The 54619-nt window shown below is 69.0% G+C and carries 65 protein-coding genes; 36 read left to right on the top strand and 29 right to left on the bottom strand.

From position 1 onward, the window contains the following. Positions 1-643 (top strand): PASTA domain-containing protein (locus Vau01_RS23505; protein ID WP_203996368.1); only part of this gene is annotated, 643 nt, incomplete at its 5' end. Between the two features lie 90 nt (positions 644-733). Here Vau01_RS23505 and Vau01_RS23510 read toward each other — a convergent pair. After that, positions 734-886, bottom strand: a complete 153-nt coding sequence (locus tag Vau01_RS23510) for a hypothetical protein (RefSeq protein ID WP_203996370.1) — start codon at positions 884-886, stop codon at positions 734-736. A 240-nt stretch (positions 887-1126) separates the two neighbouring features. On the opposite strand from Vau01_RS23510, the gene Vau01_RS23515 reads away from it, so the two are divergent. Next, positions 1127-2056, top strand: coding sequence for a hypothetical protein (locus Vau01_RS23515; protein ID WP_203996372.1), 930 nt, complete (start codon positions 1127-1129; stop codon positions 2054-2056). 94 nt (positions 2057-2150) lie between these two features. Here the strand turns inward: Vau01_RS23515 and Vau01_RS23520 are convergent, their stop codons facing one another. After that, positions 2151-3026: a helix-turn-helix domain-containing protein gene (locus Vau01_RS23520; protein ID WP_203996577.1), complete on the bottom strand. Its 876-nt coding sequence runs from the start codon at positions 3024-3026 to the stop codon at positions 2151-2153. A gap of 102 nt (positions 3027-3128) precedes the next feature. Here Vau01_RS23520 and Vau01_RS23525 point away from each other — a divergent pair, with 102 nt between their 5' ends. After that, positions 3129-3827 (top strand): SDR family NAD(P)-dependent oxidoreductase, encoded by a 699-nt coding sequence (locus tag Vau01_RS23525; RefSeq protein ID WP_203996375.1) that lies wholly within the window; start codon positions 3129-3131, stop codon positions 3825-3827. Positions 3828-3906: 79 nt separating this feature from the next. On the opposite strand, the gene Vau01_RS23530 is transcribed toward Vau01_RS23525, so the two are convergent. The 3 genes from Vau01_RS23530 to Vau01_RS23540 are packed head-to-tail and all read right to left on the bottom strand — an operon-like array spanning position 3907 to position 6172. Next, the gene (locus Vau01_RS23530) at positions 3907-4884 is read right to left on the bottom strand and encodes an ABC-2 membrane transporter-related protein (RefSeq protein ID WP_203996379.1); all 978 of its coding nucleotides are present in this window, start codon (positions 4882-4884) and stop codon (positions 3907-3909) included. After that, a complete protein-coding gene (locus Vau01_RS23535; protein WP_203996384.1) occupies positions 4881-5780 on the bottom strand; it encodes an ABC transporter ATP-binding protein in 900 nt (299 codons plus the stop codon). Before Vau01_RS23535 ends, Vau01_RS23530 begins: the two co-directional genes overlap by 4 nt. Continuing rightward, entirely contained in the window at positions 5777-6172 is a 396-nt protein-coding gene (locus Vau01_RS23540; protein WP_203996385.1) for a GntR family transcriptional regulator, read from the bottom strand. Before Vau01_RS23540 ends, Vau01_RS23535 begins: the two co-directional genes overlap by 4 nt. Before the next feature lie 157 nt (positions 6173-6329). Between Vau01_RS23540 and Vau01_RS23545 the strand changes: the two genes are divergently transcribed. The 4 genes from Vau01_RS23545 (at position 6330) to Vau01_RS23560 (ending at position 9011) form a co-directional block, all read left to right on the top strand. Further along, positions 6330-7004 carry an LLM class flavin-dependent oxidoreductase gene (locus Vau01_RS23545; RefSeq protein WP_203996387.1) on the top strand — a complete coding sequence of 225 codons (675 nt, stop codon included), beginning with the start codon at positions 6330-6332 and terminating at the stop codon, positions 7002-7004. Positions 7005-7141: 137 nt separating this feature from the next. Then, positions 7142-7480, top strand: coding sequence for a hypothetical protein (locus Vau01_RS23550; protein WP_203996389.1), 339 nt, complete (start codon positions 7142-7144; stop codon positions 7478-7480). Between the two features lie 215 nt (positions 7481-7695). Next, positions 7696-8514, top strand: coding sequence for an aminoglycoside phosphotransferase family protein (locus tag Vau01_RS23555; protein ID WP_203996390.1), 819 nt, complete (start codon positions 7696-7698; stop codon positions 8512-8514). A gap of 101 nt (positions 8515-8615) precedes the next feature. Then, positions 8616-9011 (top strand): RidA family protein, encoded by a 396-nt coding sequence (locus tag Vau01_RS23560; protein WP_203996391.1) that lies wholly within the window; start codon positions 8616-8618, stop codon positions 9009-9011. Positions 9012-9042: 31 nt separating this feature from the next. Here the strand turns inward: Vau01_RS23560 and Vau01_RS23565 are convergent, their stop codons facing one another. Next, positions 9043-9651 carry a S41 family peptidase gene (locus tag Vau01_RS23565; RefSeq protein ID WP_203996392.1) on the bottom strand — a complete coding sequence of 203 codons (609 nt, stop codon included), beginning with the start codon at positions 9649-9651 and terminating at the stop codon, positions 9043-9045. A gap of 121 nt (positions 9652-9772) precedes the next feature. Here Vau01_RS23565 and Vau01_RS23570 point away from each other — a divergent pair, with 121 nt between their 5' ends. Next, positions 9773-10771 (top strand): aldo/keto reductase, encoded by a 999-nt coding sequence (locus tag Vau01_RS23570; protein ID WP_203996397.1) that lies wholly within the window; start codon positions 9773-9775, stop codon positions 10769-10771. A 151-nt stretch (positions 10772-10922) separates the two neighbouring features. After that, the gene (locus tag Vau01_RS23575) at positions 10923-12062 is read left to right on the top strand and encodes a Kelch repeat-containing protein (RefSeq protein WP_203996398.1); all 1140 of its coding nucleotides are present in this window, start codon (positions 10923-10925) and stop codon (positions 12060-12062) included. On the opposite strand, the gene Vau01_RS23580 is transcribed toward Vau01_RS23575, so the two are convergent. The 5 genes from Vau01_RS23580 to Vau01_RS23600 all read right to left on the bottom strand — a co-directional run bounded on the left by Vau01_RS23580 (position 12001) and on the right by Vau01_RS23600 (position 14789). Continuing rightward, entirely contained in the window at positions 12001-12312 is a 312-nt protein-coding gene (locus Vau01_RS23580; RefSeq protein WP_203996399.1) for a hypothetical protein, read from the bottom strand. The genes Vau01_RS23575 and Vau01_RS23580 overlap by 62 nt on opposite strands. Positions 12313-12675: 363 nt before the next feature. Beyond that, positions 12676-13362, bottom strand: a complete 687-nt coding sequence (locus Vau01_RS23585) for a DUF4304 domain-containing protein (protein ID WP_203996400.1) — start codon at positions 13360-13362, stop codon at positions 12676-12678. A gap of 157 nt (positions 13363-13519) precedes the next feature. Beyond that, positions 13520-13837 carry a hypothetical protein gene (locus tag Vau01_RS23590; protein ID WP_203996401.1) on the bottom strand — a complete coding sequence of 106 codons (318 nt, stop codon included), beginning with the start codon at positions 13835-13837 and terminating at the stop codon, positions 13520-13522. Then, entirely contained in the window at positions 13834-14145 is a 312-nt protein-coding gene (locus Vau01_RS23595) for a hypothetical protein (protein WP_203996402.1), read from the bottom strand. Before Vau01_RS23595 ends, Vau01_RS23590 begins: the two co-directional genes overlap by 4 nt. A gap of 116 nt (positions 14146-14261) precedes the next feature. Then, a complete protein-coding gene (locus Vau01_RS23600) occupies positions 14262-14789 on the bottom strand; it encodes an RICIN domain-containing protein (RefSeq protein ID WP_203996404.1) in 528 nt (175 codons plus the stop codon). A gap of 188 nt (positions 14790-14977) precedes the next feature. Here Vau01_RS23600 and Vau01_RS23605 point away from each other — a divergent pair, with 188 nt between their 5' ends. From Vau01_RS23605 to Vau01_RS23620, 4 genes are all read left to right on the top strand, one after another. Further along, positions 14978-15733 carry a formylglycine-generating enzyme family protein gene (locus Vau01_RS23605; protein WP_203996578.1) on the top strand — a complete coding sequence of 252 codons (756 nt, stop codon included), beginning with the start codon at positions 14978-14980 and terminating at the stop codon, positions 15731-15733. A gap of 125 nt (positions 15734-15858) precedes the next feature. Next, entirely contained in the window at positions 15859-16632 is a 774-nt protein-coding gene (locus tag Vau01_RS23610) for an SIMPL domain-containing protein (protein WP_203996411.1), read from the top strand. A gap of 75 nt (positions 16633-16707) precedes the next feature. Beyond that, positions 16708-17208 carry a hypothetical protein gene (locus Vau01_RS23615; RefSeq protein WP_203996413.1) on the top strand — a complete coding sequence of 167 codons (501 nt, stop codon included), beginning with the start codon at positions 16708-16710 and terminating at the stop codon, positions 17206-17208. A gap of 64 nt (positions 17209-17272) precedes the next feature. Beyond that, entirely contained in the window at positions 17273-17695 is a 423-nt protein-coding gene (locus Vau01_RS23620) for a hypothetical protein (RefSeq protein WP_203996414.1), read from the top strand. A gap of 16 nt (positions 17696-17711) precedes the next feature. Here the strand turns inward: Vau01_RS23620 and Vau01_RS23625 are convergent, their stop codons facing one another. The 3 genes from Vau01_RS23625 to Vau01_RS23635 all read right to left on the bottom strand — a co-directional run bounded on the left by Vau01_RS23625 (position 17712) and on the right by Vau01_RS23635 (position 20081). Further along, positions 17712-18170 (bottom strand): nuclear transport factor 2 family protein, encoded by a 459-nt coding sequence (locus tag Vau01_RS23625; RefSeq protein ID WP_203996416.1) that lies wholly within the window; start codon positions 18168-18170, stop codon positions 17712-17714. A gap of 55 nt (positions 18171-18225) precedes the next feature. Next, on the bottom strand, positions 18226-18510 hold the full coding sequence (locus tag Vau01_RS23630) for a DUF4190 domain-containing protein (protein WP_203996418.1): 285 nt from the start codon (positions 18508-18510) through the stop codon (positions 18226-18228). Between the two features lie 581 nt (positions 18511-19091). Next, positions 19092-20081, bottom strand: coding sequence for a LysR family transcriptional regulator (locus tag Vau01_RS23635; RefSeq protein ID WP_203996420.1), 990 nt, complete (start codon positions 20079-20081; stop codon positions 19092-19094). A gap of 71 nt (positions 20082-20152) precedes the next feature. Here Vau01_RS23635 and Vau01_RS23640 point away from each other — a divergent pair, with 71 nt between their 5' ends. The 3 genes from Vau01_RS23640 to Vau01_RS23650 are packed head-to-tail and all read left to right on the top strand — an operon-like array spanning position 20153 to position 23501. After that, complete coding sequence (locus tag Vau01_RS23640; protein WP_203996422.1) at positions 20153-20836, top strand: succinate dehydrogenase cytochrome b subunit; 684 nt, start codon at positions 20153-20155, stop codon at positions 20834-20836. Further along, the gene (locus Vau01_RS23645) at positions 20833-22761 is read left to right on the top strand and encodes a fumarate reductase/succinate dehydrogenase flavoprotein subunit (protein ID WP_203996424.1); all 1929 of its coding nucleotides are present in this window, start codon (positions 20833-20835) and stop codon (positions 22759-22761) included. The genes Vau01_RS23640 and Vau01_RS23645 overlap by 4 nt, the downstream gene beginning before the upstream one ends. Continuing rightward, the gene (locus tag Vau01_RS23650) at positions 22758-23501 is read left to right on the top strand and encodes a succinate dehydrogenase/fumarate reductase iron-sulfur subunit (protein WP_203996426.1); all 744 of its coding nucleotides are present in this window, start codon (positions 22758-22760) and stop codon (positions 23499-23501) included. The genes Vau01_RS23645 and Vau01_RS23650 overlap by 4 nt, the downstream gene beginning before the upstream one ends. On the opposite strand, the gene Vau01_RS23655 is transcribed toward Vau01_RS23650, so the two are convergent. Continuing rightward, positions 23445-24908, bottom strand: coding sequence for an MFS transporter (locus Vau01_RS23655; protein ID WP_203996427.1), 1464 nt, complete (start codon positions 24906-24908; stop codon positions 23445-23447). The genes Vau01_RS23650 and Vau01_RS23655 overlap by 57 nt on opposite strands. Before the next feature lie 104 nt (positions 24909-25012). After that, positions 25013-26245 (bottom strand): M20 metallopeptidase family protein, encoded by a 1233-nt coding sequence (locus Vau01_RS23660; protein WP_203996428.1) that lies wholly within the window; start codon positions 26243-26245, stop codon positions 25013-25015. A 178-nt stretch (positions 26246-26423) separates the two neighbouring features. Between Vau01_RS23660 and Vau01_RS23665 the strand changes: the two genes are divergently transcribed. From Vau01_RS23665 to Vau01_RS23675, 3 genes are all read left to right on the top strand, one after another. Beyond that, on the top strand, positions 26424-27317 hold the full coding sequence (locus Vau01_RS23665) for an alpha/beta fold hydrolase (protein WP_203996429.1): 894 nt from the start codon (positions 26424-26426) through the stop codon (positions 27315-27317). Positions 27318-27407: 90 nt separating this feature from the next. Continuing rightward, complete coding sequence (locus Vau01_RS23670) at positions 27408-28373, top strand: endo alpha-1,4 polygalactosaminidase (protein ID WP_203996430.1); 966 nt, start codon at positions 27408-27410, stop codon at positions 28371-28373. 65 nt (positions 28374-28438) lie between these two features. Continuing rightward, on the top strand, positions 28439-28939 hold the full coding sequence (locus Vau01_RS23675) for a DUF1877 family protein (RefSeq protein WP_203996431.1): 501 nt from the start codon (positions 28439-28441) through the stop codon (positions 28937-28939). Positions 28940-28987: 48 nt separating this feature from the next. Here Vau01_RS23675 and Vau01_RS23680 read toward each other — a convergent pair whose 3' ends face one another. After that, positions 28988-29836: an NAD(P)H-binding protein gene (locus tag Vau01_RS23680; RefSeq protein ID WP_203996432.1), complete on the bottom strand. Its 849-nt coding sequence runs from the start codon at positions 29834-29836 to the stop codon at positions 28988-28990. A gap of 82 nt (positions 29837-29918) precedes the next feature. Between Vau01_RS23680 and Vau01_RS23685 the strand changes: the two genes are divergently transcribed. Genes Vau01_RS23685 through Vau01_RS23700 form a run of 4 tightly spaced genes read left to right on the top strand, consistent with a single transcriptional unit; the run spans position 29919 to position 32959 of the window. Beyond that, entirely contained in the window at positions 29919-30650 is a 732-nt protein-coding gene (locus tag Vau01_RS23685; RefSeq protein WP_203996433.1) for a TetR/AcrR family transcriptional regulator, read from the top strand. A gap of 10 nt (positions 30651-30660) precedes the next feature. After that, positions 30661-31617: an ADP-ribosylglycohydrolase family protein gene (locus Vau01_RS23690; protein ID WP_203996434.1), complete on the top strand. Its 957-nt coding sequence runs from the start codon at positions 30661-30663 to the stop codon at positions 31615-31617. Next, the gene (locus tag Vau01_RS23695) at positions 31614-32069 is read left to right on the top strand and encodes a hypothetical protein (protein ID WP_203996436.1); all 456 of its coding nucleotides are present in this window, start codon (positions 31614-31616) and stop codon (positions 32067-32069) included. The genes Vau01_RS23690 and Vau01_RS23695 overlap by 4 nt, the downstream gene beginning before the upstream one ends. A gap of 26 nt (positions 32070-32095) precedes the next feature. Continuing rightward, the gene (locus tag Vau01_RS23700) at positions 32096-32959 is read left to right on the top strand and encodes a GNAT family N-acetyltransferase (RefSeq protein ID WP_203996438.1); all 864 of its coding nucleotides are present in this window, start codon (positions 32096-32098) and stop codon (positions 32957-32959) included. Here the strand turns inward: Vau01_RS23700 and Vau01_RS23705 are convergent. From Vau01_RS23705 to Vau01_RS23730, 6 genes are all read right to left on the bottom strand, one after another. Continuing rightward, positions 32921-34513 carry a glycoside hydrolase family 13 protein gene (locus tag Vau01_RS23705; RefSeq protein ID WP_203996439.1) on the bottom strand — a complete coding sequence of 531 codons (1593 nt, stop codon included), beginning with the start codon at positions 34511-34513 and terminating at the stop codon, positions 32921-32923. The genes Vau01_RS23700 and Vau01_RS23705 overlap by 39 nt on opposite strands. Before the next feature lie 56 nt (positions 34514-34569). Continuing rightward, positions 34570-35388, bottom strand: coding sequence for a carbohydrate ABC transporter permease (locus Vau01_RS23710; RefSeq protein ID WP_203996441.1), 819 nt, complete (start codon positions 35386-35388; stop codon positions 34570-34572). Between the two features lie 239 nt (positions 35389-35627). Beyond that, the gene (locus tag Vau01_RS23715; protein WP_203996443.1) at positions 35628-36563 is read right to left on the bottom strand and encodes a carbohydrate ABC transporter permease; all 936 of its coding nucleotides are present in this window, start codon (positions 36561-36563) and stop codon (positions 35628-35630) included. Between the two features lie 86 nt (positions 36564-36649). Further along, entirely contained in the window at positions 36650-38041 is a 1392-nt protein-coding gene (locus tag Vau01_RS23720) for an ABC transporter substrate-binding protein (protein ID WP_203996445.1), read from the bottom strand. A 344-nt stretch (positions 38042-38385) separates the two neighbouring features. After that, on the bottom strand, positions 38386-39399 hold the full coding sequence (locus Vau01_RS23725) for a LacI family DNA-binding transcriptional regulator (protein ID WP_203996447.1): 1014 nt from the start codon (positions 39397-39399) through the stop codon (positions 38386-38388). A gap of 83 nt (positions 39400-39482) precedes the next feature. Continuing rightward, positions 39483-40100 carry a TetR/AcrR family transcriptional regulator gene (locus Vau01_RS23730; protein WP_203996449.1) on the bottom strand — a complete coding sequence of 206 codons (618 nt, stop codon included), beginning with the start codon at positions 40098-40100 and terminating at the stop codon, positions 39483-39485. 60 nt (positions 40101-40160) lie between these two features. Between Vau01_RS23730 and Vau01_RS23735 the strand changes: the two genes are divergently transcribed. Beyond that, positions 40161-40727 (top strand): hypothetical protein, encoded by a 567-nt coding sequence (locus Vau01_RS23735; protein ID WP_203996451.1) that lies wholly within the window; start codon positions 40161-40163, stop codon positions 40725-40727. Here the strand turns inward: Vau01_RS23735 and Vau01_RS23740 are convergent. Both Vau01_RS23740 and Vau01_RS23745 read right to left on the bottom strand, forming a co-directional pair. Then, complete coding sequence (locus Vau01_RS23740; RefSeq protein ID WP_239151802.1) at positions 40688-41224, bottom strand: GrpB family protein; 537 nt, start codon at positions 41222-41224, stop codon at positions 40688-40690. The two genes, Vau01_RS23735 and Vau01_RS23740, sit on opposite strands and share 40 nt — an antisense overlap. 73 nt (positions 41225-41297) lie before the next feature. Continuing rightward, positions 41298-42224, bottom strand: coding sequence for a quinone oxidoreductase family protein (locus tag Vau01_RS23745; protein WP_203996453.1), 927 nt, complete (start codon positions 42222-42224; stop codon positions 41298-41300). An 82-nt stretch (positions 42225-42306) separates the two neighbouring features. Between Vau01_RS23745 and Vau01_RS23750 the strand changes: the two genes are divergently transcribed. The 5 genes from Vau01_RS23750 (at position 42307) to Vau01_RS23770 (ending at position 46038) form a co-directional block, all read left to right on the top strand. Next, on the top strand, positions 42307-42762 hold the full coding sequence (locus Vau01_RS23750) for a MarR family winged helix-turn-helix transcriptional regulator (RefSeq protein ID WP_203996454.1): 456 nt from the start codon (positions 42307-42309) through the stop codon (positions 42760-42762). Positions 42763-42987: 225 nt separating this feature from the next. Continuing rightward, positions 42988-43674 carry a Type 1 glutamine amidotransferase-like domain-containing protein gene (locus Vau01_RS23755; protein ID WP_203996584.1) on the top strand — a complete coding sequence of 229 codons (687 nt, stop codon included), beginning with the start codon at positions 42988-42990 and terminating at the stop codon, positions 43672-43674. Positions 43675-43845: 171 nt separating this feature from the next. Beyond that, positions 43846-44391 carry a hypothetical protein gene (locus Vau01_RS23760; RefSeq protein WP_203996456.1) on the top strand — a complete coding sequence of 182 codons (546 nt, stop codon included), beginning with the start codon at positions 43846-43848 and terminating at the stop codon, positions 44389-44391. 94 nt (positions 44392-44485) lie between these two features. After that, positions 44486-45085, top strand: coding sequence for a hypothetical protein (locus tag Vau01_RS23765; RefSeq protein ID WP_203996457.1), 600 nt, complete (start codon positions 44486-44488; stop codon positions 45083-45085). Between the two features lie 332 nt (positions 45086-45417). Next, positions 45418-46038 carry a hypothetical protein gene (locus Vau01_RS23770; protein WP_203996458.1) on the top strand — a complete coding sequence of 207 codons (621 nt, stop codon included), beginning with the start codon at positions 45418-45420 and terminating at the stop codon, positions 46036-46038. Between the two features lie 36 nt (positions 46039-46074). Here Vau01_RS23770 and Vau01_RS23775 read toward each other — a convergent pair whose 3' ends face one another. Next, positions 46075-46305: a DUF6289 family protein gene (locus Vau01_RS23775; RefSeq protein ID WP_203996459.1), complete on the bottom strand. Its 231-nt coding sequence runs from the start codon at positions 46303-46305 to the stop codon at positions 46075-46077. 155 nt (positions 46306-46460) lie between these two features. On the opposite strand from Vau01_RS23775, the gene Vau01_RS23780 reads away from it, so the two are divergent. Continuing rightward, on the top strand, positions 46461-46676 hold the full coding sequence (locus tag Vau01_RS23780; RefSeq protein ID WP_203996460.1) for a hypothetical protein: 216 nt from the start codon (positions 46461-46463) through the stop codon (positions 46674-46676). A 17-nt stretch (positions 46677-46693) separates the two neighbouring features. On the opposite strand, the gene Vau01_RS23785 is transcribed toward Vau01_RS23780, so the two are convergent. Continuing rightward, positions 46694-47272, bottom strand: coding sequence for a hypothetical protein (locus Vau01_RS23785; RefSeq protein ID WP_203996461.1), 579 nt, complete (start codon positions 47270-47272; stop codon positions 46694-46696). A gap of 131 nt (positions 47273-47403) precedes the next feature. Here Vau01_RS23785 and Vau01_RS23790 point away from each other — a divergent pair, with 131 nt between their 5' ends. Continuing rightward, positions 47404-48189 (top strand): hypothetical protein, encoded by a 786-nt coding sequence (locus tag Vau01_RS23790; protein ID WP_203996462.1) that lies wholly within the window; start codon positions 47404-47406, stop codon positions 48187-48189. Positions 48190-48213: 24 nt separating this feature from the next. On the opposite strand, the gene Vau01_RS23795 is transcribed toward Vau01_RS23790, so the two are convergent. After that, positions 48214-49167: a hypothetical protein gene (locus tag Vau01_RS23795; RefSeq protein ID WP_203996464.1), complete on the bottom strand. Its 954-nt coding sequence runs from the start codon at positions 49165-49167 to the stop codon at positions 48214-48216. 59 nt (positions 49168-49226) lie between these two features. Here Vau01_RS23795 and Vau01_RS23800 point away from each other — a divergent pair, with 59 nt between their 5' ends. The 5 genes from Vau01_RS23800 to Vau01_RS23820 all read left to right on the top strand — a co-directional run bounded on the left by Vau01_RS23800 (position 49227) and on the right by Vau01_RS23820 (position 52607). Next, positions 49227-50000, top strand: coding sequence for an endonuclease/exonuclease/phosphatase family protein (locus Vau01_RS23800; RefSeq protein ID WP_203996471.1), 774 nt, complete (start codon positions 49227-49229; stop codon positions 49998-50000). Then, the gene (locus Vau01_RS23805; protein ID WP_203996473.1) at positions 49997-50863 is read left to right on the top strand and encodes a metallophosphoesterase family protein; all 867 of its coding nucleotides are present in this window, start codon (positions 49997-49999) and stop codon (positions 50861-50863) included. Before Vau01_RS23800 ends, Vau01_RS23805 begins: the two co-directional genes overlap by 4 nt. A 25-nt stretch (positions 50864-50888) precedes the next feature. Then, entirely contained in the window at positions 50889-51437 is a 549-nt protein-coding gene (locus Vau01_RS23810; protein ID WP_239151803.1) for an RNA polymerase sigma factor, read from the top strand. Further along, positions 51437-52174 carry a PX domain-containing protein gene (locus tag Vau01_RS23815; RefSeq protein WP_239151804.1) on the top strand — a complete coding sequence of 246 codons (738 nt, stop codon included), beginning with the start codon at positions 51437-51439 and terminating at the stop codon, positions 52172-52174. Before Vau01_RS23810 ends, Vau01_RS23815 begins: the two co-directional genes overlap by 1 nt. A gap of 91 nt (positions 52175-52265) precedes the next feature. Beyond that, entirely contained in the window at positions 52266-52607 is a 342-nt protein-coding gene (locus Vau01_RS23820; protein ID WP_203996474.1) for a hypothetical protein, read from the top strand. A 39-nt stretch (positions 52608-52646) separates the two neighbouring features. Here Vau01_RS23820 and Vau01_RS23825 read toward each other — a convergent pair whose 3' ends face one another. Beyond that, positions 52647-54575: an alpha-amylase family glycosyl hydrolase gene (locus Vau01_RS23825; RefSeq protein WP_203996475.1), complete on the bottom strand. Its 1929-nt coding sequence runs from the start codon at positions 54573-54575 to the stop codon at positions 52647-52649. Positions 54576-54619: the final 44 nt, after the last annotated feature.

Below are 54619 nucleotides of genomic sequence, written 5' to 3' on the forward strand. Positions count from 1 at the left end.
CCTCGCCGGCAAGACACCGGCCGACGCGACGCAGGCGCTGAGCGCGGAGGGTCTCACCGGGACGCAGGAGTCCGCCGGCGGGTGCCCACAGGCGAACCTGAACAAGATCATCAGTCAGGACCCGGCGGCGAACGCCAAGGTCGCCGAGGGCTCGATGGTCACGTTCCGGGTGTGTTCGGCTCCCGACAAGGTCCCGGTGCCCGATCTCCTCGGCAAGTCCAGGGCCGACGCCGAGAAGCTGGTGACCGGAGCGGGCCTGAAGCCAAGCTTCAACCCCGTCGATAGTGCGGAGGCGAAAGATACGGTCGTCGGTACCTCGCCCGGTGCCGGGGCGGCGGTCGCCCCCAATTCAACGGTCACCGTCAACATCTCGAAGAACAACCAGCACACGGTGCCCGATCTCAGCGGCAAGACCGAGAGTGAGGCGAAGGACGCGCTCAAGAGCGACGGGTTCGATCCGGCCAAGTTGCGGATCGTCCCGCAGGCCGCCGACGACGATGACATCGGCAGGGTCATCAGCCAGAATCCGAGACCCGACTCCGTCGCCTTCAAGAACGCGACGATCACGATCGTCATCGGCCAGAAGAAGCCGAACAGTCCGACGAACCCGCAGCCGAGCATCCCGTCCCCATCGGGTAGCTGAAGCTCAGTGGGATGACGACCCTGGCGACGGCGGCAACCAGACCATGGGATTGGCGGTACTCAACAACGCCACCCGAGATGTGGTCTTTGGTCAGTCGGCCTCGAACCCGACCGACCCCTGGTCGGACGGGACGATGTTCAGCCGGTCGCAGCGCAGTTCGTAGGATTGCCGGAACTGTTCGGCGAACGCCGCCTGGATGCCGTCACGGGTGACCACGATCGAGCCGGTGTGCGCCTCGTACAAGCGGTCCCGGAACAGCGTTCGCCGGTCGTCGTCGGAACCGCGTTGACCCTGTTGCGAGCCGGGATCTGATGGCTGCCAAGCACGCGAATCGGGCTGACCGTTCATTGCTCCCCGCCGCAGTCGCCATCGATGACGCCCGACAGAGTCGCACGGTGGCATTCCGATTTCAACGCTGATGGGGGCGGTCGCGCGGGTGGCGCCCGCATCGGCGTGGCTCGCGATGCCAGGATGATGCTTGCGATGAAGATGGATGATTATGTGGAGCGTGATCGGGCCAACCTCCTGCGGCGATTGGAGGTTCTGAAGCTGCCGGTCGCGCCGCTGCAACGCCACGGTTTTGTGAGCTCGGCGAGTCCAGGGAAGACGATGCCGGGGCCTGAAGCGGTTGGCGTAGGTCCGGAGGGCACCGCCGTGGCCGTGTGGCTGCTCCGTGATGGCGTCAATCGCAAACAGGTGACCTGGCACGTTCCGGGCAGGCGCCGTGTCGTCGGTGCCGTCGATGTCGAAACCGACCTGCGGGTGACCTTCGTGCAGCCGCTGCCGGAGGGGCGCGTGCTCCTGGCAGGTGCCCGGGCCCGGCCTGGGGAAGCCAACGGCGAGGTGTGGACGGGCGGTGGCGATCTACAGCACCGGGGCCACCTCGGTGACGCCATCGAGGATCTGTTGACCACCCCGTCCGGCAAGGTGTGGGCCAGTTACTTCGACGAGGCGATGGGCGGAAGCGGCCCGGAAGGCCACGGCCTCGCCCGCTTCAACAGCGACCTGACCGTCGATTGGCTCTACCCGTGGAACGCCGGGCTGCCCTACATCTCGGACTGCTACGCGCTCAACGTCGCCGGAGAAACCGCATACTTCTGTCCCTACACCGATTTTCATATCCTCTCCGCTACCCGTAGCCAGGTGACCGACTGGGGGCCGTCCCCATACAGGTCCGCCCACCATCTTCTGCGACGCGGCCCGGATCTCGCCCTGATGGGGCGCTCGGGCGCGGAGTACGACGTGGCGACCATGCTGCGGATCAGCCGAGACGACCAACCTCAGCTGAGTGCGCAATGCCGAGTTGTGCTTCCCGACGGCATGGAGACCCGCGGACTGCGGTACACCGCCCGAGGCGAGGGCTGCACGCCTTCATCCGATCCACCTGGTACCGGATCGATCTCACGGATCTGAGCACCGCCGCGGTCGGCGTCCGTATGTAACAGCGAAGCCCGCCCGATCCAACGCCCGCCACGCCGCCAGTCGTGCGCGGTCGGCGGTACGACCGTCACACTCCGTGCGACCCACCCGAGGGGGCGGGGACACCGGACAGGAAGGCCAGCCGCAGTTTGGTCTCGTCTTCGGTATCGGGGGCCGCGGTGAGGATCACGATCTTGAGTTCGGCGTCGCCGTCGGTCAAGACGTCACAGTCCACCTCGATCGGCCCGACCGTCGGGTGCTCGACGATCTTGTGGTCTTCGCGGTGTGTGCCGACCGCACCGCCGGCCCACAACTCGGCGAAGCGCTGGTTGCCCGCGGTGAGTACCCGGATCAGGGTGGTCAACCGGCCGTTGTTCGGGAAGCGTCCGGTCGCGCGGCGCAGGTCGGACACGATGGCGGCGTCAACCGTGTCGCGAGCGGACGAGGTCACGGGCCAGTGCGACAAGCGCGGCCCGTCGCCATCGATCGGGAAGCTGTCGCGAGCGAAGTTGCGATGCTCCCGCGGCGTTGACGACGGATCGCCGAGCAGCGCCGACCAGCCGCGGTTCCACCAGATCAGCTGCCAATCGGCGGCGAAGACCGCGACAGCCGCGTCGCCAAGGCGGTTCAGTACGCGATGGATGCCCGGCGGGATGTGGTCGGAGATCTCCCCGTCGGCGGGAGGGACAAGCCCTGCCAGCCGGTACATATGATCCCGTTCGGTGTTGCCGAGTTGCAGCGCCCGGGCGAGCGCGGCGACCACCTGCGCCGAGGGTGTGGTGAACCGTCCCTGCTCCAGACGGACGATGTAGTCGACCGAGATCCCGGCGAGTTCGGCGAGTTCCTCCCGGCGCAGCCCTTTGGCGCGGCGCGAGTGGCCACTCGGCAGTCCTACTGCTGTCGGCGTAAGCCGGTCGCGCCAGGCGCGCATCGTGGCCCCGAACTCCGTCCGGTGAGTGGTCATGAGACCGATTGTCGCTCGCTGCCCGGCGCCCGGGGTGGTAGCCGTTTTCCTACGGTCGTGCCTTCCCTGGCGCACGTCGCGGCGCGGGCAAACGATGGACGCATGACGATCACCTTCATTACCGGGGCCAACAAGGGCCTTGGCTACGAGACCGCCCGTCGCCTCGTTGAGCACGGCCACACCGTGCTGCTCGGCGCTCGCGATGCGAAGGCCGGCACCGCGGCGGCCGCCGAGCTTGGTGCCCGCTTCGTCCGGATCGACGTCACCGACGACGAGTCGGTCGCGGCGGCGGCCGCCGACGTCGAGCAGCACGAGAGTGCCATCGACGTGTTGATCAACAATGCCGGTGTTCACGGCCCGCACGGTGACCCGAGCGGCTTGACGGGTGCCGACATCCTGAACGTTCTGGACGTCAATCTCGTCGGCGTGGTGCGAACCACCACGGCGTTCCTCCCGCTTCTGCGACGCTCGGCCGACCCGGTCATCATCAACGTCAGCAGCTCGATGGGATCTCTCGCCGCCACGCACGATCTGTCGCGAGCCGAGTCCACGGTGATCGCCCCCGCCTACACGTCCTCCAAAGCGGCGCTGACCATGCTGACGACCCAGTACGCCAAGGCGCTGACCGGCATCCGCATCAACGCGGCCGACCCGGGTTACACAGCGACCGATCTCAACGGCAATACCGGCCCGCAAACCGTCACCGAAGGCACCGACGCCATCGTCGGCCTTGCCACCGAAGGACCAGGACACTCCTCCGGGCGTTTCGTCGACCGTGCCGGTGAGATCAAATGGTCTTGAACCGCTGACCGCCGGTGGCGCGTCTGCGGGCAGCGCCACCTGCCGACCGGCGTCACCGTGAACGTTTGTGGTCAGGGTGCTAGATCATGCGGCGCCGTACCCGCCACACCACCACACCGATCAGGACCGCCGCGGCGGCGATGAACAGGGCCGCCTCGATGAGCTGGAACGTCCAGAACCGGTCGGCCGGGTGGTAGACCCTGAACTCCTGGATGCCCCGCGCGTGCAGGAACTGGTTGAGGTTGGTGCCGGCCCGGTTGGCGGCGTCCTCCAGCTCGTAGTACTCGGTCGAGCTCAGCCTGCGCCCGGTGGCGTCTGCGTAGCCGTGTTCGATGATCCAGTCAGCGAAGCTGTGCACGGGCCGGTGCCCCGCCTGGCCGTTCGAGCCGCCGACAGGGACCGGCTCCATGGTGGTGAGCGGGGTGGCGTACGCGGGACGGGCCAACAGCGCCACCGGCATCCGGGCGGCGAGGAACGCCCCCAACGCGACGCCGAACGCGGGCAGGCTGCGCCGCAGGATCGCCCCGGCGGCCGTAGCGACGCCGAACGCGAACAGCGCGTACGCCACCGGAACAAATCCCTCCAGGTCGAAGGCGTCGTACTGGAACCGCCCTTCCCACGCGTCGAATGGCTGACGGAACCAGGTGAGCACCGCGGTGAACATCCCGGTGAGCGCGACGGTGACGCCGGCCAGTGCCGCGAGCTTGGCCGCCAGCCAGCGCATCCGCGGCACGGCCTGCGTCCAGGCGAGCTGCCAGGTGCCGTCCTCCAGTTCGCGCGCGAGCAGCGGCGCACCGAGGAACGCACCGATGACGACGGGGACCAGATAGAAGCCCGCCAGGAGGTTCTCGACGTACCCGTACTCCTCGTCGAGCCGGCGGAAGGAGGCCGCGCAGGCCTCGTTGATACCCGCCTCTCCCGCACACCGGGCGGGACCGCCGGGGAACAGGTCGTGGGCCTGCGTCCCGAGCACGAGCAGGGCAATGCCGAACATGCCGACAAGCAGACCCAGGACGCAGACCTCGGTCCGGTGCTGGCGCCAGATCAACCACGTCATGCCGCCACCCCCGACGTCACCGCGGCGCTCGGCTCGGACGACCGGCGCAGATACGCCAGCACCAGGTCCTCCAGCGCGACCGGCTGGGCCTGCCACCCAGGTGCGGCCGGGATCGCCCCGTCGCGTACCAGCAGGGTCGTGTGCCGATCGCTGTGGACGGCCTCCACGACAGTGCCGGCCCGGTCGAGGTCGGTGGCCGTGCGCGGGCCGACGAGCAGCCGGTGCTCGGCGAGGAGGGTGTCGATGTCACCGGTGAGCGTGACCCGGCCGTGGTTGAGCACGACCAGGTGGTCGCAGACGCGCTCCAGCTCGTGCACGACGTGGGAGGAGAACAGGACGGTCACCCCGCCCTCGGCCACCGCGCCCATGAGGACCTGCAGGAACTCGTGCCGGGCCAACGGGTCGAGGCTGGCCACCGGCTCGTCGAGGACGAGCAGGTCCGGCCGCTTCGCCAGGGCCAGAGCCAACGCGACCTGGGCCTGCTGCCCGCCGGAGAGCGTACCGGCCCTGCGGTCGAGCGGGATGCCCAGCTTCGCCAGCCGGCGCTCGGCCAGCCCCTGGTCGAACCGCAGGTTGCAGGCCCGGCCGAAGCGGAGCATCTCGGCGACGGTGAAGCGCTTATACAGCGGGTGGTCCTGGGCCAGGAACCCGACCCGGGACAGCGTTTGCGGGGTGCTGGCGGTGACGTCGTGGCCGAGGACCTCCACCGTGCCGGTGCTCGGTGCCAGCAACCCGACGACCAGGCGCAGCAGCGTGGTCTTGCCCGCGCCGTTCGGCCCGACCAGGGCGATCACGCCGCCCGCCGGCAGGGCCAGGGTGCAGTCGCGCAGCGCCCAGCCCTTCCGGTACCGCTTGCCCACACCGTCGGTGCGCAGCGCGAACTCGGTCGCTGTCACGCCACGTCCTCATTCCTGGTCTGCTGGTGGACGGAAGTAAACAGCGCGTTGACGGCCTGCTCGTCGAGGCCGGCCGCGTAGGCGCGGCGCAGCCAGGTCGTCAGGCCGCGGCGCAGCGACGTGTACGTCGATGCCGACATCGATGCCGACAGCTGTTCATTGACGAACGTGCCCTGGCCGGGCCGGCCGGTGACCAGGTTCTCCTGCTCCATCTGCCGGTACGCCTTGGCGACGGTGTTCGGATTGATCGCCAGGTTCTCGACGACCTCGCGGATGAGCGGGAGGCGGTCACCGGGTTGGAGAAAGCCCAGCAGCACCGCCTGGCGGACCTGCTGGACGAGTTGCAGGTACGGCGGCACGCCGGAGTGGGTGTCGAGCCGGAAGACGAACACGGTAGCCCCTTGCTGCTTTACTAGTAACATAGTAAAGCAGCAGGTTGGCGGTCAAGAGAGCCGAAATTGCCGATGCCGCGGTGTCGGAATCGGCCGGCCTCGTTCGTAGCAGACGTAGAGGCCCGGACAAGACCGGGCCGCACGCAGGGAGAAGCACGTGACCGACACGACTTCCGGGCCGACCCGACCATTTCGCTTCGGCATCGTAGCCCCGTTCCTGTCCGACCTGGCGACCTGGCGCGGGCAGGTGCGCCGCATCGCCGATCATGGCTACTCGACGGTCCTCATGCCCGACTTCCCGCAGCTGCAGCCGTCCCCTGCCGTCGCGCTCGCTGTCGCGGCGACGGTCGCCGACGTGCGAGTCGGCACCTGGGTCTACGCCGCCCCGTTGCGCGCGCCGTGGCTGACCGCCTGGGAAGCGCACTCGCTGACGGTGCTTACGCAGGGTCGCTTCGAGATGGGGATCGGGGCCGGCCGACCCGGAATCGAGGACGAGCCGCGAGCCGCCGTGGAGCAGCGGATACACGAGTTCCACACCAGCCGCGACGTCGAGCTCTCGATGCACATCCCGGTGGTCGGCAACACCGTCTCCCCGTTCATGGCGCCCCCGCAGACCGACACCGCTGCGCTGCGCGCAGCCGATTCCCTCGCCTACCTCCCGGCCGACCCTTCCGCGGCCGCCGACGAGCGCGCCGCCGACGCGACGAGACCGGCGTGTCCTACTTCGCCTTCGGCGCCAACGCCGCCGACGCGTTCGCCCCGCTCGTCGCCGAACTGTCCGGCCGGTAGGACGCTGTTCTGGCACACCGTGCGGATCTTGATCCGCGGGTAGTGCGTCTGACCTTGCGCCTACCTGAACCGCCGTGCGAGATCGCAGCCGGGTCGGTACGTAGAACTCCGTATGGAGCACGGTGTGCAGGTTCTGCTCTCCTGGCTCGTGTTGTCAGCACCTCACCACGAGGAGAGCGAATGAAGCTTCTGACCCGGCTCGCGGTGCTCGTCGCCATGGCCGCGGCGATCGTCGTCCCGATCTCCGGCCCGGCGGCTGCCGGGCCGACCTGTTGGATCGAGGCCAGCCTCGACAAGTACGGGCAGACCGCCATCGGCGGCTACTTCAGATCCTGCACGCACACCGACGAGTTGCAGCCATTGGCAATGGCTCTGGAGATCAAGTCCTGTAACGCCTTGGGCTGTTGGTGGTCTCCCCTCAAGTCCGGCGTCGGCACCGTCAGCGTCGTCTGCGAGTGGTGGATGGGGACGCTCCGCCACTCCCGGATGCCGGACATGAAGGTTTCCTGTAGCAGCTAAATCTTCGACGGGACGTATGCCGACCTCACGGCCCGGCGTGCGACCTCGTCAGCGGTGCTCGTGGCATCGTGGGTCCCTCGGCATCCAGGCGCGGAGGTGTTACTACGGTGCAAGGGCTGTCCGAACAGGTTCTCCGCTGGGTGACCGACGCGGTGGGCGGCGGCGCTCGAGTGGCCGCCGTCACTGGCTTGCGAGAGGGAGCCAATCCGTGGTCGTTGAGGTTCGAACCGGCCGGTCGGGTCGAGGCAGCCGTGCTGCGACTCGGGGACCCCGCTGATCCCGACCATTGCCATCGGTTCGCCACCGAGGTCGCGGCACTGCGAGTTGCCGGCGACCACCACCTGCCCGTGGCCAGGCTGATCGCCACCGATCTCGACGGTGCCGCAGCGGGCGTCCTGGCTGTGCTGAGTACCGTCCTGCCCGGGCACAGCCGGATCCCATCGGTCGCCTCCGCCGAGCGGCTGCAGGGCCTGGGGGCCACCGCCGCCGCGCTGCAGGCGATCCCGTTGACGCCTCGGGCCGCGCTGCCGCTGCGGACCCGCTCGATCGCAAACGTGGACTTCGCCGCCCAACGCCGGGAAAAGGGCACCACCGCCCTGCTGACGGCTGCGGAACAACGCCTGCAGCAGCTTCCCATGCCCGCCGGCCCGACGGTCTTCGTGCATGGTGACCTGTGGTTCGGGAACACCCTGTGGTCCGGTGACCGCTGCACCGGTGTGGTCGATTGGGACTGCGCCGGGGCCGGATCGCCGGGGATCGACCTGAGCGGGGCACGCTTCGACGCGGCCCTGATGTTCGGGCTACCGGCCGCCGAGCAGGTGCTGGAGGGCTGGCAGCGCGCTGCCGGCCGACGGGCGGAACAGGTCGCCTACTGGGACGTCGTTGCGGCGTTAGGCACCCTGGCCGACATGGCGTTCTGCGTTCCCGCGCTCCACGACCAGGGCAGACCAGACCTGGACGCCGGCCTTCTCGGGCAACGGCGGGACGCGTTCCTCCGCACGGCACTGGGCCGGCTCGACGTTGACGGTCAGTAGCCGGCGTTCGGGGATCCAACCGCGACCCGTCCCGGCCTTCGCGGCGCGCCGATCTCGTGAATGATGACGTGTTCACGCGTACCTGGAGGGAGATCGCACCGATGGCTCTGGAGATCGTCCAGCCCGAAGACCTGGATGTTCCGCGGACGTACAGCCACGTGGTCGTGGCGACCGCCGGCCGGTTGGTCTTCATCGCGGGGCAGATGTCCGACGACGCGGACGGCAACCTCGTCCATTCCGGCGACCTGGCGGCACAGGCCCGGCGGGTGTTCGCCAATCTGGGCCGGGCGCTGGCGGCCGCAGGTGCCCGCCCGGACCAGGTCACCAGGATCGGTATCTACGTCGTCGATCACCGCCCGGAGTACCTGCCGGTCATCGAAGCCGCCCGGATGACCCTGTTCGGCGACCACAAGCCGACCGACACCCTTCTCGGCGTACAGACCCTGGCCGCACCCGGCTACCTGATCGAGGTCGACGCGATCGCCGTCATCGACTGACGGACGTCCGCGCCCCACCCATAGCCGGGCCTTACTTCTCGATGTCGATTCGGATGAACGGCGCGGGGAACGGGAAGTTCGCGGCACCGTCGACGAGCGTGTTGCCGTCGAAGACGATCGTCGCGGTTGCGGTCGCCGAGCGTTCCTTGCGCTTCGACCCAGGCCCATTGACGGTGGTCACCACTGGTCCGGTCCCGGTCCAGCAGGCGTCGACCGAAACCGTGTGCAACCCGCCACGGTTGTCTCGCACGTTTGCGAACGTGCCGCTGACCCTCACCCTCGTGAGGTTCCGCTTGAACTGCGTCGGCGCCGGCTGTACGAGGCCCCAACTGAAGGTTCCGTCCGGGCACTGCCCGACGAACCCGACCCTGAGGGGCGGATTGGGCGCGGGTGTCGTGCCCGCCTCGATGAAGTTGTCCGTCTCCACGATCAGGCGGCCGTCGGCGGCCGTGGTGCCATCCGGGCACTGGAATGATGTCGACCAGCGGGCGGAGGCGACCTGCTCGGTGAAGCCACTCGCGGCCCATGCGACAGCCGGTACGGCAAGCACCGCCAGAGCGGCAAGCAAGGCAACGAGATACCTGAATGGCCGCGAAGGTCGGTGGAAGGATCGGCTTCGGGGCAACTGTTGACCGCCCATCGGCGACTTCCTTTCCTGCGTTGAACACATCCAGCATTGTGGATTATTGTCACACAACAAATCAGCGTCTGGTCGTAGCGCTTTCTTGCGGTGATGGGTCGCCGCCGGGTACGAAGCAATCATGCGGTATGTACGCCTGGCGGGCACCGATCTGGACGTCTCGACGGTGGCGCTGGGGTGCGGCAACTTCGGCGGCATCGGTTCGGTGCCCGAACTGTTCGGCCGGGGCGAGGACGAGGCGGCAGCGTTCGCACTGATGGACGCCGCCCGCGAGCATGGCATCACGCTGTTCGACACGGCCAACACGTACGGCGGCGGCCGATCTGAGGAGTGGATCGGCCGCTGGCTGGCCAGCCGCGGCACACGCGACAGCGTGGTGCTCAGCACGAAGGTACGCAACCGGGTGGGGCCGGGCCCCGAGGGCGAAGGGCTTTCAGCGCACCACATCCGTACCCAGGTCGAGGCCAGCCTGCGGCGGCTCGGCACCGACCGGATCGACCTGTACCTGGCGCACGCGCCCGATCCGCAGGTGCCGATCGAGGAGACCCTCGGCGCGTTCGACGAACTCGCTTCGGCAGGCAAGATCCGGTACAGCGGGCTGAGCAACTACACCGGCGCGCAGGTGGCCGATGCGGTCGCGGCGGCGGACCGGACCGGGGTGGCCCGCCCGGTCAACCTCCAGTCCGGATACAGCCTGCTGGAGCCTGCGGCCGAGGCGCTCGCTGCGGCTACCCGGGAAGGGCTGTCCTTCACGGCGTACAGCCCACTCGCCGGCGGCTGGCTCGCTGGGCGCTACCGCGCCTCCGGCGAGCCGTACCCCAGGGACTCGCGGATGGCGCTGCGCCCGGACCCGTACGAGCACCTGGTCAACGACGCCACCTTCGCGGCCCTCGACGCGCTGCGGCAGCAGGCGACCGACCGCGGGGTGGCGCTGCCCACGCTCGCGCTCGCCTGGGTGCTCAGCGACCCGGCGGTCAGCGTGGTCGTGGTCGGCCCCCGCCGGCCGGGCCAGTTGGCGCCGGCGCTCGCGGCCCTCGACCTCCCGCTCTCCCCGGCCGAGCGCACGGACCTGACCCGGATCATGCCGCCCGGCCCGCCCGAGCCGGCCCAGCCAGCCTGATCTCGCGGCCGCACCAGCGGTCGGGTGCGCCAACGTATCCGGGCCGGTGTCCTGTTCTCGCCACAAGGTCTTGGGGGACCGCGTGCGCGCTGCCCGCGGGAGGAATCGACCTCGGAGGCTACCCGTGCAGCACGGCGCATACCATGGCGGCGTGAGTGAGGCAGCGGAACCCTGGCGGCTCGGTGCGGAGTACGCGCCGCCGCCGGAGGTGACGCTTGAGTTGTTCGCGGCGTGGCGCGCGGCGCGTCGCGGTAGTCGCAACCCGGAGCGTATGACCAATCCGGTGTGGGTGTGGCTGGCGCGCCAGCCGGAGGTGAACGCCTACCAGGCGAGCCGTCACTTCGGTCAGTTACCGGAGTCGTGGTCCGGCTGGAGCCCGGGCTGGTGCAACGACCGTTATGGCCAGTGCGTCATCACGCTTCCCGACGGACGGGTGCTCTCGATCGCCGGTGAGCACGAAGACTTCTACGACCCCGACTTCTTCATCTACAACGACGTGATCGTCACCGCGCCGGACGGCACCGTCGACATCTTCGGATACCCGCCCGATGTCTTCCCACCGACCGACTTCCACAGCGCCACCCTGGCCGGCGATCACGTCTATGTCCTCGGCAATGTGGGCTACGCCGACGCACGTGGGGCACACGCGCAGTTGCTGCGGTTCGACGTGCGCACGCTGTCGTTTGCGGCGCTCGAGGCTGGGGGCGAGGACCCGGGATGGTTGTCGCACCACACCGCGGTGCTCGGCGCCGACGGTCGCACCCTGCGGGTCACCGGCGGGCAGGTCGAGGTGACGGTGGCCGGCCAGGGCCAGTTTCGTGACAATGTCGACGATTACGAGCTCGATCTCGACCGGCTGTTGTGGACCCGCACCACCGACCGGCGCTGGCGCCAGTACCGCGTCGCCCGGGAAGTCGGCCGCAGCAAGCTGTGGGAGTTGTCGCAACTCGCCTACCACAGCACCCGCGACAGCACCCGGTCGCGGGCCGAGGCTGCCGAGTACCGGGCGAAGCTGGGCCTGGACGCGGACCTGGCGGCGTGGAACGCCCGATACCGGCCACCCGTGCCGCACGAGACGATTCCCGACGTCGACGAGGAGTGGTCGGTCCACCGCATCCGCGTTGACGGGGTAATCGTGCGTTACGTGGAACGTCATAGCGACATCCACGTGGTCGTCGAAGGCCCCCTGCAGGCGGGCACCGAGGCGGCACTCGTCGAGGACCTACGCGTCAAGCTCGCCCGAGCGGAGGCGGCCCCGTACACGTCCACCAGTCTGGAACCGGTCGCCTGAGCAAGCCGTCAGGGAGGAGCCCATCGGAGCAGTAGTCGTGGATGACGAGGTAGTCGTCGTTGTCGCCGCCAGCCGGGGCACCCGGGCCGTAGTCGATGAAGTTGACCACCCCGCAGCCATCGGTGGTCGACGCGTGGAAGTCGTCGTTGACCGCCGCAGCAGCCGGGTTGGCGGCGAGCGTCAAAGCCGCCACCGCCGCCCCGAGCACGAGAGACGTCCTCCGCAGGTTGGACCCCAGTCGGATCTTCACGTAGCTCCCTCCCTTTCTTTGGTGCGGGCGATTATCGGCGGTGAATTGCCGATCAAGATTGACGTGTGGGCAAGCAGCATCGACGGTCTGGTGCCGCAAGCTAATATGCGCAGCAGAGGACCGTGCAGCGTTGCCACGAAAGTGTGCGTGTGTCGATCACAGGTCAGAGTCGACACAATCGGATGGATGCCATCCGCAATTCCCCCGTAGCAGCAGCGGCAAATAGAAGCCTGTGCCTACAACCAAGAAGCTACGGAGGCAACTGAAACGAGTCAATGTTAACCAGCTGGCAAAGTCCCTGATCCGGCTGGCAAGTTCCTGGTGCCGGCTGGCAAATCCCTGACCGCGGGCCCGAATCGCGGGTCACGTCGCTCGTGCGGCGCGTTCACGGATCCATTTCGCGAACGGTGACCCCGCAGCTGTCGCCAGCTCTTCCTCGTCGGTGGCCACTGCCCGGGTGCGGAACTCTTCCTCGTCCTTGTTGAGGATCGCTTCCAGCTCGTCGCTCATTCCCCGGTCGGACAGGAACATGGCGAGAACGGAGTCCCGGCCGCTACGACTGCCGAACGGGTAGTCGTCGCGCTCCCGGAGCCGCTCGACGAACACCTCGCGGTCGAGAATTCCTACCAACTCCCGCAACCAGGGGCGGAGCGCCACAGCAAGTTCGACCCCCACAATGTGCGCCGATTCGACAGTATCGACGACCCACAGATCAGGTCGCGTCGACGCCACGGGATTCGGCACGTCGAGGCGCTCCTCCATGCCATGCGCCTGGGTCGGCCTGTCGAAATCGACCGGCAGGCCCTGGGCGGCATACCACTCCATCCACGGGCGTGGCACGACAGTCAGGACCACGTAGAAGCAGTACGCGTCGCCGCCGATCCCCTGTGAGATTTGAAACTCGACGAGTACGCAGTCGCCCAACCCGTTGAAGCGGCGGTAGATCCTGCGGTCACGCAGAAACCCGAACTCCAGCATCACTGGATTGACATACCGGTTGAACAGAACGTTCCGCGCCTTGCGCGTACCCATATCGCCGGCCACTACCATCCGCCCCCACCGCGGCCACCATGATCGCGTCCCTGCACGCCGAGAATATCGCGTCATCGTCGACCTCGCCGGCGTCACGAGCCGGTACCTTGACCAGCGCCGGCCAGCAACGACAGGGCAGCGATGACCGATGGTCACCTGATCCGCGTTCGGGTCCCTACAACAGTTCGGCGAGGAAGGCAACGCTGAAGAACAGCAAGACGGGCAGCATCATGGCCGTGACGACAATCAGGAGCCTCGCCGTCGATTTCGTGCGTTCTGGCGTGGGGGCGGCTCCGCTGTTCGGAACGAACATCGAGCCGCGCGTCACGATGCGCCGGACCAATCGGTCTCGGTAGCCGCCCAGATTTGCCAGTACCGCCACCGTCTGAAAGGTAATGAGCAACACCACGACGAGACCGAAGGCGACCTGGCCAGGTCCACCCGGGCCGGTCGGGGCGGCGTGGTCGTTCACGGCCCAGGGCTGAACCGTCACATAAACTCCGTCAGCAGCCCACCGAGGAAGAAGATCTCACCGAGCAGAACAACGGTGACAACGAAAATCAGCGACCTCGTCGCCGACTTTGTCCGCTCCGGCGTGAGCACAGATGCGCGATCCGGAGAGAACATCGAGCGCTGCGTCAGCACCCGCCGGACGAACCCGTCACGGAAGCCACCCACATTCGCGAGGATGACGACCGACCAGAGGGTCAGCAGCGAAACAATGACAAGAGACACGACGAGCTCGCCGGTTGTGGGCGGCTCGCCCCTGGCGGCATAGGTGTTCAGCAGGTGGTGTGCCACGGCTCTGCTCGGGTGGTAGGAGAAGTCGGGCGGGTGCAAGGGGACACCCGCCCTTCCCAGTTGCTGTCGAGGCACCAGCCGGTCATCTGGTGCCTGAACTTATGCCAGTCGCGTCTTCATGCTACGAACGTCACCGCCCACTGCTGGTACATGCCGTTGTTGCAGGTGGCCATGTACACGTTCCCGTTTCCGTTGCTGTCGAGGCACATGCCCTTCTTCAGGCCCTGCAACGGCTTCAGCGTGAAGATCCCGCTGTACTCGGGGTTCAGATCGGGCAGATTTCCGATGCGGACATACTCATAGTATTGGCCATCCCATCGGTTACAGACCAGGGCGAACACGGTGCCGCCGACGTCCGGGTCCAGGCATTTTCTGGTCTGGAAGTTGCTGAGTCCGCCCACGTTGTCACGCCACAGCTGGTACCACCCCGCGTTGCAGCCCAGCGTGTAGACGCTGCCGTCGTTGCCGCTGTCGAGACACCGGCCGGTCGCCGTATTCCTGAACGTGTGAAGGTCGCCGTTGGGTGCGCCTGTGGACGCCGCCGCCGCGAAAGCTGCCGTGGTCAACGCGGGTGCTGCCAGGCCCAGCACCGCCGCCATCGTGGCGATCACTGCCAACCCGATCGTCCGGGCTCTCATCGTCATCTGTCCTCCTCGGATCGGTCGCCTCGCCGGGCGACGACCACGAGGAGACGGGGGATCGGTGTCGGTTGATTCGTTGGGTCCTTTTGTGGACGTCCGCGTATCAGAGTCAGCCGGCGAGGATCGTCGCGACCGCTTCGGCCGTCGATGCGGTGCTGGAAGCGAACGCCAGGCTGTTAACGTTCGGCTTCATGTGGTCCGAGGAGATCCTCGCCGGGCGGCCCGCTTGGCGGCACGTCGCGTCCGGGGTGGTGTTTCGACAGGTGCCGGGCGGGACCTTTCACATGGGTCTGTCCGAGGCGGAGTTGGCGGCGGTACGCGCCATCGAGCGCAGCGGAGGAGTCGAGGACACTCTCGCGCCGTTCTTCGCCGAGGCGGGAAACGCCCAGCCCGTCCGTGAGGTGAGTGTCGAGCCGTTTCTGATGGCCCGGCACCCGTTGACGGTTGCGCAGGTCCAACATTGGCTGCCCGAGTACGAGGACGACTACGCCGACGCGGAATCCGGCCCGGCCCGGCTCGAGGATGATCTGGACGACCTATTCGCGGCCCTGCCGTTCCGACTGCCCAGCGAGGCCGAGTGGGAGTACGCGGCCCGGGCCGGCACCAGCACCTTGACCTTCCGCGGCAACGGCAAGCCGGGCGAGGACCAGCTGCTGGACGACTTCGGCGACGAGCAGCGAACGGCCGCCGCCGAGAACGCGTTCGGGCTGGCCGCGATGGGCTCGGCGAACGAACTCTGCGCCGACGTGTGGATCCCCGGGTTCGTCGACGCCCCCACCGACGCCCGCCCACGCACCGGCGCCGGGCCCAGAGTGGTACGGGGCGGCGCGGCCGATGTCTATCCGTGGCAGAGCTGCGACGAATGGCTGTTACTGCTCGCCGTTACCCGGTATGAGCAGGCCCAGTTCACCGCCGTCCGCCCAGTCGCGCCGCTACCGGCACGGTAGCCGCTATCGCTGGGCAACGCTCGGCATGCTGCGGCCGTTCACCCTGACGGTCAGAGATGCCCGGGATGCAAGCTGAACTCGGGATCTGCGGCTTGAATAGGGGTAATACGACCCTAAGGTGAAGAATGTACCGACCTCGCACCACAACGCCCGCACTCGTCGCCGCGCTGACAACCCTCGTCGTTCTCTCGTCGTCGCTGCTCGGCGGTAATCCGGCGGCCGCCTCGGCGGGTTCCGAATCCGCCGATCAACCCGCGGACAGCGTGCTGGTCACCGGCACGGGAGAAGTCTTCGGTGAGCCCGACATGCTCACCGCCAACCTTGCGGTGGAGACCAACGCGTCCACGGTCGACGAAGCCCTGAACCGCGCCAACACCGCGGCCATCCGGATGCGGGACGCGCTGGTGCGTGCCGGCCTGACCAGAGCCGACCTGCAGACGTCGAACGTCGACGTCAGTCCGCAACGCGACGACGAGGGTAGAATTACCGGCTACACCGTCAGCGAAGGGCTCACCGCGACGATCCGGAACCTGCCGCAGGCGGGGGAGTTCATCTCCGAGGCCATCGCGGCAGGCGGTGACGCCGCGCGACTGAACGGTGTGTGGCTGGCGATCGAGGACGACACGGCACTACTCACCGAAGCGCGCAAGAAGGCCTTCGCTGACGCCCGAGCAAAGGCCGAACAGTATGCCCGTGAGGCAAACAGGCAGCTCGCTCGGGTCATCAAGGTGAGCGAGGCGACCCCCGGCGACGCGGGCTCGGGTGGACAGGACCTCAGAACCGGGGCGGACTCACCGGTGCCGATCGAACCGGGCCGGCAGCGACTGGCCGTTACCGTCACGGTGGAGTGGGCCCTCCGGCCGGCATCAGTGCGTCACAGTCTTCATCGCGAAGCTTGAGGTGGGGCACCGACGGACCGCTTGCGTCCGCGACCGGACCGCACGGCGAGCCGGGGATGCGGCACCATGTGAGCCGTGTTCAAGAGATTCAGGCGCGGCCGCGACAGTCAACCCGCCGACGTCTACATCGGACTGCGCCGCCAGGTGCTGGAGACCGACCCTGCGCGGGCCGGTCTGAGCGCGACCCCCGAGTTGCCGCGGGTGTGGGGCCTGCTGATGGACACCACGCTCGACCGGGGTGGCTTCTCGTTCGTCGCGCTGGCCGACGGCACGACCAGCCTCTACTTCAGCACCGGCGGCGGCATGATCGGCGGCGGCGAGCACCCGCAGGTCGCGGCGGCCAACCGGGTGGCGCTGCGGGTCGTCGAGGCGCATCTCGACGAGTTCCCGCCGGCGACCGATGACACCCTCCCGCCGCCCGGTGGCGTCGTGCTGCGGGCCCTGACCTACGACGGCCGACGCTCGGTGCAGGCCCCGGAGGACGACCTCGGTGAGGGCCGGCATCCGCTGTCGGACGTCTTCCACGCGGCGCACGACGTGAGCACCGAGCTGCGGATGCTCCAGGAGGCCGGCTGAGCCAACCCGTCGACAACGCGGGAACCTGACGGAGTGCCAGGCGGTCTGAGTGAGCATGCAACTCATGGTCAAGGTCATCACGTGGTGCGTTGCCATCCTCGTGAGCCTGATGGTCGCGTCGGTCGTCTTCGTCGAGGGCTGGGAGCTGCCGCCCCGGTACGAGTGCGGCGGTGGTGACGCGTGCGTGGCGGGCAATCGTTACGACATCGACTGGGAGATCGTCAACTGGGAGCTGAAGCCCACCCGGATCGCCTGCTTCGAGCCCAATCCCGGGCGGAACAGCGTCATCGTCGGCCCCGGCGATGTCTGCGTGTCCGCCAGCGGCGAGCGTGAGGTGCGGGCCACGTACGAGGAGATGCGCGCTTCGATCCAGCGCCGTCGCGTTGCCAGTCTCGCCATCGTGGCCGCTGTCCTGGCGGTGACGCCCGCCATCGCGGTGTTCATCGCGGCGCGGCGGGCTCGTCGGCGGCCCGTCCGGGACCACTGACGCGTCACGCCGGCAGCTACCCGTGCGCCGCGTGGAAGGATGCCATCGTCCGGGCGGGCTCCCAGAACGCCTTCATCGACGTCACCCGCCCGTCATCGTCGACGACGTACACCATGATCAGCTCGGTGGTGGCGTGGCTGCCGTCGTCGAAGATCGCTTTTATCCGGCCGACGTTGGCGCAGCTGTTGCTGCCGGGGTTGGCAAAGGAGTCGGTGATGGTGAACTCGAACTTCGCGACCGCGGCGATCGCCTTCTCCCAGAACGCCGTGAGGCCCTCGTGCCCATGATGGCCGGCGCCCGCCGGGTCGAACATCGACGGCCCGACCGGATCCTCGAGCACGGCGTCCTCGGCGTACACGGCCAGCCACCCGGCAAGGTCGCCGTTCGCGACAGCCGAGTAGGAACGCTGCGAGGCGGTGCGGGCCGGGTGGGGGTCGGTGGGGGCATTCCAGGTCACTGCGTCCGACGCGAACATGCCGACGATCGTACGACGAAACTAGAACGTGTTCTACCTCGCCGCCTAGCGCCGGTCAGCCTGGGGTGTTCCGGATGAGGACGATCATGACCAGCCAGAACGCCAAGCCGAGGTAGCCGATGACCAGGCCGGTGACCGCAAGCCCGGCGCCGTCCTGCCCGTAGCGTCGGATCTGGACCAGTGCGACGTGTCCGACAATGATCGCCACCAGCGCGCCGCCCATGATCGCGAAGATGAACGACGCTACAGCCAGCTTGTTGGTTCCGCCGATGTGAGGATCAACCTGGCGCAGCGCAGGTGCTCTCGGCAGGTTGAGTGGGGCGCGATCATCGGCGGACACGGCAGCAGGCTACCGGAGCCGGCGCTGCGCTGCCTCGGCCATCGGGTCGGCGAGCCCGCGGCCGGCCTCACGGGCGATGTCGTGCAGGGTCGAGCGCCACCCCACACCCTTATCCGGTCGCCCGGTCCCGCGCACCAACATGGGCAACTTCACCCAGTCGCCGGCTGTGTGTCGCTCGTAGCGTCCGACGGACCGACCAACCGGAAGAAGGGACCTGACAGCATGACGAAATCCTGGCGTACGCGCCTCACGGGCGTCCCGGCGACGACCGCCGCCACCCCACCGGATGGACCGTCACCGCCCGGTCGACAGTTCCGCTCATCGGGATGGGAGGACACATGAAGCGCCTGTTCGTGGGGATCGTGCTGGCACTTTGCCGCCACGGCGACCGCACTGGTCACCGTCGGCGGCGGCAGGTACAACCTGATCAACCAGGCCTTCCCGGAGCAGTGCATGGACGTGCGCGACGGCGGGAACTTCAACGGTGCGGCGGTGCAGATCTGAGCTGCACCACCACGCGCGGCATGCAGCGGCGCAGGTCTGGCAGATCCGCCAGTAGCGCGGATCCGCCAGTAGCGAGGTCACCGACGGGACGGCCGCCCGGCCGTCCCGTCGTCGTCGGTGGGGGCGATCGACTGATCCCGCTGTGTGATTGCTTCGACGCCCGGCGGTAGGCCGCCGCCGTGGAGTTGGGCGATGAGTGTGTCCCGTAGCGCTTGGGCGCTGTGGGGGAGGGCGAGGTCGCGGCGGTGGGCGAGGGCGATCGTGCGTCGCAGGCCGGGTGCGGTGAACGGGGTGATGTGGAGGCGGGGTCGGCCGGCGACGACGATGCCGGGGACGACGGCGGCGCCGAGGCCGGCTTCGACGAGGCTCAGGACGGCGTCCATCTCACCGCCCTCGACGGAGAAGGTCGGGGTGAAGCCGGCTTGGCGGCAGGCGTCGAGGGTCGCGTCGCGCAGGTCGTATCCGGTTCGGAACATGACCAGCGGGTGGTCGGCCAGGTCGGCGATCCGGATGGTGGTTCCGACGCCCGGCAACGGGCCGAGGGAGGCGACGACGAGATTCTCGCGGAGCAGGGGCTCGGCGGTCAGGCCGGCGTCGTCGACATCGGGGCCGGCGTTCGGCAGGACGACGACGGCCAGGTCGAGGGCGCCGCGGGCGAGGTCGCGGACGAGGTCCTGTGAGCCGCTCTCCTCGATGTGGAGTTCGACGCCGGGGTGGTCGGTGTGGAAGCGGCGCAACAGCGGCGGGACGAGTGAGACGCAGAGGCTGGGCGTTGCGCCGAGCCGGATGCGGCCGCGGCGCAGGCCGATGAGGTTCTGCACCTCGCGGTGGGCGCTGTCGACGTCGGCGAGGATGCGGGTGGCGATCGGGAGCAGCACCTCGCCGGCCGGGGTGAGGGTGACGGCGTTCCCCCGTTCGAACAGGGTGGTGCCGAGTTCGGCTTCGAGGGTGTGGATCTGCTTGCTGAGTGACGGCTGGGTGATACCGACGCGGTCGGCCGCCTGGGTGAAGTGCCGCAGTTCGGCGACGGCCACGAACGACCGCAGCGGTGGGATCTGCAGGGCCATAGCCTAAGGCTATCGAGACCGCGTCCAACATGCATTGGACGAATCGCGAAAACGTTCCTACCGTCGCAGGAATGGCCCTCCCGACGCTCGCCGACCGCGCCGCGCCCCTGCGCAGCTCGGTCGGCTTGAAGATCATCATGGCGGTGACCGGCGTCCTGCTCGTGCTGTTCCTGGTCGCACACATGGTCGGCAATCTCAAGATCTTCTTCGGGGCGTCCTCGTTCGACCACTACGCCCACTGGCTGCGGACCATCGGCGTGCCCGTGCTGCCCGCCTCCGCGTTCCTGTGGATCCAGCGCGCCGGCCTCCTCGTCGCGATCGGCGGGCACATCTGGTCGGCCGGCGTGCTGACCGTGCGGGCGCGGAAGGCGCGGCCGGTGCGGTACGCCCACCGGCAGCCGGTGCAGGGCAGCTACGCGGCGCGCACCATGCGCTGGGGTGGTGTGATCGTCGGCCTGTTCGTGGTCTACCACGTTCTGGACCTGACCACCGGCACGCTGAACCCGATCGGTGACCCGTCCCGGCCGTACGCGAACGTCGTCGCCGACTTCGCGCCGCAGCGGTGGCCGGTGACGCTGCTGTACACGCTGGCGGTCGTCGCGGTCGGTTCCCATCTGGCCCACGGCATCGCCAGCGCCGTCCGCACGCTCGGCGGACGGCGCAGCGCCCGCGGCATCGCCGGCACCGTCTCGGTCCTGTTGTGCGCCGGCTTCCTGTCCGTGCCGTTCGCGGTCCTCACCGGATTGGTGACATGAACATGTACGTCGAAGGCGACCCGATCGCCGACACCACCACCCCCGACGGGCCGATCGCCGACCGGTGGGAGCAGCGGCGGTTCACCGCGCGGCTGGTCAACCCGGCCAACCGGCGCAGGCTCACCGTCATCGTCGTCGGCACCGGCCTGGCCGGCGGATCCGCGGCGGCGACCCTCGGCGAGCTCGGCTACCGCGTCAAGTCCTACTGCTACCAGGACAGTCCGCGCCGCGCGCACTCCATCGCGGCACAGGGCGGCATCAACGCCGCCAAGAACTACCGCAACGACGGCGACTCGGTACACCGGCTGTTCCACGACACCGTCAAGGGCGGCGACTTCCGCTCCCGGGAGTCCAACGTGCACCGGCTCGCCGAGATCTCGGTCGAGATCATCGACCAGTGCGTGGCCCAGGGTGTGCCGTTCGCCCGGGAGTACGGCGGGCTGCTCGACACCCGGTCCTTCGGCGGGGCTCAGGTGTCGCGCACGTTCTACGCCCGCGGCCAGACGGGTCAGCAACTGCTCCTCGGCGCGTACCAGGCGTTGGAGCGGCAGGTCGCGGCCGGCACGGTCGAGGTGCACAGCCGTCACGAGATGCTCGACCTGATCGTCGACGACGGCCGCGCCCGCGGCATCGTCGTGCGGGACCTGGTGACCGGCGAGGTCACCACCGAGATCGCCGACGCCGTCGTCCTCGCCACCGGCGGCTACGGCAACGTGTTCTACCTGTCGACGAACGCCAAGGGCTGCAACGTGACCGCGACCTGGCGGGCCCACCGCAAGGGCGCGTTGTTCGCCAACCCCTGCTTCACGCAGATCCACCCGACGTGCATCCCGGTCTCCGGGTCGCACCAGTCGAAGCTGACGCTGATGAGCGAGTCGCTCCGCAACGACGGACGGGTCTGGGTCCCGAAAAAACCCGACGATGGTCGCGACGCCCGCGACATCCTCGACCACGAACGGGACTACTACCTCGAACGGATGTATCCCGCATTCGGCAATCTGGTGCCCCGCGACATCGCCTCACGCGCGGCCAAGCACGTCTGCGACGAGGGCCGCGGTGTCGGCCCCGGCGGGCTCGGCGTCTACCTCGACTTCGCCGCCGCGATCGACCGGCTGGGCCGGACGGCCGTCGCGGCCAGGTACGGCAACCTGTTCGAGATGTACGAGCGGATCACCGGCGAGGACCCGTACACGGTCCCCATGCGGATCTACCCCGCCGTGCACTACACGATGGGCGGCCTGTGGGTCGACTACGACCTTCAGTCCACCGTCCCCGGCCTGTTCGTCATCGGCGAGGCCAACTTCTCCGACCACGGCGCCAACCGGCTCGGCGCGTCCGCGCTCATGCAGGGCCTCGCCGACGGCTACTTCGTGCTACCGAACACGATCGGCGACTACCTCGCCGACGGCCCCTTCCCGGCGGTGGCACCGTCCACGGTGGACGAAGCCCGGTCGGCGGTCACCGACCGGCTGGCCGCCCTGCTCGCCGTCGACGGTGACCGGACCGTCGACTCGTTCCACCGCCGGCTCGGCCACATCATGTGGGACCACTGCGGAATGGAACGCACCGACGCCGGCCTGCGCAAGGCGATCGAGCAGATCCGCGCCCTGCGCGAGGAATTCTGGGCCCGGGTCAGGGTTCCCGGCTCGGCCGACGACCTCAACCAGAGCCTGGAGAAGGCCGGCCGCGTCGCCGACTTCCTCGAGCTCGCCGAACTGATGTGCATCGACGCCCTGCACCGCACCGAGTCGTGCGGCGGCCACTTCCGCGCCGAAAGCCCAACCGACGACGGCGAGGCCCAACGCGACGACGACCGCTTCAGCTACGTCGCCGCGTGGGAGTTCGCCGACTCCGGCGACCCGGTGCTGCACCGCGAGGCCCTCACCTTCGACCACGTCCACCCGACCCAGCGGAGCTACAAGTGAACCTGACCCTGCGCGTCTGGCGTCAGAAAGGCCCCCACGACAAAGGCCGCATGGTGTCCTACCGGGTCCCCGACGCCACGCCCGACATGTCGTTCCTGGAACTGCTCGACACGGTCAACGAGCGGCTGATCCTCGACGGCGAGGAACCGATCGCCTTCGACCACGACTGCCGCGAAGGAATCTGCGGCGCCTGCGGCATGGTCATCAACGGCGTGGCCCACGGCCCGCAGAAGGCCACCACCGCCTGCCAACTCCACCTCCGGCAGTTCAACGACGGCGACACCATCGACGTCGAACCCTGGCGGGCCCGGGCCTTCCCCGTCGTCAAGGACCTCGTCGTCGACCGCGGCGCGTTCGACCGCATCATCCAGGCCGGCGGCTTCATCTCCGCACCGACCGGCTCCGCCCCCGACGCCCACGCCACCCCGGTACCGAAAGCCGACGCCGACACCGCGTTCGAATCGGCCGCCTGCATCGGCTGCGGAGCCTGCGTTGCGGCCTGCCCGAACGGCTCCGCCATGCTGTTCACCGCCGCGAAGATCTCCCACCTCGGTCACCTGCCCCAGGGCCAGCCCGAACGGTCCACCCGCGTCCTCACCATGATCAAAGCCCACGACGCCGAAGGATTCGGCGGCTGCACCAACACCGGCGAATGCACCGCTGTGTGCCCCAAAGGAATCCCGCTATCGGCAATCGCGGACCTCAACCGCGACTTCCGCAAAGCCGCCCGCTCGTCCTGAGCCACCACGTGCCTCGGCGCCCGATCGCTGCGTAGCCTCAGTCGTACGACCGGGCCAGGTTCCTGCCGGTCGCAGCCCGAGCCAGACGAGTACCACGCTGGCGAGCGTCACGGCGACGTTGACACCGAGGGCGAGGTGGATTCCGGTCAGCTCGGCGCTTTGCGTCGCGGCGATCGCGCTCAGGATCGGGATGCCGATGGTGATGGCCACCTGCTGGGTCATCGCCGTCAAGCCGGTGGCAAGGCCCTGCTCCTCGTCCGGTAGGCCCGAGGTGCCGGTCACGGTGTATGCCACGATCGATGCCACGTGCCCGAAGAACCCGATGAACAACGCCGGGATCAGGATCGTGAGTGCCAGCCGATCGGCGCCGAGGAACATCAGCGGAATAGTCGCCAGGCCCTGCACCGACATGCCGACGGTCAGGACCTTGCGGTTGCCGAATCGGCCGAGCAGGCGGCCGGCGATGACACCGGCGGCGACGGCCGCCAGCCCCGGCACGCCGAAGATCAGACCGGTGGCCAGCGCGGAGAAGCCCAGGATCTGCTGGAGGTAGAGCGTCATCAGGAAGATCATCGCGGGCTCCATCGTGAAGATGACGAGCCCGGCGTAGTTGCCCCACTTCACGGTGGGCCGCTTGAGGATGCGCACGGGAGCGAGGGGCATCGCCGTCCGCAGCTCGATCACCCAGAACGTGGCCAGAAGCAACACACCGACGACGGCCGCGGCGACGTTCGTTTCGATGACCCCGTAGACGAGGGCCAGCAGCCCACCGGTGACGGTCACCGCGCCGGGCAGGTCCAGCTTGACCCGGTCGGGCGTCCTGCTCTCGCTGATGAGGAACGGCGCGAGCAGCAGGATCAGCGCCGCCACCGGGACGTTGATGAAGAACGCGGCCCGCCAGCTCAGCAGGCTGACGAGGGTGCCGCCGACGAGTGCCCCGACGGTGAAGCCACCGGAGAGGATCGCGCCGTTGAGGCCGAGGACCCGGTCGCGGGTGGGGCCTTCGGCGAAGGTGGTGGTGAGCATCGACATCGCCGCGGGGATCGTCATCGCGGTGGCGATGCCCTGGAGGGCGCGAGCCGCCAGGAGCATCTGCGGGTTGGTGGCCAGGCCGCCGAGCAGGGATGCCGCGGCCAACAGGACCATCGCGCTGAGGAACAGCCTGCGCCGGCCGAACAGGTCGGCCAGCCGGCCGAACAGGAGCGTGAAACCGGCCGCGGGCAACGCGTACGCAGAGGTGATCCAGGGCAGCCCGGCGGCGTCCAGGCCGACGCCCGCACCGACCTCCGGCAGGGCGACGTTCAGGATCGAGAAATCGACGGACAGCATGAATCCCGCGCCGAGCAGGACGAACAGGATCAACCGCTGTCTGCCGCTGAACCGTCGGGACGAATCGAGGATTGCCATGCCAGTCTCCCTATAGCAACCATTGGGTTGCTATAGAGCTTATCGCAACTGATCGGTTGCGTCTCCGGTGACGCTCGACACGCGCCGAGGCACGGCCGTTCGCGTCAGCGGGTGCGCCGGGCGAGCCATCCGGCCATCGCGCGGACGCCGTGACCGATGGCGCGCTCGTCGGGCGTGAACGTGCCGAGGTGCGGGAGGCTGGTTTCGATGCCGGCACCCGGCGCGCGGACGCCGAGGATGGCGTAGGTGCCGGGAAGCCGGTCGAGGAACAGCGCGAAGTCCTCGCCCTTGAACGGGAACGCGGCGTGCAGGGTGGCTGTCCGGTCGCCGCCGAGGTACCGCCGGAGTTCGAGGCTTTCCCGCTCGGGGCAGACCATGGCCGGGAACGGCTCGTCCGGGAATGCGACCGTTGCCCCGTACGAGCTCGCGAGCCGGCGGATGTCGGCGCGGACCGCGACGTACCGCTCCTGCGGCCAACAACGGTAGGAGACCTGCACTTCGGCGCCGGAAGCCGTCGCCTGCTGGACGTAGACGAACTCGGCGAGTGGCCCGCCCGGAATCTGGAGGTCGACCAGGAGCTGTTCGATGTCGGCGGGGTTTGCGGGTGGGGCCACCGTGCCGAGGCTGCGGATATCGGCGGCGAGCTGTTGGGCGTGCGATGGCGCGTCGGCGCCGGTGAGCGTGGCGGTGCCGCGGTCGATGCCGGGCTGGCCGAACCCCGGCATCACGGCGAACTGACCGACCGGCACGGGCCCGCAGTGCAGGGCATGGATCTCCACCGGGCGGGCGTGGCGGAACATCCCGTCGGCGAGCATCGCCGCGGCACCGCTGAGGTCCTCCTCGGCCGGTTGGAAGACGAACATCACCGTGCCGGCGAGCCGGTGCCGCAGCCGGGCCAGGACCTGCGCGACACCCACACCGACCGTGGTGTGTACGTCATGGCCGCAGACGTGCGCCGGTAGCGTACCGCCACCGACCTGGTCTTCCGGGGGCACGGCGTCCATGTCGGCCCGGTAGGCGACCGTTCGCCCCGGGCGGGCGCCGGTGAGGAGCCCGACCACCCCGTGCCCGCCGACGCCCGTGGTGACGGCCAGACCGGCCGCGCGCAACCGGTGCGCCACCAACGCGGCGGTCCGCCGTTCCTGGCCCGCGGTCTCGGGATGCTGGTGGATGTCACGGCGCAGGTTGATCAGGTCGCGGTCGAGCCGGGATGCCACGGCGTCCACCGTGTCCACTGCGTCGTCGGCGGCGTGCGCGGCCGGCGACGGCGCGAGGGCGGCTCCCGCGACCCCGACGGCGGCACCGAGCACGGCACGGCGGCTGGCCAAGTTCCTCATGGTTTCCGAGCCTGTCGCACCCGGCCACCACGACGCACTGCGGTCAGCCACCCTTTCCGTCCTCCGGCCAGCCCTACCCGGGAACGAACTTCCAGCCTCCGCCGGCCCGGCGACGACCGCGGCCGCCGGGTAGGGCCGCCGGTGGGTAGGGTCGTCGGGATCCTGGGAGGGAATCAGCGTGGGTGACGGGTACCGGGTGCGGGTCAATGGTGTGGACCTGTTCGTCCGCCGCCGCGGTGATCCGGCGCTGCCACCGCTGATCGTGGTACACGGGGGACCGACGTGGGATCACTCGTATCTGACGCCGGCGGTCGAGCGGCTCAGCGACGTGGCCCACGTGGTCATGTTCGACCTGCGCGGGTGCGGACGCAGCATCCGCGTCCGGCCGCTGGGCACTCTCGCGGTCGACGGCCTGCGGCCGCACCTGTTGGCCGATGACGTCGCCGGGCTCGTCGACCACGTGGGTGCGGAGCGGGCCGACGTGCTCGGCTTCTCCTACGGCGGGATGATCGCCATGCGCACGGTGGATCGACATCCGGACCGGGTGCGACGGCTGATCCTGGCCTCGACCACGGCGTACCGCGGCGGCTGGTCGGCCGAACTGGACGCCGATCCGGAGTACCACCGCCGCCGTGACCTGCGCGAACCGGTACGGTTCGACGATCCCGCCCTGGTCGGCCCGAACGCACCCGACGGCGCGCTCAGTCGTGCGATGGCCCATGCGAGCGCTCCCCGAGACGTGTGGCGGCTGGACCGGCTCGGCGACTGGGACCGCGTCCTCGACGCGGTCCGGTTCTCCAGCGACTGGAACGCGCCGTTCCTGGCCGGCGACCTACCACCGGCCGCACCCGACGATCCGCCCGAGGTGCTACGCCGCTGGGGCGGACCTGTTCTCATCGCCCACGGCGTCCACGACATGACCTTTCCCCGAAGCCTGGCCGACCGGCTTCACGCCGAGGTTCCGGGCAGCGTCCTGGCTCCCATTTCCGACGCCGCGCACATGGCCCACTTCGACAACCCCGCCGCATGGCTGACCGCCATCCGCACCTTCCTGACGAGCCCGGGCCACTGATCGGTGGGCGGCGCGACGCGTCGATATGCTTCCATGGATACGTTGATCAATTGGCGTGCCTTCGGCGCGCCACGAGACCACGGGGGATCAATGCGTCCGCATCACCATGCCCGGAAACTTCTCGCCGCCGGGGTCGCCCTGGTGGCGACGGCGACGCTGCTCGGTCCGGTGCCGGCCGGTGCCGGCGACGTGCGGGCCGCCGCCGTCTGGCAGCCCACGCCCGGCACCACCTGGCAATGGGAGATCGTCGGTCAGGTCCGGGAGCCCTTCCTCGACGTGACCATGTACGACATCGACCTGACCGACGCGGTGCCGGCGACCACCGTCGTGCCCGTCCCGGGGTTCGGGTCGGTGACCTGGCCCGCCGGTGAGAACGCCGGCATCGTCGACCGGCTGCATGCCGCCGGCAAGGTCGTGGTCTGCTACCTCGACACCGGCGCGTGGGAGAGCTACGAGCCCGACGCCGCGTTGTTCCCCGGCACTCCCGGCTGGCGGTCCGGTGACCCGGCCACCGACGTGATCCTGCGGACCACCGGCTGGGACGAGGAGTACTGGCTCGACATCCGTCGCTCGCAGTGGGGCCGGTTCGCCCCGATCCTGTGGGCCCGGTTCGACCTGGCGAAGTCGATCGGATGCGACGGCGTCGAGCCCGACCAGAACAACCCGTACGGCAACAACCCCGGCCCGCAGATCCCGCTCGCCGACGAGAAGGCGTGGTACCTCGAGGTCGCCGCCCAGGCGCACGCCCGCGGCCTGTCGGTCGGCATGAAGAACGGCGTCGAGGTGACCGACGACGACACGGCCGCCGCGTTCGACTGGAACCTCAACGAGGAGTGCTTCTTCTACGAGGAGTGCGATGACCTGAACGCGTTCGGCGACGCCGGCAAGGCGGTGTTCCAGACGGAGTACACGGTGGACTGGGTCGAGCGCAACCCGGCGTACGCCAACCCGGCGACCCTGGCCGCCAGCGGCGAGTTCTGCGCCGACGCCCGTCGACGCGGCTACTCCACGTTGGTGAAGAACGAGGTTCCGGACGCGGTGTTCGTCACCTGCTGATGTGAGAATCCCCGGTTCCGCATCCGGCAGGTGCTCGCCGGCGGGGTGCTGCAGAATTTCAGGTCATGAGCATGATCATGGAGTACGTGAGGTTGCGACCACACGAGTTCGCTGAGCTTCGCCGGCTGCTCGTCGAGGACCCGGACAACGCGTACGAGTACGCCGGTGATCTGCGTATGGGTGACGAGGACGAGGCCGTGTCCTCCCGCGGTATCGACACCGACAAGGCGTGGGCGGGTCTGCAGTGGTTGCTGGCCAAGCTGGACCCGCCGGCGGACGTCATCGGCGGTGGCGAACCCATAACCGACGACGAGTGGGGCTACGACTCGCCCCGGCTGCTTGCCGCCGCCGAGGTGGCCGAGGCGGCGCGATTCCTTGCGGCTACCCCGTTCGCCTCGCTCGCAGCGCACTATGCCGGGGCGGAGCTGACCGCAGCCGATGTCTATCCGGGGATCTGGAGTCAGGACTGGGCGCTGCCGTACCTGGAGGAGAACTACCGGCAACTCGTGACCCTGTTCTGCGCCGCGGCGGCCGACCACGAGCCGATCGTGGTGTGGATGGCGTGACCGGACCAGTGCGAAGGCATGCGCCCATGACGGACATCCGTGGTGCCCTCACTCAGCCGCCGCCAGCTTGGCGCGGACGGATTCGGCCGGGCGTCCGATCAGCTTTTCGAGGGTGGGATCGGTGACCGCGAACTCGCCCCGGCGTGACGCCCGGAAGACGCCGAGGCCGAACTCGGCGTAGCCCCTCGGCACGCCGCGCGAGACCAACGTCTCCACCCACTCCTCGTCGCCGGCGACCACGCGGGTGATCTCGCGGCCGGTGATCTCGCTGAGGATGGCGGCGATCGCCGCGAAGTCGAGCATGTCGGGAGCGGTCAGCGGCGGGGTGATGCCCGGCTCGCCGTCGGTGAGCAGGGCGGCGGCCGCTGCGGCGAGGTCGTCGTGGCCGGTCCACGAGACGGGGCCGTCCTCGGGCGCGACGAGTCTGCCGGTTGTCAGGGCCTCGTCGAGGTAGCGGTCGAGGGTGGTCGAGTAGAAGCCGTTGCGCAGGGCGAGGTACGGGACGCCGGTGCCGGCCAGGTGCTCCTCGGTGCGGGCGTGGGTGATCATCGCCGGGAACAGCGAACTCGCTGACGATCCCTGGTGGCTGGTGTAGAGAATGCGGCCCGCTCCGGCCGCGCGGGCCGCGTCGACGGCGGCGATGTTGGCCGTCGCCCCGTCTGCGCCGACGATCGCGGCGGAGACCACCAGCACCTGGTCGGCGCCCTCGAACGCGTCCGCCAGCGTGGTGGGGTCGGTGAAGTCGCCACGCCGCACCCGGACGCCGCGCGCTTCGAGGTGTGCGGCCTTCGCCACGTCGGTGACGCTCACTCCGACGGTCGAGGCGGGCACCCGCGACAGCAACTGGTCGACGATCCGGGAGCCGAGCTTGCCGGTGGCGCCGGTGACAACGATCATGAGAACTCCTTGTTTCCGTTGCTAACGGATGCACATTAGCGCTGATTCTCCGCCGATAACAACAGGCTGTTATCATCGCTACATGGCCTCGCCGGAAGGCGCCGACACCCGCTCGCGGATCATCGCCGCAGCCGCGCAGATCCTGCGGGAGCAGGGCGCCCGCGCGGTGACCACGCGCGCCGTCGCGCAGGCCGGGCGGGTGCAGGCGCCCACCATCTACCGGCTGTTCGGCGACAAGGACGGCCTGATCGACGCCGTCGCGGAACACGTCATGTCCATGTACGTGGCCGCGAAGTCGACCACCGGGCCCGATCCCGACCCGGTGGCCGACCTGCGCGCGGGCTGGCGGGCGCAGGTGGAATTCGGCCTGGCCAACCCCTGGCTGTACGCGCTGATGAACAGCCCGGACCGGGCCGGGCAGTCACCGGCCACCGCCGCCGGCATCGAGGTGCTGCGCGCGAAGGTGCACCGGCTGGCCACGGCCGGGCTGCTACGCGTCGACGAATCGCGGGCCGTCGCGATGATCCACGCGGCCGGCTCCGGCACGGTGCGCACGCTGCTCGGCATGCCACCGGAGCAACGCGACCCCGACTTCTCCGAGCAGATGTTCGACGCCATCGCCGCAAGCATCCTGACCGGCGCACCCGTGGCCCGGGCGAACGACGCGGGCGCCGTCGCGGTCACCTTCGCGACCGCGCTGCCCGGATTGCCGGGGCTCACCGACGCGGAGCGGGCGCTGATGGCCGAATGGATCAACAGAACACTGGCCAGCCTCCACGACGGTACTGGTGGTGGTAAGGCTTGTCGGGCATGATCGTGGCAGGATGCGGTCGGTTTTGTACGAGCCTGCGCGGCTCGATCTCTGCTATGACAGCCTGCACGGCCTGTCGGTCGGTGATGCGCTCGGCGCCCAGTTCTTCATGGTCGGCCGGTCGCTGACGGAGTTGGCCGCCGGTCATCCACCCGCCGGTCCGTGGGAATGGACCGACGACACCGAGATGGCCTGCACCATCGTCGCCGAGTTACGCGAGCACGGCGACATCGATCAGGATCGGTTGGCCGAGCAGTTCGCCGATCGGTGCGAGCCGTACCGCGGCTACGGTGCGGGCGCGGTGGTGATCCTGCACGAGATCCGCGCCGGTCTGCCCTGGCGGCAGGCCGCCGGGTCGGCCTTCGGCGGGCAGGGATCGTGCGGCAACGGTGCCGCCATGCGCGTGGCCCCGCTCGGGGCCTATCACGCCGATCAGCCACGCGAGGCGGCCCGGCAGGCGTTGGCGTCGGCCGAGGTCACCCATGCCCACCTGGAGGGCGTCCTTGGCGCCGTCGCGGTCGCGGTGTGCGCCGCCCATGCCGCGGCGGCCCGCCTGGCCGGCACCCGCCCACCAGCGGTCGAGATGCTCGATCGGCTTGGCCCGTACCTCATCGACGGCCAGGTTCAGCGTGGCATCCGCCGGGCCCGTCGACTGCTGCGCGCCGGTATCGGCGTGGCCGAAGCGGCCTACGAACTGGGCAACGGGTCGCGCGTCACCGCACAGGACACCGTGCCGCTGGCGCTGTGGATCGCCACGACGCACCTGCACGACTACCCGGCCGCCGTCACCGCCTGCGTCGAGGCCGGCGGCGACGTCGACACCACCGCCGCCATCGCCGGCGGCATCGTCGCCGCATACACCGGAATCGGTGACCGCCCGGGCGTCGCCGGCATCCCGACCGCCTGGCTCCAGGCCAGAGAAGAATTGCCCACCTGGGCCAGCCGCGACCTGACCGATGGCAGGCGTTGATCCAGGGTCTGGCTCAGCTGCGGCGGCTCTGGTTCAATACCGCGGTGACCGCACGTCCCGCCGCCCCGCCGCCGCTGGTGACGGTGCTGGCCATCCTGCTCTACATCGGTGGTGGGCTGGTCATCGCATATGCGGTGATCGACATGGGCTCCGTCGGAGCCGTGACCGGCGTGCTGCCGGCCTGGGGTCAGGCACTGTACGGAGCGCTGTACGTCGCTCTGGCGCGAGCGTTGCAGATCGGCTCGCGGCGGGCCTGGCTGATCTCGGTGGTCCTGTGCTGGGCCGGATTGGCTCTGGCGGGCGTGTACCTGGTCGCTCAGGGTCTGCAGGCGGCCATCGCGCAGGGCATCTGGGCGGCGGTGTATCTGACACTGTTGACGCGTTCGAGTGTTCGTGAATGGTGTGCGGCGAGGCCGACAGCGCCCGGCGAAACGCCAACGGGCGACGCGTAACAATCGCCGCGGCGGTGATGATCCCCGTGAGTGACGTTCATCGGGACCTCGCGCCGGCCGCCCTGGTGCGCGACATCGAGAACAACGGTGCCGACCTGCTGATGGAGATGGGCCGGGCGGGTGGTGGCGAACAGCGCGAGGAGTCCGGTCTGCGGTGGACGATCGGCGGCTCACCGATCGACTATCACAACTGCGTGGTTGAAGCCGTTCTCGCGCCGACCGACGTCGACGAGGTCATCGCGGCGTCGATTCAGCGGATGCGGGAACGCGGCGTTCCCGGCACGTGGCACGTTGGCCCGTCGATGCGACCGACGGACCTTGCCGAGCGGCTGCTCCGCGCCGGGCTCACCCTCGGCGGGAGCGAGCCAGGCATGGCCGCCGACCTGCACGCCCTGAACGACGACCTGCCCGTGCCGGGTGGTCTTCGCATCGAGCGGGTACGCGACGAAGCCGGTCTTGCCGCCTGGGCGCAGACCCTCGCACAGGGTTTCGGCGAAGGCGAGCGTGAGGCGACGTGGGTGGCGGCGACCTACCGGGTCCTGGGCTACCACGCCGATGACGGACCCTGGTGGCACTACCTGGCACGCCTGAACGGCGAACCGGTCGGCACCTCGACGGTGTTCCTCGGAGCCGGCGTCGCGGGTGTGTACTTCGTGTCGACCGCCCCCCACATGCGCGGACGTGGCATCGGTGCCGCCACCACCCTGGCCGGACTCGTCGACGCCCGGCAGGCCGGCTACCGGATTGGAATCCTGACCTCGTCGACGATGGGACACGCGGGCTACGCCCGGCTCGGCTTCCGGGACTACTGCACGATCGACCTGTATGAACCGGCGCTGTCCGGAGGGGTGCTACGCCAGGCGGATCCAGGCGGAACCGTCGGACGGTAGCGTGCCGTCCGCGTCGAGCGGCACGCTCGCGAGCAGGACCTCGCGGTGCGCGGGCAGGGTCACCGAGTCGCCGGACAGGTTGGTGACGTTGGCGAAATGCTCGTCGCGGGCGAACGCGAGCACGCCGGGAGCCGAGTCCAGCCACCGCATCGGGCCGTCACCGAGGGACGGCTCGGCCCGCCGGATCCGCAGCGCCGCACGGTACAACTGGAGGAACGACGTCTCGTCGTTCTGCTGCACGGCGACCGTCCGGGCGGCCCAGTGTGCCGGCTGCGGCAGCCATGGCTCGCCCGGTGCGTCGTCGGGGCTGAAGCCGAACGGCGCCACCGAGCCTGACCAGGGCAGCGGCACCCGGCAGCCGTCACGGCCGGGGTCGGTCCCCCCGGAGCGGTGGAACATGGGGTCTTCGCGCAGCTCGTCGGGGAGGTCCTCGACCTCTTCGAGGCCCAGCTCCTCGCCCTGGTAGAGGTAGACGCCGCCGGGCAGCGCGAGGGTCAGCAGCGTCGCGGCGCGGGCCCGACGGGCGCCCAGGGTCAGGTCCGACGGCACGTCGCGGCGCTTGTCGGCGAAGGCGAAGTTGGTCGCGGCCCGCCCGAACCTCGTCACCTGCCGGGTCACGTCGTGGTTGCTGAGCACCCATGTCGCCGGCGCGGCGACCGGTGCGTGGACCTCGAGCGTCATGTCGATGCACTCCCGCAGCGCGGCCGCGTCCCACGGCGAGCCCAGGAAGGCGAAGTTGAAGGCGGTGTGCAGTTCGTCGGGGCGCAGGTACCGCGCGAACGCCTCATGGTCGGGCAGCCACACCTCGCCGATGAGGGCCCGCGGCTCCGGGTAGGTGTCGGCGATGCGCCGCCACGCCTGGTAGACCTCGTGGATGCCGTCGTTGTCCTCGTAGCGGTCGTCGACGAGCGGGTCCTTGATCAGCACGGCCGCGGAGTCGATCCGGATGCCGTCAACGCCCCGGTCCAGCCAGAACCGCAGGATGTCCTCGAACTCCTCGCGGACCGCGGGGTGGTCCCAGTTGAAGTCCGGTTGTTCGGGGGCGAACAGGTGCAGGTACCACTCGCCGTCGGGGACCCGGGTCCACGCCGGCCCACCGAAGATCGACTGGAGGTCGGTCGGTGGCAGCTCGCCGTTCTCGCCGCGCCCCTTGCGGAACCAGAAGCGCTCGCGCTCCGGCGCACCCGGTCCGGCCGTGAGCGCCCGTTGGAACCAGGCGTGCCGGTCGGAGCAGTGGTTGGGGACGATGTCGCAGATCACCCGGATGCCGGCGTCATGCGCCTCCTCGATGAGCTTCTCCGCCTCCGCGAGCGTGCCGAACACCGGGTCGATCGCCCGGAAGTCGGCGACGTCGTAGCCACCGTCGGCCATCGGTGACGGGTACCACGGCACGATCCAGACCGCGTCGACACCCAGGTCGGCCAGGTACGGCAGACGCGAGCGCAGGCCCGCCAGATCCCCGACACCGTCGCCGTTGCCGTCGGCGAAGCTGCGCAAGTAGACCTGGTAGATAGCGGCGCTGCGCCACCAAGCCTGGTGGGGTTGGTCGGCCACGTGGAACCTGCTTTCTCACACTCGGATTGCCTACACACCAACTACTGCGGGAGCACTCAGCCCTTGACGGCTCCTCCCAGCCCGGCGCCGGAAAGGAACAGGCGCTGGAAGGCGATGAAGAACACGATCGGGATGAGCGTGGAGATCGCGAGGGCCGCGAGGAACACTCCGAGATCTGTCTGCGACGCGATCGCGGGCAGGCGCACCGACAGGGGCTGCTTGGCCGTGTCCTTGAGTACCAGCATCGGCCACAGGAAGTCCTTCCAACTCGCGATCGTCGCGAACACCGACACGACGCCGAGGATCGGCTTGGACATCGGCAGGACGATCGACCAGAACAGCCGGAACGAACTGGCGCCGTCGACCTTGGCCGCCTCGAACACCTCACGGGGGAGACCGTCGAAGAACCGCGTCATCAGCACGACGTTGAACGCGCTCGCGCCCGACGGCAGCCAGACGGCCCAGAAGCTGTTGATCATCGACGTGCCGACAACCGGCGGGTTGAGGATCGTGAGGTACAGCGGCACGAGGAGCACGACGCTGGGCACGAACAAGGTCGCGACCACCAGGCTGTAGACGACCTTGCCCCAGGCGGGCCGCAGGACGGACAGCACGAAGCCGCCCGTGGTCGCGACGAGCATCTGCACGAACCACGAGCCGGCGGCGAGCCAGATCGTGTTGAGGAAGTATTTGCTGATCTGGACGTCGTTCCACGCTTCGGAGATGTTCTCCCAGCGCACGCCGTTCGGGAAGATCGCCAGGGGAGTGCGGATGATGTCCTGCGTGGGAGTGATCGCGTACTTCGCGAGCAGCAGCATCGGCCCGATGCCGACGACCAGGAGCATCACCAGCAGGAGTGCATGCAACGCCTTCATGACGATCCTGACGCGGGGATTGCGCCAGTCGTTCTCGGATACGTAGCTGCGGCTGCTGTCGAACGGGGATTTCCCGCGCTTGCGAACCGGTCGCACAACCCTGGCCGCACCGCCCGGAGCCCCGAATCCGGGCGACTGCCCCGCCGCACCCGCGGCGACAGGCCCGGCGTCCGGCCGTTGCCCGGTGGGATTGGTGACGGTCATCGTGGTCCTCTTCCCCTCGGAGGCGTGTCGGCCGGTCACGACGACTTGCTCCAGCCGGACGTGAGCTTGAAGTACGCCAGCGACAGGACCGCCAGGAACGCGGCGAGCATGACGGACAGCGCCGTCGCCGCGCCGTAGTTCCCGCCCAGGGATCTACCGAACGCGTAGTCGTAGATCATGAGAAGGATCGTCAGCGTGGCGTTCGCCGGGCCGCCACCGGTGAACAGGTAGGGCTCCAGGAAAACCTGGACGGTACCGATGATCTGCAGGATGAACGTGATGAGCAGGACGCCGCGCAGCTGCGGCATGCTCACGTGCCACACCCTGCGCCACACGCCCGCGCCGTCGACCTCGGCGGCGTCGTAGAGCTCGTCCGGAACGCTGAGGAGCGCGGCCAGGTAGATGATCACAGTCCCGCCGGCCGCCGCCCACGTTGCCTCCATGACAAGGGACGGCATGGCCAGGGACGGACTCGACAGCCAGCCGTACGGGCCGAGCCCGACATAGCCCAGGATCGTGTTGAACACGCCGTCCGCGGAGCCGTCGTAGAAGAACTTCCACAACAGGACCGCGACGACCGGCGGCACCACCACCGGGAGGTAGGCGAGCACGGAGTACAGGCCCTTGCGCCGCCTGACCGAACTCATGAGCACCGCTGTCACGAGCGGGATCGGGTAGCCGATCACGAGGGCGAGCAACGCGAAGTAGAGCGTGTTGCCGATCGCCGTCGGCAGGTCGGGATCGGTGAGCACGTACTCGAAGTTCTTCCAGCCGACCCACTGCGGTGCCCCGACGAGGTTGGTCTTCTGGAAGCTCATGACGGCCGACCGCACGATCGGCCACCACGAGAAGACTCCGAAGATGACCAGGAGCGGCAGCGCGAACACGACCGAGCTCAGCCCGCCGCGCTGGACCCAGGTTCTCGGGTCACGCCGGCGGGGCCGCCTGCGCAGGGCGCCCGGAGCAGCCACGACACATCACTCCTCGTCCTGATTCGGGGTATGGCGTTCCGGTGTGGGCCGCCGGTCTCCCGGTGGCCCACACCGTGCGGTGAGCGTCAGCCGGCCGCGTCGATGGCGCGCTGCGCCTTCACGTTGGCGTCCTTGAGCAACTGGTCGATGTTGGCGTTCTTGTCCGTCAGGACGGCCTGCACCACCGTGTCGAGCGCCTTGTAGACGTCCTGGGTGGCGTATGCCGGCTCGTTGACGAGCTTGGTGTCGAAGACCTTGCTGGTGAACGTGGACATCTGGTCCAGCGGCACGTTGATGAGCGGCTTGATCCACTCCTGGTACTGCTGGTACTGCTGCTGGGAGAAGATCGGCAGCTCGGGGGTGCCCACCGGCTGCTTGCTCGCGATCTGGATTTCCGCGGCCTTCTTCGCGGCGGCCTCGTTGGTGTACTTGCGTAGGTAGTGGTAGTCGATCCACTTGACCGCCGCGGCCTTCTCGTTGCTGCTGGCCTTGCTCGACAGGGCCGCCAGGGTGCCACCGCCGAGGACGCCGGAGTCACCACCGGTGAGCGGGACCATCGTCAGGCCGTACGACTTCGGGTTGATGTTGTTCGACTGCACCAGGCTCGTGTAGATATCCTGACCCGAGGTGTACATGCCGATCTTGCCGGCGGCGAACGCCTGGTTGATGCCCGACCAGTCGTAGTCGAAGTTCGCACCCATGGCGTTGTCGGTCCAGCGCAGGTCCTTCAGGTACTGCAGCGCGGCCTTGGTCTGGGCGTTGTCGAGCGTCGCCTTCTTGCCGTCGAGCATCCGGCCACCGCGGGCGTAGGTGTCGACGGTCAGCTGCCAGCCGCCGGTGCCGTCCTTGGACATCTGGGCGAACCCGGCCTGGCCGGTCTTGTCGGCGATGGCCTTGGCGGCCGTGCGGACCTCTTCCCAGGTGGTCGGCGGCTTGTTCGGGTCGAGCCCCGCCTGGGTGAACAGGTCGCGGTTGTAGTGCAGGCCGACGGCGTAGACGTTCTTCGCGGGAATGGCGTAGGTGTGACCGTCCTGGCCCTGGCCGTACTGCAGCACGTTCTTGTTGAAGTTCGAGGCGTACGAGAGCTGGTTCAGGTAGCCCTGCATGTCAGCGATCTGCCCGTTGGCGATCAGGGTCTTCGCGTCGGTGAAGGGGATCTCGAACACCGTCGGCAGCGTGCCACCCGCGAGGTCGGCCGCGAACGTGGTGGCCTTCCATTCGTAGTCGTGCGTCTTGACCGTGATGTTCGGGTTTTCGTTCTGGAAGTCCGTCACCTCCTGCGCGAGTGCCTGCTGCGCCTCGGGCTTGGCGCCGGGGAGCAGACCCACCACGTTGAGCGTGACCTTGGTCTTCGGGTCGAGTGTCGTCGAGCTTGAGTCGCCGCTGTCGTTGTCGCTCGAGGAGCACGCGACGAGCGTGCTGCTGAGCGCCAGCGCACCCGCGATGGCGAATGCCGCCGCGGTACGTGAGTACTTCATCGTCGCTCCTGGGTGGGTGGGTAGACATCCGGCCCGCGTGGGTCGGACGGGAGGAAGTCGGCGGTGTGTGCAAGTCTTGCGTCGGATGCTGGGGTATTTGCGTGCTTCCGGCGCGTTACTGATCAGTTTCCATCGCATAGCGTCACGGTTTCGGCTGACGTAGGCAAGAGATTAGGCTCAGCGCTCAAAAAAGGCCATGGTCCGTTGCAAGATTTTAATGATCCGTCGGCGAAACATTGCAGTGGTCTCGCTCCCACGGGTCATCGGGTACATGTGCGGCGGACCGCACGCAAAAGGCGCTCCAACTTCCGGAGAAGTTGGAGCGCCCGGGGTTACGTCCGAGGTCAGGCCGCTTTCGTGGCCGCGGTCCGCAGGGCGCCGGTGGAGCCGCGGACGACCAGCTCCGGCTCGAACAGCATCTCCTCGGTCGGCACGTGCGTGCCCGCCACCTGGCTCACCAGCAGCGTGACGGCCGCCTGCCCCATCGCCTGGATGGGCTGGCGGACGGTGGTCAGCGGCGGATCGGTGCAGTTCATGAAGACCGAGTCGTCGAAGCCGACCACCGAGATGTCGTCGGGGACCTCGCGATCGAGCCAGCGGGCCGCCCGGATGGCACCGAGCGCGAGCACGTCGCTGGCGCAGATGATCCCGGTGACCCCCTGCCGGATCAGCCGGATGGCGCCCGCCCGGCCGCCCTCCATCGAGAAGATCCCCCGCTCGACGTCGTCGGTCCTGACCGTGGCGGAGAACGCTTCGAAGGCCGTGAGCTTGCGGTTGGACGGAGCGTGATCGGACGGGCCCAGCAGCAGGCCGATGCGCTCGTGCCCGAGCGAGGTGAGGTGGTTGAAAGCCTGGTCGACCGCGTGACCGTCGTCGACCGAGACCCGCGGGAAGCCCAGGTCGTCGATCGCGGCGTTGACCAGCACCGCGGGCAGGCCCCGCTCGTGCAACCGGTGGTAGTGCTCGTGGTCGGCGGCGCCCTGGTGGTAGAGGCCGCCGCAGAAGATGATGCCGGAGACGTGCTGGTCGAGCAGGATCTCGACGTAGTCGGCCTCGGACACGCCGTCGGCGGTGCGCGTGCACAGCACCGGCGTGAAGCCCCGCTTGGCCAGCGCACCGGCGACCACCTCGGCGAACGCCGGGAAGATCGGGTTCTGCAACTCGGGTAGCACCAGGCCCACCAGCCGGACGCGCTCGCCGCGGAGCTTGGCCGGGCGCTCGTAGCCCAGGACATCCAGCGCGGTGAGGACCGCTGTGCGCGTCGTGTCGGAGATGCCGGGTTTGCCATTGAGTACCCGACTCACCGTCGCCTCGCTCACGCCGGCGTACTTCGCCACCTCAGCGAGTCGTCGAGTCATGCCCGCAAGAGTAGTGCATCTGTTCGCAATTTCTTGCACGATGTCGTCTCATCCGCACCATGACACAGAGTATCGGTGCGACTTCAGGTGGTCGGTGGCGCCGCTGGTGTGCCGAGGGCGAGGATCGCTCGGGTGGACGCGGCGACGACGTCGTCGAGGAGGGCTGGTACGTCGCCGCCGAGGTACGGGCGGACCAGCCCGTACGGGCCGAGTCGGGTCGCCCAGGCCACCAGCGTCGAGCGCCTTTTCGTCGCGGTGCCGAAGCAGCGGCGGGTCAGCGTGCGGCTCAGGTCGTCGATGCCGGAGTTGACGCCGGCGATGTCGGGGCGCACCGAGTCGTGGCAGTCCCGGAGCAGCCGGTCCTGCCGGTACAGCGTCAGCGCGACGGCCTCGTCGGGGTGGCGGCGGCAGTAACGCGGCACGTGCACCGCCATCCGCACCAGCATGTCCAGCGGCGGCTCACCGTCGGCGTCCCCCTGTGCCGCGATGTCGAAGAGTCCGGCCTGGAACCGGCCGACGCTGCGCAGCCACAGCCGGGCCAGGACGACGTCGCGGGACGGGAACCGGTGATAGATCGAGCCGACCGGACCGCCGAGGGCGCGCGCCACGTCGGCGATCGTCGCCGCGTGCCGGTCGCGGGCCACGCAGGCCAGTGCCGCGTCGAGGATCTCGTCGGTGGTGAAGGCGGCGGGACGGGGCATCCGGTTATTCTAGATCACAGGTTCTAGAACTCGTATTCTAAAATTGCTAGCCTCACCGGCATGGTCTCCACACTCGCCGACGCGCTGCCGGCCGCCGAGTTCACCGAGTTCCACGACATCGTCATCGACGCCCCCGCCGCCGACGTCTGGGCGGCCCTGTCCGCGACGACCTGGGCCGACCTGTGGCTCACCCGCCCGCTGGTCATCCTGCGCGGCCTGCGCCCGGCCAAGCCGGACACGACCCGGGGCCTGCTGGAGGGCGGTCCGGTCGTGCCGCTGTACCGCGAACCCGGCCGCTACATCGCCGGCGGCCGGATCGCCCGGCCGTGGAAGCCGCGTCCGGAACTCGGCCCGGCGGTGGCGACACTCGACGACCTGGCCGCACCGGTCACCGGTTCCTGGCTGAAGTACGGCATGGACTTCCGGCTGCACGACCTGCCCGGCGGACGTACCCGGCTGTCCACGTTCACGCTGTGCCAGCCCACCGACGAGGCTGCCCGCCGCGCCTTCGGCCGCTACTGGCGGCTCATCCGTCCGTTCAGCGGACTGATCCGGCGCGACATCCTCCACGCCGTCGCCCGCCGCGTTCAGATGTCGCTGGGACCGGGCTCCCACCCGGTCCGCTGAGCCCAGGTGTCGGCCCGCTGGATGATCTCCCAGCAGAACGGTGCCTTCGCGTCGGTGTACGCCTGCCCGTCGTGGGGGTACCGCTGCGCCAAGGTCCGTTTGAGTGCCACGTAGTCGCCGGCCGCCCGTAGATCGACCCGCAGAAAGTCGCGGAACAGGAGAGCGAACTGTTCCGAGAAGCTGCCCGCGCGGCGGACATGGATGTGAGTGCGCGGCTGACCGGGCGCCTCCCGGAAGTAGCGCTTCGTGCGCTCGGGATTCTCGGCCCGGTAGACCAGGCCCAAGCCGACGAGAGGATCGCGGAACGGGGCAACCGGCTCGAGACGTTCGACCGACACCTGGACGTCGATGATGGGCTTGGCGGCGAGCCCTGGCACCGATGTGGAGCCGATGTGGTCCACCCGCAGCGCCACGTCGCCGAGCGCCGTTCGCAGTGCGGCGCCGATCTCGACGAACCGGGCCGGCCAGACCGGGTCGTAGTCCGCAATGCGGATCACCCGCACACCGGCTTGATCGCCCGGGACGCCCACCCGGCCATCGTAGGGCCGCGCCCCAGGCGCAAGCACGCGGTCAGGGGACGAAGACGATGCGCTCGTCGGCGTCGGCGCTCCACATCTGCTCGACGTGGGTGAGGGGTACGGCCCGGGCCTGTACGTCGATCGCGCTGTTGTGAACCGCGGAGGCGAGTGCGGGCAGTTCGGCGAGGAAGTCGCCGGCGGGGACGGAGCCGATGCCGCTGCCAACGAGCTGAAGCCGGGCGGAGCGCAACGCGGCGGAGGGGATCGGGGCGGTGTGCCCGGCGACGGAGCCGATCTGGATCCAGGTCAGCGGTGCGGTGCGGTCGGTGCGGGCGGTGAGCATCGGGATCATGGCATTGGCGGCGGGTTCGCCCCACACGTAGTCGATGACGACGTCGACGTCGGCGGCGCGGGCGACCTGGTCGAAGGTGATCGTCTCGTCGGCGCCGAGTGTGGTCAGCGCCGCCAGTCGGGTGGTGTCGCGGCCGGCGGCGATGACCTGGGCGGCGCCGAACAGCTTGGCGATCTGGACCGCCATCCGTCCGGCGTTTCCGGTGGCACCGAGGACGAGGACCCGCTGCCCGGCGGTGAAGGCGATGCGGCGGCGCAGCGCGACCCAGGACGACATGGCCGGGTTCATCGCGGCGGCGATCTGTACCGGGTCGACGTCGTCGGGCAGGGTCACGCTGCGGCGCGGGTCGATCAGGGTGCGGTCGGCGAACGTGCCGAGGTTGGTGTCGTCGAGCACCACGTAGCGGAGGGTTCCGTTCTCGTCGCGCACCACGCCGTCGACGCCGGGGACGCGGGGGTACACGCCGTCGCTGGAGTAGTGGGTGCCGTTGGCCCTGGACCGGGTCAGGTGGTGCAGTCCGGCCGCGAGGACCTCGGCGACCGTTGCGTCGCCGTGCCGTTGGGCAGGTTCGGGGTGCTCGCGGTAGACCGGCGGGGTGTCGGGCGCGGCGATGACGGCAGCGTGCATGGTGACCTCCGGGAAATGGTTTGTATTACCAATCACCGCAATAATGATTGGTAATACAAACCATGTCAACTACAGTGGCCCCATGACTTCCGACGCCCTCGCCGACGGACTCGTCGACGGCCTGGTCCGCAGCGCCTTCCAGGTGATGGGCGTGCTCACCAGCATCGGTGCCGAGCACGACCTGTCGCTCACCCAGCTACGGGTACTCGGCATCCTCCGCGACCGCCGGGCCCGCATGACCGACCTGGCCGCGTTCCTCGGCCTGGACAAGTCGACGATGTCCGGCCTCGTCGACCGCGCCGAACGCCGCGGACTACTGGCCCGCGGCAGGAACCCCGAAGACGGCCGGGTCATCGACGTGTTCATGACCCCGGCCGGCCTCGAACTCGCCGAACAACTGCAGGACAAGGTCCGGCAAGCCCTGTCGCCCGCAACCGGACGGCTAACCCCGGACCAACGCGCCCAACTGGTCCAACTGCTCGAACCCGTCGTGACCCCACCATTGACGATGAATCCACGCCCGGCCGGCCAACGCTGACCCGCCGGGCTTCAGGATCTTTCGTTCCCGCACCGGCAGCGGCCGGGACGTGCCCCCGTTTCTGCGGCCCGCCTCCCTGCGTTGTCGTGCGGGTGGAGGAAGTTGACGGTTGGATGGCCGCCAGCGGATGATCCATCGACGTGTCGCTCGGGTTAGTGAGCCGGGACGCTGACCCTGATGGGCAACATGATTACCGTCATGCGGTGGCTTCAGGAGAGCGGATTCATGAAGTTCCTTCTCACGTCGTCGGGCATCCGTAATCCGAGCATCTCCGACGCGCTCGTCGACCTGCTGGGCAAGCCGATCGCCGAGTCCACGGCCCTGTTCATCCCCACCGGCATCTACCCCTTCCCCGGCGGGAGTGCGATGGCGTGGACGGCGATTCACGGCCAGGCTTCCAGCCCGTTGTGCCAGCTGGGTTGGAAGTCCCTGGGGATGTTGGAGCTCACCGCGCTGCCGACCATTCGGGAAGAGAACTGGGTCCCGGCGGTCCGGGAAGCCGATGCCCTCCTCGTTTGGGGTGGCGATGTGCTGTACCTGACCTACTGGCTGCGCCAGTCGGGCCTGGCTGACCTCCTGCCATCGCTGAATGACACGGTTTACGTGGGGGTCAGCGCCGGGAGCATCGCGGTCACCCCGTACAACTGCGACGCCGAATTCGACCTCGGATTCGTCCCCGACGGCAGCGACATGGCGGAGGACGCCGACCGGGCGCTGGGGCTGGTGGACTTCACGCTGTACCCCCACCTCAATCATCCGGACATGGAGGACACCGAGCTGTCCAACATCCAGAAATGGGCGTCCGGAATCCCGGTCCCGACCTATGCGATCGACGACAACACCGCCATCAAGGTGGTCGATGGCACTGTCGAGGTCATCTCCGAAGGCGACTGGAGACTGATCAGCCCCTGACCGAGACGTCCCTTCAGCCGAGGCAGCCCATCCCCATCGCGCGATCGCGTCGGGTTAGTCGAGCTCACTGAGCAAACGCATGCGCTCTTGTTCGAACGTCGGAAGTAGTGCCGCTACCCCTGCTCTGAACTCGTCACGGCTTTGCGGGCGCCGCGGCGGGTGTTGAGCCGGATGACCTTGGCGCGTGGATTTCTGCACCGATGCGGCGAATGCGTAGACGGCTGCGAGATCGGGAGCGTGCAATATCGTCAGCTCTTCGCCGTCGACCATCAAGTCGAGGATCTGTTGGCTAGTGCTCTCCAGCCGGGCAACAGCCGTCGCATCGTCGTCGCCGTTGGTCCGAGCAGCGGTTTCAAGCAACAGACGCATCTGCTCACGTACGTAGTTCTGATTTCCGGCCACATCGAGATGATGGCAGCCGCTGCAGTCATCTGCCGAGCCGATGCTCTCCAACGCAATGGCGCAGGGCCGCACCCACCCGCCGACTCCGTACGCCGGCCACCCGTCCTGGCCGAATCACCCAGCCACGGGCTTGGCCACCTGCAGTTCGAGGCGCTGATCACCACTGCCCGGTTGTCGGCACCTGGCCGCCACCGCCGGGATCCGCAAACGTTCGTGACCGCCATGCTCGACGCCGGTGTTGGCCTCCGCGACGTGCAGATCGCCGCCCGTCACGCCGACTACATCCTCGCCGCCTTCATGGCCTGCGGCACATGACCGACAGTCCGATCGACTCACGGCTTTGCCGAGAACCGCGCGTGACCAGCACCGGTTCGGATCATTGATCCTGTGACATGGTTCTGACGTCGCCGTGAAATTGCCGTCGAGGACAATAGATCCCCATGGACGGGGAGACTTCATGAAGGTTCGCGCGCCGAACGGCGCCGAGTGGCGGACGGGGCGGCGCTGGCTCGCGTGGCGGCCGAGGATGCCCGCCCCACTGTCGTTCCTGCTCGGGATCGTCGAGTCGATCGGCTGGTTCGACGTGCTCTTCCCGCTGGCTGTGATCGTGCTGATCCTCGCATTGCCACTTGCGGTGGTGCACCTGCTCAACTGGGCCGTCGCGCTGGTGGCGACACCGGTTGCGCTGGCACTGCGGGCTTGGGGCGGGCGGTCCTGGACCGTCGTCGCGTATCCGTATCGCTACGCCTACCGCCACGGCGAACATGTGGGCACGGCATCCGGGTTCGCAGCGGCCGGCGACCTCGCCAGTCAGGCACGGGCGGCGATTGAAAGCACCGGGCAGCCGCTGCCGCTGACGGGGCCACCACCACCGTCACGGAGACCCATCGAGGACCGCACGCGGGTCGAACGCTGGGTGCTGAGACACACCTCGCAACACCTGCCCCCCGATCCGTACGGGCCTGATCGCCAACGTGCGGGCCAGCCGGACCCGAATCGAACGGCCTGACGGAATCGAACCGGCGTCCCGCTCAGGGACGAGGTCGGCTCGGCGTGAAGCCTGGCCGAGGCACGCCGCCGGAGCGGTGCCGGATGAGGTCATCGTTCAATGTCGGCGTGTCGAGCGCGACCACTGCGCCGCACGAACCCGGACGTTCCGGGGTACCAGTGCCTGCCGGGGGAGCGCGTCGTGGACCGGAAACTGGGCGATCGACGCCGCGGGTCCTGCCATGAATCACGGGCTCTCACCCCAACGCCGCCACGCCCCGTGTAGCTCCCGCGGACGTTCCTCCTGCGGTCGTATGCTCGCGGCGTCATCGATACTCATCCCGGGAGGGCATGATGCGGTTCGCAAAAGTCGGCAGCTGGCAGATCACCATCAACGCGGACGTGACGATGCCCGTATTCGCGCTGTGGCTGCGCGACGTCGAAGCGATCGACGTGCCCCGCTCTCCGCTGGTGCCCGGGCCGCTCGACATGGGCGACCTGCCGCCGCCACTCGGCGCAGCCCAGGATCCCCGGCTCGGCGAGGAGTGGCTGGCCTGGTGGATTTCACTCGTGGACCGTCGTCCGCGGCCGCCGCTGATCCCGCCGGACGACGACGTGGAGCCGGCCCACGACACCCCCGACCCCCTTGGCCTGGCCCGGCTGCCGGCACTGCGTGGCCCGGTCACCCGGCGCTGGACCGAGTTCCTGCACTGGCGCACCGCCCACCAACGGACGCATGGCACATTCGCCGACCGCCGTCCGGTCGGGGACCTCGGCGAAACCAACACCGTCGGGGAAGTCGAGGCCACGCTGGGCCGGAAGGCCGCGCCGTTCAGCCTGACGTTCACGCTGCTACCCGTGCGCGACGACCGCATCCGGCAGGTCGAGACGGCGCACTATCTTGTGCCGGAGCGGGTCTACCTGGGAGACGGCTGGCCGACCTGGCTGCGCGCCGTCGTCGCGGAGGTGGCGTAGACGTTCGCGACCCACGCTCGACCACCGTGCAGCGGGTCAGCAGGGCACCGTGTGGAAGTCCAGGTGTGTGGATGTCTGGCCCCATTGGCCGGGTGCTTGGCCCGGGCATCCGCGCCATTTCTGGCCGATGAGGCTTTGCCGGTCCCCACTGCTGTAGTAGTTGATGACGAGCAGCTGTTCGCCGGGCGGGATGGCGGCGGCCGGGGACGCGCCCGCGGTGAGCATGGCGACCGCGAACGCAGCCGTGAGCAGGCATCGTTTGAGCATTGGAGTCCTCCGGTTGTGGACGGTGTGCGCGGAGTTCCATCCGGTATGGGAGCCAGGGTCCCCGTCGGTGTTGCAACGCGGTTGCAGGCCGGCGGGGCAGGCTGCCGGTCAATACCGGCCAGCCGTCGCTCGGAAGCGCATATGACAATCGGACCATGACCTCGCACGCGAATGTATGGCGGGCGATCCGCTGGCCGTTACTGCTGCTCGGCGTAGCGGTGCTCGGCATCGTCGTCGCGGCTGCGCTCGACCGGAGCGCTGCCCGTGAGTGGGCCCTGACGATCGGCGCACCCTCGTTGACCATCTTGCTGCCGGCCGGCCTGCTGTGGCTGGTGGTCAGCATCATCTATGCGCTGCTCCGCCGCCGGTGACAGGTGAGCGCCGGGGTTCACAACGACGGTAGACGGTCGTCGAGGGTCGGGCTGGCACCGGTGTCGAGGAAGTAGACATAGGCCTGGAGATCAGCGGCGAGGTCGCCATCCAGATATGTGAGGTAGTCCATGAGCCCACCCGCGGCCTCTCGTTCGGGCGTGTGGTCGGAGATGCTCCATAGCCGGTGTTTGGCGTTGATCCATTCGCGGAGACGTTCCCGTTCGCGCCACCACGAGCGGACCAGGTCTGGAGTCCAGTGGTTGTCGCCGTCACAGGCCCAGCCACCCCATGGATCTTCTTGCATGGCCAGGAGGACGTCTCGAAGATCGTGAGAGTTGCGTGGCTGTCGGTACAGGAACTCCTGTTCGTACTCGATGTCGTCGCCGTAGAGGACGTGTCGTGGCGCGTGGAGTCGCCCGACCCAGCAGTTGTCGGTCATGGCGCCGTAGAACGGGCCAGGGACGTTACGCCAGTTCCGTTCCTCCCATTTGCCCTGAAAGGTGTCCGCAAGCGACCATGGACCGTGCGAGGGCTCGGAAGCGGCCGTGATGTGGGGCATCGGGTTCCAGTACAGCGGCTCGCGTTCTCCGGTCACGTTGCTTCACCCCTACTCGGCAGTCAAAGAACCTCCCGAGTCTGAGTCCTCAAGCGCGGTTGAGGTCAACCGGCGGAATGCGATGAAGCGATCGGATCCTCCTGTTGTCGGTGTTCGCAACACTGGGCGTCGTGGGGCGATACGGGTACGGGAGCTTCATGGGTATCCAGGGCCGGGGTCACCGCGTTGGAGGCTGCGACCGGCACCGGGGGGTGCCGGCCGGAGTCGGTCACCTCCTCGCGGCGGTGTTTGCCGAGGCCGGCAGCGCCGCAGTGGAGGTTGCCGCGCACGTGCGGGGATCGGTGCACCTCGACCGGCAGTCACCCGGGTACCGTGCCGGCGACGAGTCGCCGCCGTGGGCTCCCGAGGCCCTCAAGGTTGCCGGTGTGCTGCCGTCGGACGGCTCCCGCGCAGGTCGTCTCGTGCTCGCCGCCGTGACGAGCCGACCGTTCCGGCGGCGCGGCAACCGCTACCGGCATCCGATCCCGGTGCTGGTCGAGGCCGACGCCCGCTGGCAGGCCGTCCGGCTCGGCCGGCCCTACACGGGGACCATCGAAGTGCTGCTGAGCATGCTGGAGTTGCACGAACATCTCGACCGGGCCGGCGCGACGCTCCCACCACCGGTTGCCCGCTACAACTCCGCCGGCCGGATCCTGCGTGACCACGGGATCACCTACCTCGCCGCCCTGACCGCCGCGGCCGAACCGCCGGCTGTACCGCACATCGCTGAGCCGGTTGGGGTATCGGCTCGGCCATCGCGGCACACCCGGCCCGCGTTCGACGCGGAAGCCGACGCGGCGTTACGCACGGCCAGCGCGGCAGGAGGCCCCTACGGAACGACGCAGCAACTGGCGAGCATCCTGCACGACTCCGGAGGATCGGCCGCCCGGCTGCTGACGGCACTTGCCGTCGGCTGAGTGGCCGGAGGCCCGCTGAGTAGCTCACCGGGCGAGGTCGGTCTGCTCCAGCTCGGTGATGATGCGGCCGGCCCGGCGGCGCAGCGTGGCGGCCTCGGCCGGCTCGATGTGCGCCAGCAGCTGCAGGGCCAGCGCCCGGATCCGCAGATGGCCGGCATCGCCGGCGTGGTCGAGGGCGGCTCGGGCGTGCCGCACCGCGCGGTCCCGGTCGCCGAGGCGCCAGTAGCAGTACGCCAGCCCGTGGTCGCGCCGGAACAACGCGAACGCGGCCGGGCTGCGGGCGTTGATCGAGCGGTACAGCCGCGCCGCCTCCCGCAGGCGGGGCGCCGGCCCGGCGTGGATGAGATGGTACGCGCGCTGGTCGGCCCAGCGGGCGTGGTAGCAGTCCCGCTCCTGGCCCGGCGGCAGCCGCTCGAGCCCCGCCGCGACGCCGTCGAGCACCGGCTCCACCTCGGCCGGCCGCCCCGCGTCCATGGCCAGCCGGGCGCGCAGCAGCGCCGCCTCCAACTGCGCGGCCACCACCTCCGTCTCCACCCGACGCAGCCGCTCGCGGGCCGCGTCGAGGTCCCGCCGGCGTAGTGCGACCGAGGCCAGGCCGAGGTGGATCCAGCCGGCCGCCGCAGACTCCGCGATCGGTGGCCGGTCCCACAACCACAGCTGGGCTTCGCGCAGCGACAGCGGCAGGTCGGCGAAGCGGCTGTGGTACTGCCCCATCCACCGGGCGGTGTCCTCCAGCGGGCGCGGTACACCGAAGTAGCGCAGCAGCCAGATGCCGTACTGCCCGCCGGGCGCGTTACCGCGCACGCGCAGCCGGCGCAGGCCGCGCTCGATGGTGCCGGGATCCTCGGGCAGCCCGACGTGCGGCCCGGCCCGCCGGACCAGCAGCTGGGTCAGTGCCGCCCAGCCGCCGTGCTCGTGGGTGAGCTGTTCGAGGTAGCGCTGCCACGTGCAGCCCAACGGCGAGACGTCGTCGGTCACGGCGATGTCCGCAATCGTGTCCTGGTTCGGTCCCGTTGCCGCTGCGTACGGTCTCGTCGATGAACACATTCACCGCTGTCACGTACAACGTGCTGGCCCAGTCCCACGTCCACCCTGACCGCTATCCCCTCTCGCGTCCCGAGGCCCTCGACCCGGCGCGCCGCCGGGTGCTGCTGCTGGACCGCGTCGCCGGGCTCGACGCCGACCTGCTGTGCCTGCAGGAGGTGGAGCCCGCGGTCCACGATGACCTACGGGCCCGGCTGGACGCCACCCACCACACCGCCTACACCCGGCCCGACTCGCGCCCGGACGGGCTGGCCGTCTTCGCCCGGCGCGCCACGTTCGCCTGGCACGGTCACGACGTGCTGCGCTACCAGGCCCGCCGGCGCGGCACCGACGGCGCCGCGCTGACCGTCCGGCTCGCGCTCGACGGGCAACCGCTGCGGGTGGCATGCACACACCTCGCGTGGCAGCCCGACCCGACGCCGCCGGCCGAGCACGTCGGCCTGCGCCAGATGCTCGAACTGCTCGCGCACCGCGACAGCGTCGCCATCGACGACACCTGGATCCTGGCCGGCGACTTCAACGCCACCTCCCAGAGCGCCGTGGTCGCGGCCGCGCTGCAGCGGGGCATGAGCGAGAGCTGCCGTAGCCAACGCCCCTGGGACACCAGCGCCATCAACGGCCGCCCCCGCAAGATCGACTACCTGCTGCATTCCACCGGCCGGCTCACCCCGCATCCGGGCACCCTGCCCAAGCTCACCCGCGACAGCGAGTTGCCGTCGCTCATCGAGCCCTCCGACCACCTGCCGCTGCGCGTGGACTTCGCATGAAGATCGCATTCATCGGAGACGTCCACGGCCACGTCCGGCACGCGCTCGGCGCGCTGGTGCTACTGCAGCAACGCCGCGGGATCCGGCTCGATGCCGCGATCCAGGTGGGCGACATGGGCGCCTACCCAGCGCTGGAGCGGATGGACGCGCCGAGCCGGCGCTTCGCCGCCGAAAACCCCGCCGAGCACGACTTCTTCCGGCTACTCGACCCGTCACCCGAGTTCGCCGCCGCGGTGCGCCGGGCGCGGCGACTCGTGCCGCCGGTGCTGTTCGCCAGCGGCAACCACGAGGACTTCGAATGGCTCGCCGGCCTCCACGAGACGCAGGCCGCCGCGGTGGTACCGGTGGATCCGTTCGACGCGTTCCGGCATGTCGAGTGCGGGCACGTCACCACCGTCGCCGGTCAGCGGATCGCCTTCCTCGGCCGGATCGAGGAGCCCGGATACATGGACCTCGACGCGGCCGCCCATGCCCTGCTGCTGACCATCACCCCCGGCACCGTGGACATCCTCGTCACCCACGACGGGCCGTTCGGCCTGTGCCAGGACTGGCGTGGCGCCACCCAGGGCTCGCCGAAACTGAGCGACCTCATCACACACCTCCAGCCGCGACTGCACGTCAGCGGCCACTACCACCACGAGAACGGCCCGCGACGGTACGGCCGCACCACCTCGTACGCGCTGGCCGAACTGGTCAACCCGAAGACCAACCGGCGCCGGCCCGAGCGCGCCAACCCGCAGCAGCGCGTCACGCCGGGCAGCATCGCCCTGCTGGACACCGACACGTACGCGATGGAGTACCTCCACGACGACTGGCTCGCCGAGGTGTGCGGCGACGACTACAAATCTTTTGCCGGGCTGTAACTCGGCCGGGTGATGTGGAAACAGAGTGGGTGTGGAGGACGACCGGGCAAGATTCGTGGAGTTGTTCCAGCGGCATTACGGCGCCGTGATGCGGTACGCGGCACGGCGGGTGGGACGGGATCGGGCGCCGGACGTTGTCAACGACGTATTTCTCGTGGCCTGGCGCCGGTTGGCTGACGTGCCCGTCAGCGAACCACTGCCGTGGCTGTACGCGACGACGCGTCACCTGATCGGCAACGAACTCCGGGGGAGAAGCCGGCAGGCGAGATTGGCTGCCCGCATGGGTGGGTTCACCGAGTGGGTGGAGGCCGACCACGCCGATGTGGTGGTCGATCGGTTGAGGGTGCGCCGGGCTCTGGCTGAACTGTCCGAAGGTGATCAGGAGACGCTGCGGTTGGCGGCCTGGGAGGGCCTGGACGCCGACGCGGCTGCCGCGGTGTTGGGGTGCAGCCGTGTCGCGTACAAGGTCCGGCTGTACCGCGCCCGGCGGCGGCTGGCGGCCGCCCTGGGCCTGGTCCGGAACACGCCAGCGGAGCCCGCGCTCGGGCCGCTGGCACACGAAGGAGGATCATGATGGAGAGCGCACGGTTGTTGTCCGAAGCGGATCCCGTCGCCGACTGGCGCGTGGACCCGGAGTCGGCCGAGGCCAAGGCGATGCTCGCCGGCATCCTGGCGACAGCACGTGATGGCCACGCCGAACAGCCCGGGCTGGTACCGCAACGGCCACGTGGCAGGGCGCGTCAGGTTCGGCGTCGCCGGATCGCGTTCGGTGGCGCTGCGGCCGTGGCGCTGAGCGTGGTGCTGAGCGTGGTGATGTCGACGTTGTGGAGGGACGGCCCGATCGGGACCGACGCCGCGTACGCCGTCACCGTCAAGCCGGACGGGTCCGTGGAACTTACGCTGCGGTGGGAACAGCTGGAAGACGTGAGTCAGCTCGCGACCAGGCTGCGCCAGGCCGGCGTGCCGACGGAGCTGCGATCAAGCATGCCGGCGCGGTTCTGCAAAGCACGCGCGGACCGGGACCGGACGGCCGACGCGCTGAACGATGCCCTGAACAGGCGGGACGCCAACGGGAACGTGGTCTCCTCAGACGGATACCTCATGCGACCGAACCTGTTTCCCGAAGGCAGCACCCTGGTTCTCGCGGTCTTCTTCGACCCGGCAACGCAAGTAAGATACAAGTGGCTCTATCTCGCGCCGGTGGGCTCGACCGACTGCGCGTTGAACTACCCACTCGGTTCAGCTCTCTACACCGGCCCCGATCCGCACCCGCCAGTCCTCATTTGGCCAGATCCGGCAGAGCCTGAGTGAGCGGGGAGCCCGTCTGCGCGTTCGGGCGGCGGGCGGGTGATTAATCCCTCGTCGTGCCCGGGGGACGTGGTGCACGCTGTACGGAATGGGAATGCTGGACGCGATTGCGGGTCGGGTGGCCACCGGTGCCACGGTCGAGTTCCGCCCGAGCGGCTCCTCGATGGTGCCCCTGATCCGCAGTCGCCAGTTGGTGACGGTCGCCCCGGTCGACCCGACGACCGTCGAGATCGGCGACATCGTCCTGGCCCGGGTCGCGGGAACGGTCTACCTGCACGTCGTCTCCGCCGTCGACACCAGCAGAGCCCGCGTGCAGATCAGCAACAACCGCGGACGCGTCAACGGCTGGACCAACCACGCCAGGATCTACGGCATCTGCACCGCGGTCGACGGCGCCCGCCGGCCCCGCATCGACGGCAAGCTCCGGCAGCCATGACCGGTCGATCCCGGTCGCAGCCGTGGCTGCTGTGCCCGGTCATCGTGCGCTGAGAACCTGGACCTCCATCGGCCCCAGACGTACGGGAAGTGCGGCGGCGGCCCCGATTCCGGTGAGCGAGCCTTGCGAGAAGAATCGTGCCTGCGCGATGTGGACGATCTGGGCCGTGCCGCCCGTCGCGGTGTTGCTGTAGGCCACGGTCATGGTGCGGGGCGGCCGGTTCAGGTCGGGATCCTGGAGTACGAAACCGTCGAAGGGTTGGCCTGTGTGGCAGTTCGCGACCACGGTCACCTCCCGGTCGCTGAGAATGCGGGAGAAGGCGATCAGGCCACCGGCGCCGAAGGAGTGGCCGAAGTCGGTGCCGTTGCCGGAGACTTCTCGGAAGTAGAGCCGTCCGTAGCGCAGTGCGGGCTCGGATCGGCGCAGCGCGGCCAGGGCCTGGATGTCCGCGAAACCTTGGGCGTGTCGGGAGAACGCGTTCGGGCTACCCCAGAGGGCTTCCCGGGTGGATTCGTTGCTGGCGAGGTCGGGTGACCCGGACGCGTCGAGCGTGCCGCTGAGCGCCTGCTCCGTTCCGTAGTAGATCTGCGGGATGCCCTGCAAGGTGAACAGGCATGCGAGGCCGATCGTGACCTGCTCCGGACGGGTCGACGGGTGGCGGAACCGCTCCTTCTGGTCATGGTTGTCCAGGAAGCTGACGAAGAACCTGCCCGCTTCGCCGTGGCTGGACAGCAGTCCGGCTTCCACCTCCTTGCGGTGCTGGAAGATGTCACGGATGGCCTCCACCGGTGCGAACCCCTTGGCGACAGCGGGCAGTGTGAAAAACAGCGGGAAGTCGAGTGCCGAGTCGATGCCGAAACTCTGCGTCTCGCTGCTGTTGCGGCCGACGAACTGGGCGATGGTCGACTCGCTGTCGTAGATCTCGCCGAACGTGAACACGTTGTGCTTGCCGATGGTGTGTCCGAACTCGCGGATCGCGTTGCCGTACCGCTCCAGGTACACGGGTGACACGTACTTCGCCGTGTCGATCCGCAGCCCGTCGAGGTCGTATCGGGCGAGCAGGTAGCTGTGCGCGCGGATCAGGATGCTCAACACGGGGCTCGCGCCGTACCGCGCGCGGAGATCGGCTTCGGACGCCGGTGTCGCATCGTATTCGACGACGAGTTGACGCAGGTCGTCGAAGTCGCCACGCACGAATCCCCCGGGCTCGGGCCGGTCGGTCAACTTGGTGCCCCGGCGCCGGAAGAAGACCCGTCTGCGCAGGTCGTCCGGGTAGACCGCATCGTCGGGGGACAACACCGTCGCCGGCGGGATCACCTCCTGCCAATCCGCCCGTGGCTGACCGAGGCCGTCGAGCCACCGGATGGGCGGCTCGGCGCCCGCCGGGGCGTCCATGACAGCGGGGTCGGCGAACGTCGACACCGCCTGCCCGTCGCGCACGTAGTCGAAGACGCGCCCGGCGTGGTTGATGACGACGTCGAGGATGACGTAGATGTCGCGGGCGTGCGCCTGCTCCACGAGTTCGGTCAACTCCTGCTCGGCGGTTGCGAGGGTGCCGTCCGAGGCGAAGCGTTCGTCGAGATTGAGGAAGTCCTGGGCCGCGTAGCCGTGGTAGTTGTACCGCCAGTCGGGCCCTGGGTTCTTGACCACGGGCGACAGCCACACACCGCGGACCCCGAGGTCCTGCAAATAGTCCAGCTGGCGGGTCACCCCGGCGAAGGTGCCGCCCTGCCGATGGTCGAAACGCCGGTTCCACACGCCACGCGGTGGGGCGGTCGGGTTGTTGAACCGGTCGATGAGAAGGAAGTAGATCCAGCAGTCGCGCCAGTCGGTGGGCGACGGGAACGGATACCGGAGAGTGCGCGACGATCCGTTCACGCTGACGGTCTTCTCCCGACCGGTCGAGGCCGCGCGCCGCGCGTCGTCGATCGCCCGGGTGACGCCGGGATCGAAAATACTGATCGCCATGACGAGCTCCGAATCAAGCCGCTGGCCGCAGGAGTTACCCGTTG

The organism is Virgisporangium aurantiacum, from assembly GCF_016863635.1.
GTDB classification, from domain to species: Bacteria; Actinomycetota; Actinomycetes; order Mycobacteriales; family Micromonosporaceae; genus Virgisporangium; species Virgisporangium aurantiacum.

What these genes read in the sequence shown, in the direction of transcription:
- Vau01_RS23800 (WP_203996471.1), top strand. Translation starts at nt 49,227, where the DNA reads ATGAACACATTCACCGCTGTCACGTACAACGTGCTGGCCCAGTCCCAC.
- Vau01_RS23675 (WP_203996431.1), top strand. Translation starts at nt 28,439, where the DNA reads ATGAGCATGATCATGGAGTACGTGAGGTTGCGACCACACGAGTTCGCT.
- Vau01_RS23620 (WP_203996414.1), top strand. Translation starts at nt 17,273, where the DNA reads ATGGTCAAGGTCATCACGTGGTGCGTTGCCATCCTCGTGAGCCTGATG.
- Vau01_RS23600 (WP_203996404.1), bottom strand. Translation starts at nt 14,789, where the DNA reads ATGACGATGAGAGCCCGGACGATCGGGTTGGCAGTGATCGCCACGATG.
- Vau01_RS23750 (WP_203996454.1), top strand. Translation starts at nt 42,307, where the DNA reads ATGACTTCCGACGCCCTCGCCGACGGACTCGTCGACGGCCTGGTCCGC.
- Vau01_RS23640 (WP_203996422.1), top strand. Translation starts at nt 20,153, where the DNA reads ATGGCCCTCCCGACGCTCGCCGACCGCGCCGCGCCCCTGCGCAGCTCG.
- Vau01_RS23735 (WP_203996451.1), top strand. Translation starts at nt 40,161, where the DNA reads ATGGTCTCCACACTCGCCGACGCGCTGCCGGCCGCCGAGTTCACCGAG.
- Vau01_RS23530 (WP_203996379.1), bottom strand. Translation starts at nt 4,884, where the DNA reads ATGACGTGGTTGATCTGGCGCCAGCACCGGACCGAGGTCTGCGTCCTG.
- Vau01_RS23725 (WP_203996447.1), bottom strand. Translation starts at nt 39,399, where the DNA reads ATGACTCGACGACTCGCTGAGGTGGCGAAGTACGCCGGCGTGAGCGAG.
- Vau01_RS23815 (WP_239151804.1), top strand. Translation starts at nt 51,437, where the DNA reads ATGGAGAGCGCACGGTTGTTGTCCGAAGCGGATCCCGTCGCCGACTGG.
- Vau01_RS23610 (WP_203996411.1), top strand. Translation starts at nt 15,859, where the DNA reads ATGTACCGACCTCGCACCACAACGCCCGCACTCGTCGCCGCGCTGACA.
- Vau01_RS23710 (WP_203996441.1), bottom strand. Translation starts at nt 35,388, where the DNA reads ATGAAGGCGTTGCATGCACTCCTGCTGGTGATGCTCCTGGTCGTCGGC.
- Vau01_RS23660 (WP_203996428.1), bottom strand. Translation starts at nt 26,245, where the DNA reads ATGAGGAACTTGGCCAGCCGCCGTGCCGTGCTCGGTGCCGCCGTCGGG.
- Vau01_RS23605 (WP_203996578.1), top strand. Translation starts at nt 14,978, where the DNA reads ATGTGGTCCGAGGAGATCCTCGCCGGGCGGCCCGCTTGGCGGCACGTC.
- Vau01_RS23730 (WP_203996449.1), bottom strand. Translation starts at nt 40,100, where the DNA reads ATGCCCCGTCCCGCCGCCTTCACCACCGACGAGATCCTCGACGCGGCA.
- Vau01_RS23680 (WP_203996432.1), bottom strand. Translation starts at nt 29,836, where the DNA reads ATGATCGTTGTCACCGGCGCCACCGGCAAGCTCGGCTCCCGGATCGTC.
- Vau01_RS23770 (WP_203996458.1), top strand. Translation starts at nt 45,418, where the DNA reads ATGCGGTTCGCAAAAGTCGGCAGCTGGCAGATCACCATCAACGCGGAC.
- Vau01_RS23560 (WP_203996391.1), top strand. Translation starts at nt 8,616, where the DNA reads ATGGCTCTGGAGATCGTCCAGCCCGAAGACCTGGATGTTCCGCGGACG.
- Vau01_RS23775 (WP_203996459.1), bottom strand. Translation starts at nt 46,305, where the DNA reads ATGCTCAAACGATGCCTGCTCACGGCTGCGTTCGCGGTCGCCATGCTC.
- Vau01_RS23685 (WP_203996433.1), top strand. Translation starts at nt 29,919, where the DNA reads ATGGCCTCGCCGGAAGGCGCCGACACCCGCTCGCGGATCATCGCCGCA.
- Vau01_RS23625 (WP_203996416.1), bottom strand. Translation starts at nt 18,170, where the DNA reads ATGTTCGCGTCGGACGCAGTGACCTGGAATGCCCCCACCGACCCCCAC.
- Vau01_RS23645 (WP_203996424.1), top strand. Translation starts at nt 20,833, where the DNA reads ATGAACATGTACGTCGAAGGCGACCCGATCGCCGACACCACCACCCCC.
- Vau01_RS23635 (WP_203996420.1), bottom strand. Translation starts at nt 20,081, where the DNA reads ATGGCCCTGCAGATCCCACCGCTGCGGTCGTTCGTGGCCGTCGCCGAA.
- Vau01_RS23780 (WP_203996460.1), top strand. Translation starts at nt 46,461, where the DNA reads ATGACCTCGCACGCGAATGTATGGCGGGCGATCCGCTGGCCGTTACTG.
- Vau01_RS23670 (WP_203996430.1), top strand. Translation starts at nt 27,408, where the DNA reads ATGCGTCCGCATCACCATGCCCGGAAACTTCTCGCCGCCGGGGTCGCC.
- Vau01_RS23805 (WP_203996473.1), top strand. Translation starts at nt 49,997, where the DNA reads ATGAAGATCGCATTCATCGGAGACGTCCACGGCCACGTCCGGCACGCG.
- Vau01_RS23655 (WP_203996427.1), bottom strand. Translation starts at nt 24,908, where the DNA reads ATGGCAATCCTCGATTCGTCCCGACGGTTCAGCGGCAGACAGCGGTTG.
- Vau01_RS23550 (WP_203996389.1), top strand. Translation starts at nt 7,142, where the DNA reads ATGAAGCTTCTGACCCGGCTCGCGGTGCTCGTCGCCATGGCCGCGGCG.
- Vau01_RS23525 (WP_203996375.1), top strand. Translation starts at nt 3,129, where the DNA reads ATGACGATCACCTTCATTACCGGGGCCAACAAGGGCCTTGGCTACGAG.
- Vau01_RS23820 (WP_203996474.1), top strand. Translation starts at nt 52,266, where the DNA reads ATGCTGGACGCGATTGCGGGTCGGGTGGCCACCGGTGCCACGGTCGAG.
- Vau01_RS23720 (WP_203996445.1), bottom strand. Translation starts at nt 38,041, where the DNA reads ATGAAGTACTCACGTACCGCGGCGGCATTCGCCATCGCGGGTGCGCTG.
- Vau01_RS23760 (WP_203996456.1), top strand. Translation starts at nt 43,846, where the DNA reads ATGACCTTGGCGCGTGGATTTCTGCACCGATGCGGCGAATGCGTAGAC.
- Vau01_RS23515 (WP_203996372.1), top strand. Translation starts at nt 1,127, where the DNA reads ATGAAGATGGATGATTATGTGGAGCGTGATCGGGCCAACCTCCTGCGG.
- Vau01_RS23520 (WP_203996577.1), bottom strand. Translation starts at nt 3,026, where the DNA reads ATGACCACTCACCGGACGGAGTTCGGGGCCACGATGCGCGCCTGGCGC.
- Vau01_RS23825 (WP_203996475.1), bottom strand. Translation starts at nt 54,575, where the DNA reads ATGGCGATCAGTATTTTCGATCCCGGCGTCACCCGGGCGATCGACGAC.
- Vau01_RS23755 (WP_203996584.1), top strand. Translation starts at nt 42,988, where the DNA reads ATGAAGTTCCTTCTCACGTCGTCGGGCATCCGTAATCCGAGCATCTCC.
- Vau01_RS23690 (WP_203996434.1), top strand. Translation starts at nt 30,661, where the DNA reads ATGCGGTCGGTTTTGTACGAGCCTGCGCGGCTCGATCTCTGCTATGAC.
- Vau01_RS23745 (WP_203996453.1), bottom strand. Translation starts at nt 42,224, where the DNA reads ATGCACGCTGCCGTCATCGCCGCGCCCGACACCCCGCCGGTCTACCGC.
- Vau01_RS23565 (WP_203996392.1), bottom strand. Translation starts at nt 9,651, where the DNA reads ATGGGCGGTCAACAGTTGCCCCGAAGCCGATCCTTCCACCGACCTTCG.
- Vau01_RS23570 (WP_203996397.1), top strand. Translation starts at nt 9,773, where the DNA reads ATGCGGTATGTACGCCTGGCGGGCACCGATCTGGACGTCTCGACGGTG.
- Vau01_RS23585 (WP_203996400.1), bottom strand. Translation starts at nt 13,362, where the DNA reads ATGGTAGTGGCCGGCGATATGGGTACGCGCAAGGCGCGGAACGTTCTG.